The organism is Rhizobium sp. RAF36, from assembly GCF_052114105.1.
Classification (GTDB): Bacteria; Pseudomonadota; Alphaproteobacteria; order Rhizobiales; family Rhizobiaceae; genus Rhizobium.
Genome location: NZ_JBFREC010000012.1, coordinates 113,450 through 170,131 on the forward strand (window position 1 = coordinate 113,450; position 56,682 = coordinate 170,131).

Annotated in this window: 55 protein-coding genes and 1 pseudogene (2 of these 56 only partly in view); 21 read left to right on the top strand and 35 right to left on the bottom strand. The window is 60.6% G+C overall.

Going from position 1 to position 56,682, the window contains the following annotated elements; all coding sequences use genetic code 11:
* Positions 1-848, top strand: partial view of an efflux RND transporter permease subunit gene (locus AB4Z25_RS27750; protein ID WP_112538881.1) — the 3' portion only. 2,338 nt of this gene lie to the left of the window's left edge; only the last 848 of its 3,186 coding nucleotides appear in the window; the start codon falls outside the window, past its left edge; the stop codon is at positions 846-848.
* A gap of 4 nt (positions 849-852) precedes the next feature.
* On the opposite strand, the gene AB4Z25_RS27755 is transcribed toward AB4Z25_RS27750, so the two are convergent.
* From AB4Z25_RS27755 to AB4Z25_RS27770, 4 genes are all read right to left on the bottom strand, one after another.
* Complete coding sequence (locus AB4Z25_RS27755) at positions 853-1,860, bottom strand: acyltransferase family protein (RefSeq protein ID WP_112538880.1); 1,008 nt, start codon at positions 1,858-1,860, stop codon at positions 853-855.
* A gap of 46 nt (positions 1,861-1,906) precedes the next feature.
* Positions 1,907-3,172: an O-antigen ligase family protein gene (locus AB4Z25_RS27760; RefSeq protein ID WP_112538879.1), complete on the bottom strand. Its 1,266-nt coding sequence runs from the start codon at positions 3,170-3,172 to the stop codon at positions 1,907-1,909.
* A 13-nt stretch (positions 3,173-3,185) separates the two neighbouring features.
* Positions 3,186-4,451, bottom strand: coding sequence for a polysaccharide biosynthesis/export family protein (locus tag AB4Z25_RS27765; protein WP_112538878.1), 1,266 nt, complete (start codon positions 4,449-4,451; stop codon positions 3,186-3,188).
* A gap of 76 nt (positions 4,452-4,527) precedes the next feature.
* On the bottom strand, positions 4,528-5,208 hold the full coding sequence (locus AB4Z25_RS27770; protein ID WP_112390357.1) for a sugar transferase: 681 nt from the start codon (positions 5,206-5,208) through the stop codon (positions 4,528-4,530).
* Between the two features lie 784 nt (positions 5,209-5,992).
* Between AB4Z25_RS27770 and AB4Z25_RS27775 the strand changes: the two genes are divergently transcribed.
* Positions 5,993-6,280, top strand: coding sequence for an exopolysaccharide production repressor protein (locus AB4Z25_RS27775; RefSeq protein WP_112538877.1), 288 nt, complete (start codon positions 5,993-5,995; stop codon positions 6,278-6,280).
* Positions 6,281-6,393: 113 nt separating this feature from the next.
* On the top strand, positions 6,394-7,392 hold the full coding sequence (locus AB4Z25_RS27780) for a glycosyltransferase family 2 protein (protein WP_112538876.1): 999 nt from the start codon (positions 6,394-6,396) through the stop codon (positions 7,390-7,392).
* 3 nt (positions 7,393-7,395) lie between these two features.
* Here AB4Z25_RS27780 and AB4Z25_RS27785 read toward each other — a convergent pair whose 3' ends face one another.
* Positions 7,396-8,355, bottom strand: coding sequence for a glycosyltransferase family 2 protein (locus AB4Z25_RS27785; protein WP_112538875.1), 960 nt, complete (start codon positions 8,353-8,355; stop codon positions 7,396-7,398).
* Between the two features lie 533 nt (positions 8,356-8,888).
* Here AB4Z25_RS27785 and AB4Z25_RS27790 point away from each other — a divergent pair.
* The 7 genes and pseudogenes from AB4Z25_RS27790 to AB4Z25_RS27820 all read left to right on the top strand — a co-directional run bounded on the left by AB4Z25_RS27790 (position 8,889) and on the right by AB4Z25_RS27820 (position 17,376).
* Positions 8,889-10,007, top strand: a complete 1,119-nt coding sequence (locus AB4Z25_RS27790) for an acyltransferase family protein (RefSeq protein ID WP_112538874.1) — start codon at positions 8,889-8,891, stop codon at positions 10,005-10,007.
* Between the two features lie 3 nt (positions 10,008-10,010).
* The gene (locus AB4Z25_RS27795; RefSeq protein ID WP_112538873.1) at positions 10,011-10,805 is read left to right on the top strand and encodes a glycoside hydrolase family 16 protein; all 795 of its coding nucleotides are present in this window, start codon (positions 10,011-10,013) and stop codon (positions 10,803-10,805) included.
* 84 nt (positions 10,806-10,889) lie between these two features.
* Positions 10,890-12,044, top strand: a pseudogene (locus AB4Z25_RS27800) (glycosyltransferase); the annotation flags it as partial.
* 45 nt (positions 12,045-12,089) lie between these two features.
* Positions 12,090-13,085 (top strand): glycosyltransferase family 2 protein, encoded by a 996-nt coding sequence (locus tag AB4Z25_RS27805; RefSeq protein WP_442210335.1) that lies wholly within the window; start codon positions 12,090-12,092, stop codon positions 13,083-13,085.
* On the top strand, positions 13,085-14,011 hold the full coding sequence (locus tag AB4Z25_RS27810) for a glycosyltransferase (protein WP_112538871.1): 927 nt from the start codon (positions 13,085-13,087) through the stop codon (positions 14,009-14,011). The genes AB4Z25_RS27805 and AB4Z25_RS27810 overlap by 1 nt, the downstream gene beginning before the upstream one ends.
* Entirely contained in the window at positions 14,008-15,012 is a 1,005-nt protein-coding gene (locus AB4Z25_RS27815) for a glycosyltransferase family 2 protein (RefSeq protein WP_112538870.1), read from the top strand. The genes AB4Z25_RS27810 and AB4Z25_RS27815 overlap by 4 nt, the downstream gene beginning before the upstream one ends.
* 6 nt (positions 15,013-15,018) lie before the next feature.
* Complete coding sequence (locus AB4Z25_RS27820; protein WP_112538869.1) at positions 15,019-17,376, top strand: polysaccharide biosynthesis tyrosine autokinase; 2,358 nt, start codon at positions 15,019-15,021, stop codon at positions 17,374-17,376.
* On the opposite strand, the gene AB4Z25_RS27825 is transcribed toward AB4Z25_RS27820, so the two are convergent.
* Positions 17,377-18,114 carry a metallophosphoesterase family protein gene (locus AB4Z25_RS27825; RefSeq protein ID WP_442210280.1) on the bottom strand — a complete coding sequence of 246 codons (738 nt, stop codon included), beginning with the start codon at positions 18,112-18,114 and terminating at the stop codon, positions 17,377-17,379.
* 228 nt (positions 18,115-18,342) lie between these two features.
* On the opposite strand from AB4Z25_RS27825, the gene AB4Z25_RS27830 reads away from it, so the two are divergent.
* Positions 18,343-19,428 carry an acyl-CoA dehydrogenase family protein gene (locus AB4Z25_RS27830; RefSeq protein WP_112538867.1) on the top strand — a complete coding sequence of 362 codons (1,086 nt, stop codon included), beginning with the start codon at positions 18,343-18,345 and terminating at the stop codon, positions 19,426-19,428.
* Here the strand turns inward: AB4Z25_RS27830 and AB4Z25_RS27835 are convergent, their stop codons facing one another.
* Positions 19,429-19,899, bottom strand: coding sequence for an RrF2 family transcriptional regulator (locus AB4Z25_RS27835; protein WP_112518358.1), 471 nt, complete (start codon positions 19,897-19,899; stop codon positions 19,429-19,431).
* Positions 19,900-20,333: 434 nt separating this feature from the next.
* Between AB4Z25_RS27835 and AB4Z25_RS27840 the strand changes: the two genes are divergently transcribed.
* Entirely contained in the window at positions 20,334-21,482 is a 1,149-nt protein-coding gene (locus AB4Z25_RS27840) for a porin (RefSeq protein ID WP_112518359.1), read from the top strand.
* 106 nt (positions 21,483-21,588) lie between these two features.
* On the opposite strand, the gene AB4Z25_RS27845 is transcribed toward AB4Z25_RS27840, so the two are convergent.
* From AB4Z25_RS27845 to katG, 3 genes are all read right to left on the bottom strand, one after another.
* Positions 21,589-22,044, bottom strand: coding sequence for an RrF2 family transcriptional regulator (locus tag AB4Z25_RS27845; protein ID WP_162698756.1), 456 nt, complete (start codon positions 22,042-22,044; stop codon positions 21,589-21,591).
* Positions 22,045-22,123: 79 nt separating this feature from the next.
* A complete protein-coding gene (locus tag AB4Z25_RS27850; RefSeq protein ID WP_442210286.1) occupies positions 22,124-22,885 on the bottom strand; it encodes a hypothetical protein in 762 nt (253 codons plus the stop codon).
* 137 nt (positions 22,886-23,022) lie between these two features.
* Positions 23,023-25,215, bottom strand: coding sequence for a catalase/peroxidase HPI (gene katG / locus AB4Z25_RS27855; protein WP_112538864.1), 2,193 nt, complete (start codon positions 25,213-25,215; stop codon positions 23,023-23,025).
* 160 nt (positions 25,216-25,375) lie between these two features.
* Here katG and AB4Z25_RS27860 point away from each other — a divergent pair, with 160 nt between their 5' ends.
* Positions 25,376-26,296 carry a hydrogen peroxide-inducible genes activator gene (locus tag AB4Z25_RS27860; protein ID WP_112538863.1) on the top strand — a complete coding sequence of 307 codons (921 nt, stop codon included), beginning with the start codon at positions 25,376-25,378 and terminating at the stop codon, positions 26,294-26,296.
* A 182-nt stretch (positions 26,297-26,478) separates the two neighbouring features.
* Here the strand turns inward: AB4Z25_RS27860 and AB4Z25_RS27865 are convergent, their stop codons facing one another.
* From AB4Z25_RS27865 to AB4Z25_RS27895, 7 genes are all read right to left on the bottom strand, one after another.
* Entirely contained in the window at positions 26,479-27,138 is a 660-nt protein-coding gene (locus tag AB4Z25_RS27865) for a peroxiredoxin (protein ID WP_112538862.1), read from the bottom strand.
* 77 nt (positions 27,139-27,215) lie between these two features.
* Complete coding sequence (locus AB4Z25_RS27870) at positions 27,216-27,812, bottom strand: RBBP9/YdeN family alpha/beta hydrolase (protein WP_112538861.1); 597 nt, start codon at positions 27,810-27,812, stop codon at positions 27,216-27,218.
* Between the two features lie 12 nt (positions 27,813-27,824).
* On the bottom strand, positions 27,825-27,965 hold the full coding sequence (locus tag AB4Z25_RS27875) for a hypothetical protein (RefSeq protein ID WP_442210291.1): 141 nt from the start codon (positions 27,963-27,965) through the stop codon (positions 27,825-27,827).
* A gap of 10 nt (positions 27,966-27,975) precedes the next feature.
* The gene (locus AB4Z25_RS27880; RefSeq protein ID WP_162698754.1) at positions 27,976-28,131 is read right to left on the bottom strand and encodes a hypothetical protein; all 156 of its coding nucleotides are present in this window, start codon (positions 28,129-28,131) and stop codon (positions 27,976-27,978) included.
* Positions 28,132-28,155: 24 nt separating this feature from the next.
* Complete coding sequence (locus tag AB4Z25_RS27885; RefSeq protein ID WP_162698748.1) at positions 28,156-28,329, bottom strand: hypothetical protein; 174 nt, start codon at positions 28,327-28,329, stop codon at positions 28,156-28,158.
* A 4-nt stretch (positions 28,330-28,333) separates the two neighbouring features.
* Complete coding sequence (gene msuE / locus AB4Z25_RS27890) at positions 28,334-28,891, bottom strand: FMN reductase (RefSeq protein WP_112390338.1); 558 nt, start codon at positions 28,889-28,891, stop codon at positions 28,334-28,336.
* A 174-nt stretch (positions 28,892-29,065) separates the two neighbouring features.
* Positions 29,066-30,472: an FAD-dependent oxidoreductase gene (locus AB4Z25_RS27895; RefSeq protein WP_112538860.1), complete on the bottom strand. Its 1,407-nt coding sequence runs from the start codon at positions 30,470-30,472 to the stop codon at positions 29,066-29,068.
* Between the two features lie 240 nt (positions 30,473-30,712).
* On the opposite strand from AB4Z25_RS27895, the gene AB4Z25_RS27900 reads away from it, so the two are divergent.
* The 3 genes from AB4Z25_RS27900 to AB4Z25_RS27910 all read left to right on the top strand — a co-directional run bounded on the left by AB4Z25_RS27900 (position 30,713) and on the right by AB4Z25_RS27910 (position 33,354).
* On the top strand, positions 30,713-31,546 hold the full coding sequence (locus AB4Z25_RS27900) for a MetQ/NlpA family lipoprotein (RefSeq protein ID WP_112390336.1): 834 nt from the start codon (positions 30,713-30,715) through the stop codon (positions 31,544-31,546).
* Positions 31,547-31,637: 91 nt separating this feature from the next.
* Positions 31,638-32,720 carry a methionine ABC transporter ATP-binding protein gene (locus AB4Z25_RS27905; protein WP_442210297.1) on the top strand — a complete coding sequence of 361 codons (1,083 nt, stop codon included), beginning with the start codon at positions 31,638-31,640 and terminating at the stop codon, positions 32,718-32,720.
* Positions 32,701-33,354 carry a methionine ABC transporter permease gene (locus tag AB4Z25_RS27910; protein ID WP_112390334.1) on the top strand — a complete coding sequence of 218 codons (654 nt, stop codon included), beginning with the start codon at positions 32,701-32,703 and terminating at the stop codon, positions 33,352-33,354. Before AB4Z25_RS27905 ends, AB4Z25_RS27910 begins: the two co-directional genes overlap by 20 nt.
* Positions 33,355-33,405: 51 nt before the next feature.
* Here the strand turns inward: AB4Z25_RS27910 and AB4Z25_RS27915 are convergent, their stop codons facing one another.
* From AB4Z25_RS27915 to AB4Z25_RS27925, 3 genes are all read right to left on the bottom strand, one after another.
* Positions 33,406-33,528: a hypothetical protein gene (locus AB4Z25_RS27915; RefSeq protein ID WP_442210301.1), complete on the bottom strand. Its 123-nt coding sequence runs from the start codon at positions 33,526-33,528 to the stop codon at positions 33,406-33,408.
* 73 nt (positions 33,529-33,601) lie between these two features.
* Positions 33,602-34,870, bottom strand: coding sequence for a glycosyltransferase family 4 protein (locus AB4Z25_RS27920; RefSeq protein ID WP_112538858.1), 1,269 nt, complete (start codon positions 34,868-34,870; stop codon positions 33,602-33,604).
* Entirely contained in the window at positions 34,870-36,219 is a 1,350-nt protein-coding gene (locus AB4Z25_RS27925; RefSeq protein WP_442210304.1) for an O-antigen ligase family protein, read from the bottom strand. Before AB4Z25_RS27925 ends, AB4Z25_RS27920 begins: the two co-directional genes overlap by 1 nt.
* 440 nt (positions 36,220-36,659) lie before the next feature.
* Between AB4Z25_RS27925 and AB4Z25_RS27930 the strand changes: the two genes are divergently transcribed.
* The 3 genes from AB4Z25_RS27930 to AB4Z25_RS27940 all read left to right on the top strand — a co-directional run bounded on the left by AB4Z25_RS27930 (position 36,660) and on the right by AB4Z25_RS27940 (position 40,114).
* On the top strand, positions 36,660-37,226 hold the full coding sequence (locus AB4Z25_RS27930; protein ID WP_112538856.1) for a sugar transferase: 567 nt from the start codon (positions 36,660-36,662) through the stop codon (positions 37,224-37,226).
* Positions 37,227-37,335: 109 nt separating this feature from the next.
* Entirely contained in the window at positions 37,336-39,177 is a 1,842-nt protein-coding gene (locus tag AB4Z25_RS27935) for a polysaccharide biosynthesis protein (protein WP_442210338.1), read from the top strand.
* Positions 39,178-39,199: 22 nt separating this feature from the next.
* Positions 39,200-40,114, top strand: coding sequence for an NAD-dependent epimerase/dehydratase family protein (locus AB4Z25_RS27940; protein ID WP_112538854.1), 915 nt, complete (start codon positions 39,200-39,202; stop codon positions 40,112-40,114).
* Positions 40,115-40,760: 646 nt separating this feature from the next.
* Here AB4Z25_RS27940 and AB4Z25_RS27945 read toward each other — a convergent pair.
* The 15 genes from AB4Z25_RS27945 to AB4Z25_RS28015 all read right to left on the bottom strand — a co-directional run bounded on the left by AB4Z25_RS27945 (position 40,761) and on the right by AB4Z25_RS28015 (position 54,894).
* A complete protein-coding gene (locus tag AB4Z25_RS27945) occupies positions 40,761-41,273 on the bottom strand; it encodes a VOC family protein (RefSeq protein ID WP_112538853.1) in 513 nt (170 codons plus the stop codon).
* Positions 41,274-41,364: 91 nt separating this feature from the next.
* Positions 41,365-43,854, bottom strand: coding sequence for an ATP-binding cassette domain-containing protein (locus AB4Z25_RS27950; protein ID WP_442210308.1), 2,490 nt, complete (start codon positions 43,852-43,854; stop codon positions 41,365-41,367).
* 90 nt (positions 43,855-43,944) lie between these two features.
* On the bottom strand, positions 43,945-45,012 hold the full coding sequence (locus tag AB4Z25_RS27955) for a substrate-binding domain-containing protein (protein ID WP_112538852.1): 1,068 nt from the start codon (positions 45,010-45,012) through the stop codon (positions 43,945-43,947).
* Positions 45,009-45,983, bottom strand: a complete 975-nt coding sequence (locus AB4Z25_RS27960) for an ABC transporter permease (protein WP_112538984.1) — start codon at positions 45,981-45,983, stop codon at positions 45,009-45,011. The genes AB4Z25_RS27955 and AB4Z25_RS27960 overlap by 4 nt, the downstream gene beginning before the upstream one ends.
* Before the next feature lie 148 nt (positions 45,984-46,131).
* Positions 46,132-46,329: a hypothetical protein gene (locus AB4Z25_RS27965; protein ID WP_162698753.1), complete on the bottom strand. Its 198-nt coding sequence runs from the start codon at positions 46,327-46,329 to the stop codon at positions 46,132-46,134.
* Positions 46,330-46,381: 52 nt separating this feature from the next.
* Positions 46,382-46,666, bottom strand: a complete 285-nt coding sequence (locus AB4Z25_RS27970; protein WP_112538851.1) for a YciI family protein — start codon at positions 46,664-46,666, stop codon at positions 46,382-46,384.
* A 151-nt stretch (positions 46,667-46,817) separates the two neighbouring features.
* The gene (locus AB4Z25_RS27975) at positions 46,818-47,912 is read right to left on the bottom strand and encodes a maleylacetate reductase (protein ID WP_442210312.1); all 1,095 of its coding nucleotides are present in this window, start codon (positions 47,910-47,912) and stop codon (positions 46,818-46,820) included.
* A gap of 10 nt (positions 47,913-47,922) precedes the next feature.
* Complete coding sequence (locus tag AB4Z25_RS27980) at positions 47,923-48,804, bottom strand: intradiol ring-cleavage dioxygenase (protein ID WP_112538849.1); 882 nt, start codon at positions 48,802-48,804, stop codon at positions 47,923-47,925.
* A gap of 18 nt (positions 48,805-48,822) precedes the next feature.
* Positions 48,823-49,881, bottom strand: a complete 1,059-nt coding sequence (locus tag AB4Z25_RS27985; RefSeq protein WP_442210315.1) for an SDR family oxidoreductase — start codon at positions 49,879-49,881, stop codon at positions 48,823-48,825.
* 3 nt (positions 49,882-49,884) lie between these two features.
* On the bottom strand, positions 49,885-50,868 hold the full coding sequence (locus AB4Z25_RS27990) for a zinc-binding dehydrogenase (protein WP_112538847.1): 984 nt from the start codon (positions 50,866-50,868) through the stop codon (positions 49,885-49,887).
* Positions 50,869-50,878: 10 nt separating this feature from the next.
* Entirely contained in the window at positions 50,879-51,892 is a 1,014-nt protein-coding gene (locus AB4Z25_RS27995; protein WP_112538846.1) for a Gfo/Idh/MocA family protein, read from the bottom strand.
* A complete protein-coding gene (locus tag AB4Z25_RS28000) occupies positions 51,889-52,173 on the bottom strand; it encodes a YciI family protein (protein ID WP_112538845.1) in 285 nt (94 codons plus the stop codon). The genes AB4Z25_RS27995 and AB4Z25_RS28000 overlap by 4 nt, the downstream gene beginning before the upstream one ends.
* 18 nt (positions 52,174-52,191) lie before the next feature.
* Positions 52,192-52,959 carry an SDR family NAD(P)-dependent oxidoreductase gene (locus tag AB4Z25_RS28005; RefSeq protein WP_112538844.1) on the bottom strand — a complete coding sequence of 256 codons (768 nt, stop codon included), beginning with the start codon at positions 52,957-52,959 and terminating at the stop codon, positions 52,192-52,194.
* Between the two features lie 2 nt (positions 52,960-52,961).
* Entirely contained in the window at positions 52,962-54,035 is a 1,074-nt protein-coding gene (locus AB4Z25_RS28010) for a zinc-binding dehydrogenase (protein ID WP_112538983.1), read from the bottom strand.
* 58 nt (positions 54,036-54,093) lie between these two features.
* On the bottom strand, positions 54,094-54,894 hold the full coding sequence (locus tag AB4Z25_RS28015) for a glucose 1-dehydrogenase (RefSeq protein WP_112538843.1): 801 nt from the start codon (positions 54,892-54,894) through the stop codon (positions 54,094-54,096).
* Positions 54,895-55,246: 352 nt separating this feature from the next.
* Between AB4Z25_RS28015 and AB4Z25_RS28020 the strand changes: the two genes are divergently transcribed.
* Both AB4Z25_RS28020 and AB4Z25_RS28025 read left to right on the top strand, forming a co-directional pair.
* Positions 55,247-56,173, top strand: a complete 927-nt coding sequence (locus tag AB4Z25_RS28020; protein ID WP_162698752.1) for an NAD(P)-dependent oxidoreductase — start codon at positions 55,247-55,249, stop codon at positions 56,171-56,173.
* 68 nt (positions 56,174-56,241) lie between these two features.
* On the top strand, positions 56,242-56,682 hold the start of the coding sequence (locus tag AB4Z25_RS28025; protein ID WP_112538841.1) for an extracellular solute-binding protein. 1,266 nt of this gene lie beyond the right edge of the window; only the first 441 of its 1,707 coding nucleotides appear in the window; its start codon is at positions 56,242-56,244; its stop codon lies beyond the right edge, outside the window.

Here is a 56,682-nt window from a genome sequence, read left to right on the forward strand (position 1 = left end):
TACGCGCGCAGGCCGACCAGCAGTACCGCGTCGAGCGTGACGATATCCTGGCGCTCAAGGTCCGCTCGGCCACCGGCGCGCTGGTACCATTGGGCACGCTGGTCGAGATCAAGGACACGGCGGGTCCCTCGCTCGTCCAGCATTATAATATGTATGTCTCCGTTCCCCTGCAGGGCAACGCCGCACCCGGCGTCTCGACCGGCAGCGCGCTGAACACGATGGAGGGCGTTGCCGCAAGCATCCTGCCGGCCGGCACGACCTTCGAATGGACGGAAATCGCCTATCAGGAAAAGAACACCGGCAACACGGCGATCTATATCTTCGCGCTCTCGGTAATCTTCGTCTTCCTGGCGCTGTCGGCCCAGTACGAAAGCTGGGTCCTGCCGCTGGCGATCATCCTGATCGTGCCCTTGGCGATCCTTGCGGCCCTGATCGGCGTGCATCTGCGCGGGATGGACAACAATATCCTGACGCAGATCGGCCTGATTGTGCTGATCGGCCTTGCGGCCAAGAACGCGATCCTGATCGTCGAGTTCGCGAGACAGGCGGAAGAAGAAGGAAAGACGGCGATCGAGGCTGCCATCGAGGCCAGCCACCTGCGCCTGCGCCCGATCCTGATGACCGCCTTCGCCTTCATCTTCGGCGTCGTGCCGCTGATGATCGCGACCGGCCCCGGCGCAGAAATGCGCCAGTCGCTCGGCACCGCCGTGTTCTCCGGCATGCTGGGCGTGACGATCTTCGGCCTGTTCCTGACGCCGGTCTTCTATGTGGTGCTGCGCGCCCGCTACCGGCGTAAGCCGGCAGTCACCGCGCCGCCACCGGCGCAGGCCGAAGAAGCCGCGCAGTAAGGGATCAGGAGGGGCGCCGCTGCAATCCGCGGCGCTTCAGCCCCTCGCCGGAAAACAGCCTGCGCAGCGGCTTTTCGACCAGCTCGTAAGCTCCGACACCGACGATCGTGCCGCCGGCGATGGCGCCGAGCAGCGTCAGCCCGCCGCCGATGCCGAGGATCTCAGCCGCCTTGACGGCGACCGAAATCGCCAGCGTGTGCCACAGATAGATCGAGTAGGACGCATCGCCGAGATAGGTCAGGACAGGTACGCGGCCGATGCTGCCGCCGGTTTCCAGCGACACCATGCCGAAGACCAGCGCCATGGCCAGCGGCCCGCAGATGGATTCATCGAACTCCGCACCCATCAGATAGATCGCCGCAAAGCCGCAAAGTGCTGCGCCGATGCAGGCAAGCCCGAGGCTCGTTCCCGCCACCTTCCGCCGGATCCACAATTCGGCGATGAAGACGCCGCCGAGAAATTCGAGGATGATCGGGCGCGTATAGGTCGCAAGTGCTGCCGAGGGCGGATGGGTCAGCAGCCCGGCGGCAAAGAACAGCCCGAAGACGGCGGTGAGGAAGACCAGTCGCCATTGCCGCGGCAGGAACAGCGCACCGGCAAACAGCACATAGAAGAACATTTCGAAATTCAGCGTCCAGCCCTGCACCAGCACTGGCCAGATTTCGCCATTGCTCGGCGAACGCACCGGAATGAAGAACAGCGAGCCGAGGAGATGTCCGGCGCTGAGCTGCAGGTTCGGGAACAGCCCGGCGAGCGCGCCCGCCACCATGATCCCGGTCACCAGCCAATAGGACGGTGCGATGCGCTTGATGCGATCGAGCAGGAAGCGCTGCGGCGTCACCGGCCGCCGGTCGCTGATCACCCACATGATGAAGCCTGAAATGACGAAGAACACGTCGACCCCAGCCGCACCAATGGCGAAATGGCCGCCGGTCCGTTCGGCCGCGTGGAACACCACGACGGCAAGCGCTGCAAAGGCACGCAAATACTGGATCCCGTAGAGGGTCTTCATGCAGTTTCCTCAAGATGCCGCGAGAGGCGGCGGGCAATGAAATGGATCAGGAATGGGCGGCAGGCATCGTTTCGTAGCGCCGCAGTTCGGCCATCGCCGAGCGCTGCCGCGCGCCGACCAGTTTTCCGGCACAGAAATAAAGAAGGAAGGTGCCGACATTATAAGGTGTGAGCACATCGATCTCGACGAAGGAGCGCACCGTCAGCAGCACCGCAAGCCCGAGCAGCAGATAGGACTCGTCGTTGCGCACGTCCTCGATCAGCCGCCGCAGGTGCCCCCAGAGCATCGCGAGCATCGTCGCCGCCAGGATGAGCACGCCGGTCAGCCCGAGTTCGACGGCCGTCTCGATATAGGTGTTGTGGAAATGGAAGCCGCTGCGCGAGCCGATGAAGAACTCTTCCCAGAGACGTTCCGGTTCCGAGAAGCCCTGCACCCAATAGGCCTGATAGCCGATGCCGAAGGCCGGGTGCTGCGTCCAGGCTTCGATCCCCTGCTGCCAGAGATAGGTGCGCCCCGTCAGCGTCGAATCCTTGCCGAACAGGCCGAGGACCAGATCGACGACGCCGAGATAGATACTGGCGACGGCGAGAATGATCGCCGCCACGCCACCGCCGATCACCAGCAGCTTGCGCTGCTGCGGCGACAGCATCAACACGATGCGGATGCCGACGAGCAACGCGACGATGACGGCCGTCGTCAGCACCGAGGTGGCCGATTGCGAGGCGAGCAGGCAGTAAGCGGCCATGAGGCCGGCAGCGGCAGAGACCATCGCCCAGATCCGCCGCTCGCCATAGATAAAGACGGCGGCAAAGGCGAAGATGATGCCGAGCGAAGCATAGAAGCCGAGCTGGTTCTTCGACGCGAAGGCGCCGACGAAGCTGTATGTGCCGTCGAGCGGATCATATTCGTAATAGCCGAACAGGATCGAATAGAGCAGCACGACCGCCGCCCCGGCAACGCCGCCGAGCGTCAGCGTCCTGACATCGATTGTGCGCACCGCAATCAGCGCACAGAGCACCTGCGTCAGATACTGGATGCTGGCGCGCATCGACACGCTCGGCACCTGCGACCAGAACACCGAGAGAAAGGCGAAGACGGCGAAGGCATAGAGCCAGACGAACTTGCTGTGACTGCCGAGCACCTTCTTGTAGTCGACGGCGATCAGCGGCAGCCAGAGCGCATAGTAAAGCAGGATCGCCGCCTGCCCGAAACGGATCGAATAGGCAAAGCAGAACATCGAGAGCGCGACCGCCGGGATGGCATAGGCCGCGTTCACGCCTGGAATGATCAGTGCCGATTTGGCGATCCGCATGCGGTCTCCGCTTCTATCGCATCGCAACCCCGGCCGTGACCTTGATCAGGTCTCCCGGCTCGAGGGCCATGTTCTCCTGCACCGGAATTTCCTTCGACTGCCCGCCGACATCGCGGACGATCGAATAGTTGATGTTCGCGGCATTTTCGGGGTCGAAGCGCGCGGCGTCGCTCGACTGCGACAGCGCCTCCGACATCAGCGCATCGCTGGTGGAAAGCTTGAGGTTCAGCGTATCCAGCTCGGATTCGGTATCCTGCAGCTCCTGGGCCAGCTTGGCGTCCCAGTCGTTGCGCAGCGTGATCTCGTCCTGATTGGCCTTGCTGATATCCTGCTTGGCCTTCAGCGAATTGGTGTCGATATCGAGAAGCGTCGCTTCGATATCGGCGGCGCGCTGTTCGGCGGTCAGCTTGCGGGCGCTGAGAGCCAGCCCCTTCTCGGCCAGGTTTTCGATCTTGTCGCGATCTTCCTTGGCAAGCTCGAGCTGACGCGTCTGCGTCTCGGTCTTCTTCGCCAGAGATTCGATTTCGGCCTGTAGCAGCGCCTTCAGGTCGTCGAGCGCCTGCAGCTGCAGTGTCAGCCGCTTCTTGCGCGTATCCTTCAACGCCACTTCGCTGGCCATCAATGCCTTGCCATCCGGCAGATCCTTGAGTTCCGGCGGCATGTCGATGGCATCGCTGTTCTGCGTCTCGGCCTGAAGCCGGGCGCGCCGCGCGATGAGGCGGTTCTTTTCCGAAGTGTAGACGACAGCATCGCCCTTGGCGTTGATGAAATCACGCGCAAAGCGCTGGCCGGCGTCGGCACGGCGAAGTCCGCCCGCAAGGCTCACGGCTTTGACCACCGTGAGATTGGGCGCGAACGGATATTCGCCGGGCTTTTCGACATCGCCGGTGAGAAAGACAGGGCGGAACTCGGCCAGTTCGACGGATGCCGAGGGCCGATCCTTGAGCCCGAACTGCTTCTGCAGCGCCAGCCCGATTTCCTGCGCGATCGCGTCCGTCGTCTTTCCAGAGGCTGGGAGGTCGCCAATGAACGGCAGCGACAGGCTGCCCGATGGACCGATCGAGTAATCACCGCTGACCACGGACCAATCGCGGATCGCGCCTTCCGCCGTCTGCCATTCGGCAACGCGGATGCGCAGCTTGTCCATCGTGCCGAGTTGATAATCGGCGGCGCTGGCAAGCCCCGATGAGCCGATCAAAACACCAAGGCCCGCAACGATTGCGATACCTGAAGCAATGGACCGGCGCGCCGTGAGGCGGTGAAAAAGGAATTCTTTCATTCAGTCTTCCTCGTGAATTTGCACGGCAAGCCATAGGGGCAGCACCGTGCGAACGTGTCGAGTTGTGGGAGCGGCGTTAGTAGCTGCCGCGCTGCATGCAGACGGCAGGAATCGTCCGGGCGATGATCATGACGTCACGCGTCAGAGACCAGTTTTCGACATAGTGGGTGTCGAAGGCGACACGCGTGGCATAGGAGACGTCGTTGCGTCCGCTGATCTGCCACAAGCCGGTGAGACCAGGACGTGCCTGAAGATAGAAGACGGCCGAAGACTCATAGAGCTCCAGTTCGTCACGCACGACGGGACGCGGCCCGACGACGCTCATTTCGCCGCGAATGATATTGATGAGCTGCGGCAGCTCATCGAGGCTGAGCTTGCGAAGCACGCTGCCGACCGCGGTAACACGCGGATCGTCCTGCAGCTTGCGGGTCGCACGCCACTCTTCCATTGCCTTCGGATTGTTACGCAGGTGTTCCTGCAACAACCGGTCGCCATCGACCGCCATGGTGCGGAACTTCAGGCAACGGAATTCCTGTCCATTATGACCGATGCGGCGATGACCATAGAAGGCCGGGCCCTTGTCGGTTAGTTTGACGAGCAGCATCACCATCAAGAAGATCGGGCTCAGAAACACGAGCCCCAGTGATGCAGCGGTGACATCGAATGCGCGCTTCATGATCCCGCCGGTCGGCGGAAACACGTTTGCATGAACCACGCCAAAGAATGGCGTACTGTCCGATCTCGTCGCAGACTTCATAGAGTTAACTCCACTTATGTTTGCCGTTTGGTCGGTAGTCTCAGCCGCTGAGGTAGCGCTGACAGGTTCGGAGTGTATGGGTGGATTTTGTTTTTTTAAGCCACAATTTGAAGACGGGTCTGTAACAGGGCCCTTTTGGAAACCGTGTTCACTTTTTCCGTCCGTTAGGATTAGCTCAAATGGATATGCAGAGCATGCAATGTTTCCGACTAACTCGGATGCACTGCACTAAAGAGGGAAGAGTTTGCTTTGCATTGCAACAAGATTGAAGAACAAGTCCTTTTCGGGAATGCAGGCAGCATTAGCGAAAAGGGTGCGGCCACTATCGCGAGTACCGTATTGTTATTTGCGCGCAGCCCAATTTATTGCAGCGCACCATTAGTTTCGCACCGCACACTCAAATCGTTTTAGATGAAATCTTTGTAATAAAAGTTGAACGCATAAGCGCCTCAGGCGTTGTTCCGGAGATGCAAATGTGGCGCGAGTTGGGGCGTGCAATGTCTCATTCAAGGCAACCTTGAGTAAATTTCACCCCACCCGTGCCACCCGGACTGCAAATCACATGGTTACCGCCCAATCGGCGTTTTTAGGCAAAGCGAGGAGGAAACCTTAAGCCGCATACTGTAGAAAACCTGCAACGCCGGACAAAAGATTAGCGGTACTAATGCTTTCGTTCTGTTGAAACTCAGAGCCTGCTAAAATATATCGAGTAAAGGGACCTTAGGAGGCGCCCGAGTTCAATGACTGTTCATTGGACCACCCCTCCTAAAGGGAGGCAAACGTCATGTATGCACCTCGCGTTTTCGTTAGCATGATCGGCGCGCTCGCCGTCTTTGCCGTGGCAACCTATGTGTTGAACGGTTCTCTGACGACGACGCTCATACAAACGGCGATCTGTGCGGTTCTCCTGCAGCTCGGCTACTTCGGTGGCGTGATCTTCATGGTCTGGAAGGAAGCCAAGGCGCGCAACGCCTCTTCCACAGGCATTGCACCGTCCATGGCGCCGGCGCGCGACGACAAGGACAAGCTGCCCGTCAGCCCCTTCAACAATTCCGAGCCGTTCAACCGCTGAACGGACAGGCCGGCCTATGCTGCCGGACCGCGCGTAACATCTTTTGAAGACCTCCCGCATTGCCCCCGCCGCCGTGGCGTCCTAACTGTTGCGCCAACAACGGAGGGCACGACGTGGTTGCAAGCGTATGCGTGATCATCGCCGCGAAGAACGCGGCCGATACGATCGGAATGGCCGTCAGCTCGGCGTTACGCGAAAAGGAAGTGGCCGAAGTCGTCGTCATCGACGACGGCTCCAGCGATGGTACGGCCGATACGGCGCGCGCCGCCGATGATGCGAGCGGACGGCTGAATGTCGTCTCCTTCGAAAAGAATCGCGGACCCTCTGCCGCCCGCAATCATGCGATCGAAATTTCCTCGGCACCCTTGATCGCCATCCTCGATGCCGACGACTTCTTCTTCGAGGGCCGCTTCAGCCGCATGCTGGCGGAAGACGACTGGGACTTCGTGGCCGACAACATCGCCTTCGTCGATTCGGAAACGGTGATGCTGGCGCCGGAGCGGCTGGACAGCTTCCCTGATCGCCCGCTCTTTCTCGATCTCGTCGCCTTCATCGACGGCAACATCTCCAAGCGCGGCGTCCGCCGCGGCGAGATCGGCTTCCTGAAGCCGGTGATGCGCCGGTCTTTCCTCGATGCCCACAAGCTGCGCTACCGCGAGGAGATGCGGCTCGGCGAGGATTACGAGCTCTATGTCCGGGCGCTCGCCAATGGCGCCCGCTACAAGGTGATCCATTCGTGTGGTTACGGTGCAGTCGTGCGCGGCAATTCGCTGAGCGGCAGCCACCGCACCGACGACATCCGCAAGCTCTACGAAGCCGATCGCGCGATCCTCGCCAGCTGCAAGCTGACTTCAGAGGGTGAAGCGGCAGTGCGCCGCCACGAAAGCCATGTGCGCGGCAAATATGAGCTCCGCCACTTCCTCGACGTCAAGAAGCAGTCGGGCCCCGGTGCCGCACTCGGCTATGCGCTGGCGAACCCTGCAGCCGTGCCGGCGATCGCCTGCGGCATCTTCATGGACAAGACCGAGCGCTTCCGCAGCCCCGGCGGTGCCGAGATCGCCACGAAGGGTGCCGGCGGCCTGCGCTACCTGCTTCCCTCGCCCGCCGACTGACGGCTATTTCGAGAATTTTCCGCCCGCGAGCTGGAAGGCGCTGGCAAGCAGCGCCGGGTCGCGGCGCGCCCAGTGCAGCAGCAGGCGAAAGTCCGGCATGCGCGCCTTGCGCACCCGCTTCGCCTGGCTCCACAGCGCCTGCTTGCGCGCCCGCGTCTTGTAATCCTTGATCGTCTGGATTTCCTTCGGCCGCGCCGCAAAGCGCGCTTCCAACCGGTCGAGCGCCATCCAGGTAATGAACTGCTGCTTCAGAAACTGCGGCGAGTCGTTGTCGACGCCGTGGAAGATGTTGATCCCCTCGCCGCGCAGCGCACCGGCTTCGCCGCAGAGCAGCACCTGGCGGGCAGCCAGCATGCAGTCGCAGAAGAACAGCACGTCCTCGGCGGCAAGCCTGAGTGCTGCATCGAAGCGCACGGTCTCGATCAGCGGCCGGCCGATCACCATGCAGGACATGTGCAGGAAGGCCCAGTTCTTCAGCATCACGCCGGCAATATCCGGCAACTCGATGATCAGTGGCGCATCCGAAAGCCGGTGCGCGCCCTCTCTGACCTCCAGATCGGCGATGCCAAAGTGATAATCGAATTCCTCGCCGCCATGGATCGAGGCCCAATAGCAGTCGCCGTCGAAACGCTGCATCGCCGCATAGGCGTTCTGCAGATGATCCGGCGTCCAGATATCATCCGAATCGAGAAAGGCGGCATAGCGGCTGGCCGAAGGCACATTGTCGAGCCCGGTGTTGCGCGCCCCGCCCGGCCCGGCATTTTCCTGGCGGATGACGGTGATTTTCGCCCGCTCTTCCGCGCCCAGCGGCTTCAGCTCGTCCTCGGCCGAATAGGGCGAATGGTCATTGACGACAAGGACATCGAAATCCCGGTAGCTCTGCGCGAAGACAGAGGCCAGCGCCCGGCGTAGGATGCCGTCCTCGCGCTGGTAAAACGGGATGATGATCGTGAAGGTCGCCATTCTTTCTCCTGACAGGCCGAAGCGGTGAGTGCGAATCTAGCGCCCGTCACCCGCACGGCAAGTTGTTGCGCCGCAGCATGATGAAGCGCATTCCGGCCGAAATTTGTCAAAGGCGGAATATCGGAGCACCAGTGCCGGCTGTGCCGAATAGACCCATTTGGGGGTGACGAAGACACATTTCGGCCTCAATCGGAGGCCGCGTTCTGTAACAAACCACAGAATGTCCTTCACCAAATGAGAAAAACTTTTCCATGCGGATCACGCTTCGCAACAGGCGCAAACGTTTTATGATAATTTTCGGAAATACATTGGCGCAAAGGGCGCTCAAGCGTTTCTGCAACTGATTTCCCGGTCCGCGACACGCCATGGTAGCCGCAATTTCGCACCGTTACAAAACGGGACCGGCGATCACTTTTGCTGCAGTGCCATATTTTCTTCCGCCAAAACGCTCTAGCTTTTCGTCTGCGGGCCAGAGTCTGCTCTTTGAAACGGCTGCAAGGGGAGGTGCAGCTCCAACAGGGGTGACAGATAAAGTGAACGTAGACGCCAACGTATCCTCGCGGATCAATCTGATGCGCATCGTGCTCATTTCGGGCATTGTGTTCGTCCACATACCATTCGACCCTGCGAATACGCCGTTCAACGGAAACCACGGTTTCTTCGACTGGCTGCGGGTGTTCCTGAGCGAAGCGCTCTTCCGTGTCGGGGTCCCGTGCCTCAGCGCCATTTCCGGCTACCTGCTGTTTCGCGGCGGGATGGAAGGCTTCAACTACACCAAGACGGTGCGCACCAAGGCGCAGACCGTGTTCCTGCCGTTCCTGATCTGGAACACGCTGTTTTTCATGGCTGTCCTGGCGATCCTGGCGATCGGCATCGGCGACGGCTATGTCATCAGCCCCTATGAATCGACCTTCCGCGAACTGCTGAGCCAGCTGTTTGCCGCCGAGACCTTTCCGGCGAATATCCCGCTCTACTTCCTGCGCGATCTCTTCGTCTGCATCCTGATCTCGCCGATCCTTGCCTGGCTGGTGCGCCGTATCCCGCTGATCACGCTGTCGTCGCTGCTGCTTCTGGCGCTGATTCCGGAGCTGCCGCTGTACATCGTCATCAAGCGCTCGATCCTGTTCAGCTTCACCTTCGGCATCTATGCCAGCCTCTACAAGCTCGACATCAAGGCACTCGACCGCTTCGCGCCGCTGGGCGTGGCGCTGCTGCTCGGCGCATCCGCGCTGCTGGCGACGGCGATCTACGCGACCGGCCCGTCGATGCCCGACTGGGTGGAACTGTCGCGCAATGCGCTGGCGATCGGCGGCGCCGCCGGCTTCTGGATGCTTTCGGCCCTGCTCATCAAGACTCCGCTCGGCCGGCTGTTGTCGAAGACCGGCAGCCTCAGCTTCTGGATCTTCTGCGCCCATTACCCGCTGCTGGTCTTCCTCTTCATGGTCTGGGGCAAGACAGGCGTCGATTTCTATCCACTGTTCTTCGGCGGCTGCCTGCTGGTGCTTTTCCCACTGCTCGTTCTCACGAACGGCTTCGTGCGCAGCAACGCCCCGAAATCCTACGCCGTCCTGACCGGCGGCCGGACCAAGAAAGGTCCGCAAAACCCATCCCGCCGGGATATCCCGGCTGATTTCGTTCCACAGCGAAGGTGACACATGACGACGAAAATCGCCCATGCTCGACGGCTTTGCCTGAGTTTTACAATCATCGGTGTCGGCCTCGCCGGCGCCCTTCCCGCGTCTGCCCAGCAGGCTGCAGGCACATCCTTTGTCGATGAGTTCGACAAGATCGACCGCAGCGTCTGGTACATTTCCGACGGCTGGAACAACGGCCCGCATCAGAACTGCACCTGGTCGAAGGATCAGGTGAAGATCGATGACGGCAAGCTCGAACTCGGTTTTGCCCAAGGCAAGTCGAAGGACCGCAACTACCAGTGCGGCGAGATCCAGACCAAGAAGCGCTTCAGCTACGGCACATACGAGGCCCGCATCAAGACCGCGACCGGCTCTGGCCTGAACTCGGCCTTCTTCACCTATATCGGCCCGGCCGACAAGCAGCAGCATGACGAGATCGATTTTGAAGTGCTCGGCAAGGACAGCTCGACCGTTCAGGTGAACCAGTACATCAAGGCCAAGGGCGGCAACGAGAAGCTGGTGCCGGTCGGCAAGTCCGCCGATCAGGACTTCAACGATTACGCCTTCGTCTGGGAGCCGAACCGGCTGCGCTACTACCTCAATGGCAAGCTGGTGCAGGACGTCACCGACCCCAGCAAGATCCCGCAAAGCCCGCAGAAGATCTTCTTCAGCCTCTGGGGCACCGACACGCTTGCCGGCTGGATGGGCAAGTTCGCCTACACCCAGCCGACCACGATGCAGATCGACCGGATCGCCTACACGGCGCCCGGCGACAAATGCCAGTTCCCGGAATCGATCGCCTGTACGCTTAACTGAGCAGGCAGGCTGCCTGCCTGAGACTTGCCTGCCTCACCCCCGAAACGGACTCCGGCCAATGCCGGTCTACGCACAGGAGCCTTGATGCTGAAAGTCCTTTACCTGGTGCATGATCTGGCCGATCCGGCCGTGCGCCGCCGCGTGCTGATGCTGACCGAGGGCGGCGCTGCCGTGACCCTCGCCGGCTTTCGCCGCGGCGACAATGCACTGGCCGAGGTCAGCGGCGTGACACCGATAGAGCTGGGCAAAACAGCCGATGGCAGGTTCGGTCAGCGCATCGGCGCGGTCTTCAATGCCGCAATCCGTCTGCGTGGACTGTTGAAGGGCGTCGAGCGTCCGGATGTCATAATCGGCCGCAATCTGGAAGCGCTTGCCGTTGCCGATCGCGCCAGCGCGCTCTTCGGTGGTGTTCCGGTTGTCTATGAATGCCTTGATATCCACCGGCTTCTGTCGAACGACGGCACGCCGGGCAAGATGCTGCGCCGGGCCGAGGCGCATTTTGGCCGCAAGGCCAGGCTGCTGATCACCAGCTCGCCCGCCTTCATCGCCAATTACTTCGCCACCAAATCGGCCATCAAGGCGCCGGTCCTTCTGCTCGAAAACAAGGTTTTGGCGCTGGACGGCATGCCGCAGGCAGCCTCGCTGCGCCTGCCGCCTGCCGATGGCGAGCCCTGGAAGATCGGCTGGTTCGGTGCGCTCCGCTGCCGCAAATCTCTGGAACTTCTTGCCGATTTCACCCGCCGCATGGAAGGCCGGGTCGAAGTCATCCTGCGCGGCCGTCCCGCCTATTCCGAATTCGAAGATTTCGATGGCTTCATTGCCAACGAGCCCTACCTGAGCTTCCGCGGCCCCTACAAAAACCCGGAGGATCTCGCCAGCATTTATGGCGAGGTGCATTTCTCCTGGGCGATCGACTTCTTCGAGGAAGGCCTGAATTCCAGCTGGCTGCTGCCGAACCGGCTCTATGAAGGCTGCCTTTACGGCAGCGTGCCGCTCAGCATCGCCGGCACCGAAACCAGCCGCTTCCTCGCCGGCAAGCAGCTCGGCCTGTCGCTCGGCGAGCCAACGGCCAACGCGCTGCAGGCGATGTTCGAAGGCCTGACGGCTGAGCGCTATGGCGCGCTGTCATCGGCAGTCGCCGATACCGGCAGGCACACCTGGATGGCCGATCGCGGCGATTGCCGCGCGCTTATCGAAACACTTGCCAATCTCGTTCCGGCTGCCGCTGAGGGGCGCGCCGGTTCCGTTCCCAAAGCTCCCGCAGCTCAAGAAGGGTTGACTGCCATGAAGACTGATGTCCGTACCAGCGTCTCCAGCCTCATCATCATTCCCTGCCTGAATGAAGCCAAGCATATCGAGCCGCTGATCGAAAAACTCGATCCGGCGCTCGACGACCTCAATGCCCGGATCGTCGTCGCCGATGGCGGCAGCACCGACGGCACCCGCGAGATCGTCGCCCGCATCAGCGAGACGGATCACCGCGTCATCCTGCTCGACAATCCACGCCGGCTGCAAAGCGCAGCGATCAACCTCGCCGTCAGCACCTTCGGCCGCGACTACGAGTATTTCATCCGCATCGACGCCCATGGCGATTATCCGGACGACTACTGCCAGCGCCTTGTCGAGGAAGCCGAGGAGACGGAAGCCGATTCCGTCGTCGTCGCCATGGAAACCGTCGGTTTCGGCATGTTCCAGAAGGCGACGGCCTTTGCCCAGAACTCCAAGCTCGGCAATGGCGGCTCCAAGCATCGTGAGGGTGCCGAGGGTCATTGGACCGATCACGGTCATCACGCGCTGATGCGCGTCAACGCCTTCGAGACCGTCGGCGGCTACGACGAGACATTCAGCCATAATGAGGACGCGGAATTGGACTACCGTCTGAAAAAGGCGGGGTTCGGCATCTGGATGACCGACAAGACGCGGATGATTTATTATCCGCGCTCGAGCGTGAAAACGCTCTTCCGGCAATATCTCGGCTATGGCCGGGGACGCGCCAAGAACATCCTGAAGCATGGCAATATGCCGAAGCTTCGCCAGATGCTGCCGCTTGCAGTCGTGCCGGTCTTCATCGGTGCATTTCTTGCCGTGCTGAATTGGATCGCCGTGATCCCCTTCAGCCTCTGGGCAATCGCCTGCGTCGGCTACGGCTTCTGGATGGCCGTCGGCCAGCGCAATCCTTATGGGCCGCTCGCGGCCCTCTCGGCCATGGTGATGCATTTCGCCTGGTCGGCCGGTTTCTGGATGGAGCTTCTGAGCTTCCGCAACCGGAAGGTCTCCTGATGAAGGATCAGACCATGCAGATCGACATTGGTGTTTGCACATACCGGCGCGCGTCGCTGGACGAGGCCCTGCTTTCGCTGGCCATGCTCGCTGTGCCCGAGAATGTGAAACTGCGCATCATCGTTGCCGACAACGACCAGACGCGCAGCGCCGAAGGCCGGGTCGAAGCGCTGCGCCCGACCATTCCGCACCCGATCGCCTATGTGCATTGCCCGGCTTCGAACATCTCGATCGCCCGCAACGCCTGCCTGGAAAACGCCACCGGCGATTATCTTGCCTTCATCGACGACGACGAGGACGCCTCGGAAAACTGGCTCGTCGAGCTGCTGCATACCGCTGAAAAGACCAGGGCGGATGCAGTGCTCGGCCCGGTCCGCAGCGTCTATGCGCAGACCGCACCCGCCTGGATGCGCGAGGGCGATTTCCACTCCACCCTGCCAGTTTGGGTCGATGGCGAGATCCGCACCGGCTATACCTGCAACGTGCTGCTGCGCCTTTCCTCCGGCCATGTCGAAGGTCGCCGTTTCAATCTCGCGCTCGGCAAGACCGGCGGCGAGGATACGGAATTCTTCAGCTACCTGCACCGGGAAGGCGGCAAGATCGCCTTTGCCCCCGAAGCGCATGTCTACGAGACAGTGCCGGAAAACCGCGCCGACCTCTCCTGGCTGGCAAAGCGCCGCTTCCGCTTCGGCCAGACGCATGGGCGCCTGCTGCAGGAAAACAGCAAGGTCCTGAGCCGCGTGAAGGCCATCGGCATTGCCGCGGCCAAAGCCGCCTATTGCCTGGGCGTCGCCGCCCTCTGCATCCTCGTGCCGGTCCCACGCTACCGCTATGCGCTGCGCGGCACGATGCATATCGGCGTCGTCAGCGGCCTGCTCGGCGTGCGCGAAATCCGCCAATATGGCACTGTCGAGGGCGCTGCATGAGCGAAAAGCTGCCCGATATCAGCTTTATCATTGCAGCCTATAATGCTGCCGAAACGCTGGACAAGGCGATCGGCAGCGCATTGGCGCAGGTGGGCGTCAGCGTCGACGTCATCGTCGCTGACGACTGCTCGACGGATGCGACCCGCGCCGTCGCCGCTGCTTACGGCGGCAACGTCCGCCTGATCGCGCTCGAGAGGAACGGTGGGCCCTCGGCCGCCCGCAACGCGGCGATCGACGTAGCCCGCGGGCGCTGGCTTGCGACACTCGATGCCGACGACACGATCGAGCCGGACCGCCTGCTGCGCATGATCACCCGCGCCGAAGCTGCGGGTGCTCGGATCGCTGTCGACAACATGCGGGTGATCCGCTGCGATGGAACCCTTCCGGAAACGATGTTTGCGCCGGCCGCTCTGGCGGCGACGCCGATGCTGACGCTGCCGGCATTCATCCGCTCCAACGCGCTGTTTCGCAGCGAGCACAATTTCGGCTACCTGAAGCCCGTCTTCGAGCGCGCCTTCATCGAGCGGCATCGCCTGCGCTTCGACGAAAGTCTCCGGATCGGCGAAGACTATCTCTTCCTCGCGTCCGCCATGGCGCTTGGCGCCACCTGCGTCATCGAACCCGAGCCGGGCTACAACTACCACATCCGCGAAGGATCGATTTCGCGGGTGCTCGATATCAGGCATATCGAGGCGATGATGGAAGGCGACCGCCGGTTTCTATCGCGCCACAGCCTCGATGCCGCAGCCACGGCCGCCCAGACATTCCGCGCCCGCAGCCTCCGGCAGGCGCATGCTTTTCTTGAACTCGTCGATGGCATCAAGCAGCGCTCCCTCTCCCGGGCGCTGCGTGCCGCCTGGCGCGATCCGCTGGCCATCGCCCATCTCAGAATGCCAATCGCAATCCGTTTGAACCGCATGACGGCAGCCCTTCGCGGCGCTGCTGTCCGGAATTCGGAAGTTACAGTCACAGGCGGCGCTTCGCGCTCGCGCAAAGGATAAGAGCCCATGAATCAACGAAACCTGACCCTGCACAGCACAGTCCCGAAGGCCCCTGACGATAGCGACAGCTTTATCGACATCGATCGCCTGATCGCCATTGTGATCCGCCGGGCTGGTTCGATTGCGCTCTGCGTTGCGGCGCTGGTGGCACTTGCCAGCGTCTATCTGCTGTTCGCCACGCCGCAATATACCTCGATGACGCAGATCCTGCTGGATGACAGCATGACCAAATATGCCGAGGATCAGGCGCCGGCCGCCAGCTCCCAGCAGGTGGACATGCAGATCGCCAGCGCCGTCGAAATCCTGAAATCCACAGAGCTGGCGCTGCGCGTCGTCGATGCGCAGAACCTGTCGGAGAATCAGACGATTCTCGACACCGGCCAGGGGCCTGTCGATCTGGTGAAATCCGGTCTCAAGGTCGTCGTCAGCGCATTGACGCCCGGTGGCCCACCGGTTTCCGACGATGATGCCAAGGAAGGCCGCCGCCAGAAGGCCGCCGCCATGCTGCAGCAGGCGCTGAACGTGTCCCGCGTCACCCGCAGCTCGGTGATCGCCGTCTCGTTCCGCTCGACGGACAGGATGCTCGCCGCCCGGATTACCAAGGCCTATGCCGACGCCTATCTCAACGATACGCTGAACGCCAATTTCGACGCCACCGAGCGCGCCTCCGTCTGGCTGCAGGAGCGCCTTGCCGACCTGCGCAACCGTTCGCAGGTGGCCGCCCTCGAAGTCGCCAAATTCAAGACCGAGAACGGGCTCACTTCGGCCAATGGCGAACTGATGTCGGAACAGCAGCTCGCCGACCTCAACAAGCAGCTGATCGTCTCGCAGGCCGATACCGCCAGTGCTTCGGCCCGCTACAACCAGTTCAAGTCGATCGTCGACCAGGGTCCGGATGGCGCCGTCAACAATGCGGCGATCTCCTCCGGCCAGACCGACAATTCGGTCATCCAGGATCTGCGCACGCGCTACATCTCGGTCAGCCGCCGCGAAGCCGAGATCGCCACGAATTTCGGCGCCGACCATCCGCAGGCTGTCCAGCTGCGCACCGAAAAGGCCGATCTCACGCGCCAGATCTTCCAGGAACTGCAGCAGCTGACCTCGAGCTACCGCAACGAATTCGAAGTCGCCCGCTCGCGCGAAGCGTCGCTGCGGCAGAACATCGAGCACCTGACCGGCAAGAATTCGGAGTCCAACAAGTCGATCGTTCAGCTGAACGATCTGGAACAGCGGGCGACGGCGCTGAAGACCCTCTACGAATCCTACCTCGCCCGCTACGAGCAGGCCTCCCAGCAGCAGTCCTTCCCGATCGCCAAGGCCCGTGTGATCTCGGAAGCCGGTGTCCCGGCCTCGCCTTCCAGCCCGAAGAAGACCATGACGCTCGGTCTCGCCATCGTGCTCGGCCTGATGGCCGGCGGCGCGCTGACCGCTTTCCAGGAATTCCGCGAACGCTTCTTCCGTGTCGAAGGCGATGTACGCACCATCCTGGGCCTGAAATTCCTTGGCTACCTACCGCTGGTCGGCAAGCCGCCGAAGGAACGCAAGGTCTTCAAGCCGCGCAAGGAGCCGCTACCGCAGCCGGTCGAGACGGTGGCCGACGATGGAGCCAGCTTCGAGCGCATCATGCGCATCGTTCTGGAAGCGCCGCGTTCGGTCTTTGCCGAAACGCTGCGCAATGCCAAGCTTGCCAGCGACGTCATGTTCCAAGGCAAGTCCGACCGTGTCATCGGCGTCGTCTCCGCGTTGCCCGGCGAAGGCAAGTCGACGACCGCTGCCAACTTCGCGGCACTGCTGGCATCCAGCGGCAAGCGCACGCTGCTGATCGACGCCGACTTGCGCAATCCCGGCCTGACCCGCATGCTGAAACAGCCGCCGCAAAAGGGTCTGGTCGAGGCCGTGCTCGGCGAAATCCCCTGGGCCAGCGCCGTGAAGGTCGATAACCGCACCAAGCTCGCCATCCTGCCGGTCGTGTCCAACGACAACCTGATGCATACGAGCGAGCTGCTGGCGTCGCAGGGCATGTTCAACCTGATGGAAAACGCCCGCAAGATGTTCGACTACGTCGTCGTCGATCTGGCGCCGCTTGGTCCTGTCATCGACGCCAAGGCCTTTGCGCCGCAGGTGGATGGCTTCCTCTTCGTCACCGAATGGGGCCAGACACCGACGACGGTGGTGCGCGACATCCTGAATGCCGAGCCACAGATCAAGCAGAAGATCCTCGGCGTTATCCTCAACAAGACGGATATGTCGGAGCTCAGCAAATTCAGCAATTTCGGCGGCACCGAACGCTACCGCCAGAAGTATGTGAGCTATTACACCGACGAGATCCCGAAGAAGCCGGAACCGGCCGAAACGACCGCCTGATCAGGTGGAAAAAAGGTGGACCTGACCGCGCCAGAACCGGGCGACTGTCAGTCTGCCTGTCTTGAAAGCCCGCGTATCGAGATTGAGGCGCATTGCCTCGATCTCCGGCTCCTCAACCGGCGTATGGCCGTGAACGACAAGCTTCGGCAGCGGCTTCATGGCCTGGAAAAAGCGCTCGCGGATGAAGACGAGATCTTCGTCGCTTTGCCGCTCCAGCGGCAGTGTCGGATCGATGCCGGCGTGGACGAAGAGAATATCCGGCGTATCCGCATAGATCGGCATCTCGCGCAGGAAATCGATATGCGGCTTCGGCAGAGACTGGCGGATGAAGGTGTCGAGCTTCGAGGCCGTCGGAAAGATCAGCGGCAGATGCTCGGGATCGAGCCCATAGGACCGCAGCAGCGCATCGGCACCCATCCGCATCCATTCGGCATAGGAAATCTTGCCGTCGATATAGTCGAGCATCATGATCTCGTGATTGCCGGTGAGACAGATCCGGTCGAAATTCTCCGGTGGCGGCATCATCAGATGCGAGATCACCTGGGCCGAGGACGGGCCGCGGTCGATATAATCCCCGAGCGTGATTAGCAGCTTGCGGCCCGGAAGACGCGCCGCATCCCTGACGATCGTGTGCTCTGCCATCTCCAGCAGGTCGTGGCGGCCGTGGATATCCCCGATCGCATAGATCGGCATATCGCCGGGGTCGATCTGGAGGCGCTGCCGGGATGGCGATGACATGGTCCTAACCTCACGGTCGTCGTCTGCGAATGAATGAGCCATAGTCGATCCCGCGCTGTGCTGGAAGCCGTGAAGTGCGAATTGTGAGCTTTACGAAATAGTTAGGCAAAAGGCTGCGGCTGGCAAGCTGGTAGAAAAATTCAAACCGTACCGATTTTGTAGAAAATGCGGCCTTATCAACAAGGATGGGATCGATCACTCATACGGACATCAGGAAGAGAATGACCGATGGGAACTGTATCGCAATTGCACGACCGGCTGAGACCGGCCGCACACCGGATCGGAAGCGAGGAAGAAGCGGTCGCCGCAGCGCGCCGCCTTGCCGCCGATTTCAGGCGCCAGTCGAGCGAACGCGACATCAATCGCATCCTCCCCTATTCCGAACTCGACTCGCTGTCGCTTTCGGGACTGACGGCGATCACCGTGCCCCCTGAATACGAAGGTCTCGACGTCAGCAACGCGCTGCTGGCGGAAATCGTCGCGATCATCGCCGAGGGCGATGCCTCGATCGGCGAATGCCTGGCAGTCCATTTCTCGACTTTGGAGGGCTTGCGGCAGCACGCTGGCGACGATCTCAAGCGCCCGCTGTTCACTCGCGCTTTGGCGGGAGACCGCTTTGCCGAAGCAAGCTTCGACACCGATGCTGTTACCGCCCTTCCCCTCGGCCACCGCATCAATGGCCGCAGCCGGCAGGCAACAGCCGTGCTCTTCGCCGACTGGTTGGCGATCTCGACGCCCGGTAGCAACCTTCTGCTTTATTTTGCCCGTAGCAGCGAAGGCCTGCAGGTGGTCGACAGCTGGGACGGCTTTGGCCAGCGCACCAACGGCACCGCGGCTTTGATCGCTGAGAATGTTCAGACCAATGCAGATGCCGCTGTCAGCCAGGAGGCACCGGCCGTTGCGATCGCCTCGCTGCTGCATGCCGGCGTTGATCTCGGCATTGCCCGCGCCGTTCTGTCGGAATTGCAGGAAGCCGAAATCATGCCGCCCGCTGCAGGCGGGCTGATTGTCGGCATCGAAGCCGCGGCAGCCCTCCTGGAGCGGGCAGGACACCGGCTCGATATTGCCCAGATCAATTCAGGGACTGCGATCACCGAGGCGGAGTTTTCAGCCACCGCCGCGCAGGCGCATTCAAGCGAACTGGCACTACGCACCGCCGCCGCCATTTTCGAGATCGCAAAAGGTGACGTGGGCGGCATCGGCCGCAACCTTGACCGGCATTGGCGCAACGCCCGCATCCGGGCGCTCGGCGGCAAGCTCGCAGGCTTGCATGCGAAAGCAGTCGCCTATTATGGCCCTAACTGGGAAATCTGATCAGCCGGCCGCCGAAACCGGCAGAACCTCGGCGACGTCGGCATCGCCCAGCTTGCCATCCTTGGCGACGAACTGTTCCAGCGTCATGTTGTCGAGGATATCGGCAATTGCGTCGCGAACCTCGGTCATCGACCGGCGGACGTGACAGGTCTCGGGATCCGAACAGTCGTCACAGGCTTCATAAGCCGTGCGGCTGGCGCAACGGATCGGTGCCAGCGGACCGTCGAGCGTACGGATGACGTGGCCGATTCGAATTTCCGATGCCGGACGCGAAAGCGAATAGCCGCCGCCCGGCCCCTTCTTCGAGCGCAGAATGCCGACATTGCGAAGCTCGAGCAGGATCGTATCGAGGAACTTCTTCGGGATGTTGTTGCGTGCCGCGACGTCGTTGATGAACGCCGTCTCTCCGGGCGCCAGTCTGGCCAGATCGACCAGTGCCTTCAGCCCGTATTTTCCCTTTTTCGTCAGCATCTTCGATAGCCCTGCAGTATTCGCGCCATTATGCCTTCTTCTATTGTCAAATAACGCCGAAACCATGGGCGCGCAATGAAATAGCCAGCTTTTATATAGGTTGCATCGGATTCCTGCGAAGAGTGCCGCTTTTTTCGCACAGGCGACGGCAGGATCCAGCCGTTTCTGTTTTATTTTCAATATCAAAGGCCTTGCTTCGCAGCTGCAGCATGCCCATATCTGCGTTTTCAGATCATCAATTTGTGTCGTTTTGGCAACAGGGGCCCGCAACAGCGTGACCTAACCGTATCTCAGCTTGATACGGTTAGGCTGATGTGCGATCCAATACTCGCGGGTTGCCGCTTTCCCCTGAGGGGATTCGACAAAACTGGGATGGGTTTTTGACGCTGGTTTCTCGGCGCGATCTCCTGCGCCCGATTGAAAAAGGAACTGCTATGAACATTCGTTCTATTCTCATTGGTTCGGCGGCTGCGCTGAGCTCGGTGTCCGGCGCATACGCGGCCGACGCCATTGTTGCAGCTGAGCCGGAAGCTGTTGAATACGTTCGCGTTTGCGACGCTTACGGCACTGGCTACTTCTACATTCCGGGCACCGAAACCTGCCTCAAGATCGGTGGCTACCTCCGCTTCGACGTCGGCTTCGGCTTCGGCGATGCTTACAAGAACAACTCGAACGAAGACTGGTCTTCCCGTACCCGCGCTCACGTCGCCTTCGACGCCAAGAGCGACACGGAATACGGCACACTGACGAGCCGCATCGTTCTCGAAGCCAACAACCGCCCGGTTGCTACAGGTGCAAGCGGCATCACCGCAGAAAGCTCGACGACCCTCGGTGGCGTTTCCACCGGCACGATCATCGACCAGGCCTACATCGATATCGCTGGCCTGCGCGTTGGTAAGTTCACCAGCTGGTGGGACGACGACTTCTCGGGCGAAACCGATGCAATGGCGAACGTGACGAACACGAACGCTGTTCGCTATCAGTATGACGCTGGTGATTTCTACGCAGGCGTAGCGCTCGAAGAACTCGGCGGCAACGACGGCACCTTCACCCGCAGCTCGTCCTTCGTTGGCGGCACGGACGAGCGTGGAAACACCCTCGGCGTTGACGCTTCGGTCGGCGGCAAGTTCTCGAACTTCACCTGGGCTGTCTACGGCGGCTATGACGCTGGCAACCAGGAAGGCGCCGTCACGGCTCGTATCGGTGCAGACGTTGGCCCAGGTAAGGCAGAAGTTGCAGTCATCTGGTCGAGCGGTCTCGGCGATGCCGGCAACGGCGGCAACGCTTACTACGCAAACGGCGAATGGACGGTCGTTGCTCAGTACGCTCTGAAGGCAACCGACAAGTTCACCATCACCCCGGCAGCTCAGTACACCAACAACATCGTAACCGATGCTGACGGCAGCTGGGATGACGGCAGCATGTGGCGCGCCGGCGTGACCCTCGACTACCAGGTCGTTGAAAACCTGAATGCCAAGCTGACCGCGACCTACGTCAAGGAAGACTACGGCAATCAGACGGTTGACGGTAAGGGCGATGCTGACTGGGTTGAAGGCTTCTTCCGCCTGCAGCGCGACTTCTAATGAATTGACGTGCGGTTAGAGACGCACGTCAAGTGATCTGGTTGACCTCCGATCACAGTGAAGAAGCCCGGATTTCCCTCCGGGCTTCTTTTTTTATTTGGAGTTTTTAGGAGTGGGTTGCGGCGCTGAGATCGCTGCGGTCGAGTGCACTGATCTGCTCGATGCAATCCTGCACGGTGACACCTTTCAGCACGCCTGCGACCGCGCTGTCGGCCTGCGCACTCAGCTGATCCGATACAGCGCCGATATTGCGGGTGACCGAGCAGATCGAGGGAATGCCTCCCCTTGCCGACCAGGCCTTCTGCTCCGGCAGCACGCTGCCATGAATGTCGAGAAGCTTGATGTCAGGTGCCGGCCTTGCAAGGCGTATCCCGCCGTTGACCCCATCGCTGGAGACGAGGATGCCGGATTTCGACAGAGTCGAGACGATTTTTCTGACAAAACTGGGGTTTGTATCGAGACTGACGGCCAATAGCGGGCTCGTCGTGCGAACGCCCGCGGCCTCGTTGACCGCGACCGTCACTACGATTTGCAGCGCTGTCGGAAACCGTGTGTCACTCATCAATTGTGACATACCGCCGAAACAGCAAAAAATCTAGAACCACTATCGCCGATTGCTGTGAATCGGCGAGTTGCAGTTGCTAGTGGCCGCGGTCGGCCACTTCAAAACTTGTGCCTTGCCCGGTCCCAAGCAGATCGGCGAGCGTCGAAGAGAGGTCAATGCCATCGAGGTCGGCAATGGCTGCCGTCCGGGCCTTGTCGATCAGAGCATCATAGAGATAATCGAAGCTTGTCTTCGGCAACTTGCGGGCCGGCGTGACGGCAGCATAAATTTCAGCAAGCGAGACCATGCGCGGCGACCGGGCAAGCCGGTAACCTTCATCATCGCCGCTGACAATATCTGCGAACTTCAAAAGGCCGAGGATCGCATCGGCGTCATGCTCGGCTATGCCGCCAATCCGGCAAATCTTGCGGTGCGGCGTCATGCGCGACTGCGCCTGATTATAGGCAATAGCCAGAACGATGCGCAGCGCCGTCCTGAAAGTTTGGCTCGGCATCACGTCGCTTTCCTCCGTCTCCCGCGTATCGGGATAGGAGGCGATGCCGAAGAGGGTTTTAAACAACTCGGGGCAAGGTGTGGTCATGGTGTGTATCGGCTGTAATTTCTTGGGAGGAATTATCAAAGCGGGATCGCCGCGTATGCGCCTGGGAGGAATTGGCGCCGCGGAGGATGAAATGGAGAGGGTTATCCGTATTGTTGTCAGGATCGACGGCCGTGCGTTCTCCGTACGGTCGTCTCGTCGCTCGCGCGGCGCAATCGGCCAGCCGCGATATATCACGACGCTATCTGTAACGGCTGTTCCGGAGATTTTCCATCCCCGTAACTGGAACACACTGTCCAAAAAATGTGATTAATCCAGGCGTAAATTAGTCAGCACAAATGGGTGCAAGGCATAATCCCGCGAGGTTTCGGCGCCTTGGGGAATAAGAGCGCCAGATGTCTGGACGCGGTCTACCGCGTCCAGACGGATCCTATCGATCAGACGAGATCGAAACGGTCGGCGTTCATCACCTTGTTCCAGGCGGCAACGAAGTCCTTGACGAACTTCGCCTTGGCGTCTGCCTGGCCATAGACTTCGGCGATCGCGCGCAGCTGCGAATGCGAGCCGAAGATCAGGTCGACGCGCGTGCCGGTCCACTTGACTGCGCCGGTCTTGCGGTCGCGGCCTTCATAAACGCCGTCCTTGCCGGGAGCCGGAGCCCACTGCGTGCCCATATCGAGCAGGTTGACGAAGAAGTCGTTGGAGAGCGTTTCCGGACGCGACGTGAAAACGCCATGCTCGGGAGCGCCAACCTTCAGCACGCGCAGACCACCGATGAGAACGGTCATTTCAGGCGCCGTCAGTGTCAGCAGCTGGGCACGGTCGACGAGCGCTTCTTCGGCCTTGAGGAACTGCTTGCGCTTGCCGTTGACATAGTTCCGGAACGCGTCGGCCCGCGGCTCCAGCGCTGCGAAGGAAGCAGCGTCGGTCTGTGCATCGGACGCATCGGTGCGGCCCGGCGTGAACGGCACGTTGACGGACTGGCCGCCGGCCTTTGCCGCCTTTTCCACACCGGCAGCACCGGCCAGCACGATAAGGTCAGCCAGCGAGAGCTTCTTGCCGCTGTTCTGGGCGGCGTTGAACTCCTTCTGGATGCCTTCGAGAACGCCGAGAACTTTGGCAAGCTGGACCGGCTGGTTGGCGTCCCAATCCTTCTGCGGCGCAAGACGGACGCGCGCCCCATTGGCACCACCACGCTTGTCGGAACCGCGGAAGCTCGAGGCGGACGCCCAAGCGGTGGAAACCAGCTCCTGCACGGAAAGACCAGTCGAGAGAACCTTCTCCTTCAGAGCGGCGATGTCCGCATCGTCGATCAACTTGTGATCGACGGCCGGAACGACATCCTGCCAGATCAGATCTTCAGCCGGAACATCAGGTCCGAGATAGCGGGCTTTCGGGCCCATGTCGCGGTGCGTCAGCTTGAACCAGGCGCGAGCGAACGCGTCGGCAAACTCGGCCGGATTTTCCAGGAAGCGGCGCGAGATCTTTTCGTAGATCGGGTCGAAACGCAGCGCCAGGTCACTGGTCAGCATCGTGGGGCGATGCTTCTTCGACGCGTCGAAAGCATCAGGAACCGAAGCTTCGGCGGTCTTCGCCACCCACTGCTTGGCGCCTGCCGGGCTGGTGGTCAGCTCCCATTCGAAGCCGAAGAGGTTTTCGAAGAAAAAGTTGCTCCACTGCGTCGGCGTCTGCGTCCAGGTGACTTCGAGACCGCTGCCGATCGTGTCGCCTGCCCGGCCGGTGCCGAACTTGCTGTTCCAGCCGAGACCCTGATCTTCGATCGCGCCGCCTTCCGGCTCGACGCCGACGAGCGACGGATCACCCGCGCCGTGAGTCTTGCCGAAGGTGTGGCCGCCGGCGATCAGCGCCACGGTTTCTTCGTCATTCATCGCCATGCGGGCGAAAGTGTCGCGAATGTCGCGCGCCGAAGCGAGCGGATCCGGATTGCCGTTCGGGCCTTCCGGGTTGACGTAGATGAGGCCCATCTGTACGGCGCCGAGCGGCTCTGCCAGCTCGCGTTCGCCGCTGTAGCGCTCGTCGCCGAGCCATGTGCCTTCAGGACCCCAATAGAGTTCTTCCGGCTCCCAGACGTCGGCACGGCCACCGGCAAAGCCGAAGGTCTTGAAACCCATCGACTCAAGTGCAACGTTGCCGGTCAGGATCAGAAGGTCGGCCCAGGAAATGCTGTCGCCGTATTTCTGCTTGATCGGCCACAGGAGACGGCGGGCCTTGTCGAGGTTGACGTTGTCAGGCCAGCTGTTGAGCGGCGCAAAGCGCTGCTGCCCCTGACCGGCGCCGCCACGGCCGTCGGTGATGCGGTAGGTACCGGCGCTATGCCAGGCCATGCGGATGAACAGGCCGCCATAGTGACCGAAGTCGGCCGGCCACCATTCTTGCGAATCGGTCATCAGCGCATGAAGGTCCTGCTTCAGCGCTTCGAGATCGAGCTTCTTGAACTCTTCGGCATAGTTGAAGCCCTCACCCATCGGGTCGGAGCGGACGGAATGGCCGTGCAGCATCTGCACGTTGAGCTGGTTCGGCCACCATTCGCGATTGCCTCTGGCGCGCGGCGTATTACCGCCGTGCGGGACGGGACATTTGCCTGCGCTGTCGGGTTTCTGGTCGTCCATGACGTTCTCCTTGAATTATTCGATGATCTGCCGTCGACAGGGAGGGGCCGTGCCTTCTGGCCGGCTGAGCGCCTCGGCGCCTCCTCCCTTACCCTCTTCTTATCGGAAGCATGTGATAAATTTAAGTTGGATTTACTGATTGCCGCGATAAGATAAAGTTATGAAGAACCTGACATTGAAACAGCTGCGCTATTTCGAGGCGCTCGCCCGCCACGGCCGTTTCCGCCTTGCCGCGGATGCCTGCGCCATCTCGCAGCCGGCGCTCTCGATGCAGATCAAGGAGCTCGAAGAGGAACTGGGAAACGATCTCTTCGAACGCAGCGCCCGCGAGGTGAAGCTCACCGCCTTCGGCCAGATGTTCGCCTCCCGCGCTCATGACATTTTACGTGCCGTCGATGAGCTCGGCGATCTCGCCCGCGCATCGCGCGATCCGTTTCTGGCGCGTTTGAGGATTGGCATTATCCCGACTGTTGCGCCCTATCTGCTTCCGGCAATCATAAACGATCTGAACGCCACATTCGACGGGATTCAGATCGAGGTGCGCGAAACACAGACCGCCAAGCTCGTGCAGGAACTGTCCCGAGGCGATCTCGATCTGGCGATCGTCGCCCTCCCGGTCTCTGAACCGTCGCTGGCCGAACTGAAACTGTTCGACGAGGAATTCCTGCTCGTCCGCCGTCTGGAAGATGAAGGCCGCCCGGTGCCCGACCGCGACATGCTGCGCGAAATGCGGCTGCTGCTGCTCGAGGAAGGCCATTGCTTCCGCGAGCAGGCACTGTCCTTCTGCCGCATCGGCCAGGCCCGGCCGCGGGAAATCATGGAAGGCAGCTCGCTCTCCACGCTGGTCCAGATGGTCGGCGCCGGCATCGGCGTCACGCTGATCCCGGAAATGGCCGTCCCAATCGAAACCCGCTCGGCGCAGGTCTCGATCGCCCGCTTCCAGTCGCCCCAGCCATCACGCACCATCGGCATGATCTGGCGCAATTCGACACCGCTGGTCAGGCAACTGATGGAGATCGGCGAGGTGATCAGGAAATCTGCGGGGAGCGTGCAGAGGCAGCATCTTCACGCCGAGGTGTGAAGGTGGCGCCTCCTTGGGACACGTTATACCCGGAGCCCCCTCACCCTGCCCTCTCCCCAAGGGGAGAGGGGGATGTCAGCGCGAGCGGCATCCTTTGTTTTCCCTCCTCCCCTGAGGAGAAGGTGCCCGAAGGGCGGATGAGGGGGCCGCTAGCACTGCGCGCGCCTCATCTGCGACACCCATCAAGCCGCCGGCTGCTTCGTCTTGCGCAGATACGGCAGCACCGTATCGAATGAACCAAACCGCGTGATCGCGTCCTCGTTGGAGACGGCGGCCGTGATGATCACGTCGTCGCCCTGCTGCCAGTTGGCGGGCGTCGCGACCTGATGCTTGGCCGTCAGCTGGATGGAATCGATGGCGCGCAGGATCTCCGCGAAGTTGCGGCCTGTCGTCATCGGATAGGTGAGAACAAGCTTGATCTTCTTGTCCGGGCCGATCACGAAGACCGAGCGGACGGTCGCGTTATCCGCCGGCGTGCGGCCTTCCGAGCTCTCGCCGGCGCCGGCCGGCAGCATGTCGTAGAGCTTGGCGACCTTCAGATCCTTGTCGCCGATCAGCGGATACTCGACCTCGAAGCCGGTCGCCGTCTTGATGTCGCCCTTCCACTTGGCGTGGCTTTCGACCGGATCGACCGAAATGCCGATGATCTTGACGCCGCGCTGGCGGAATTCGCCCTCGAGCCCGGCCATGGCGCCGAGTTCCGTGGTGCAGACAGGCGTGAAGTTCTTCGGATGCGAGAACAGCACCGCCCAGCCATTTCCGATCCAGTCATGAAACTGGATAGGACCCTGGCTGGTGTCAGCACTGAAATCCGGGGCGACGTCATTGATGCGCAGGCTCATGGAATAGGACCTTTATGAAGATGGTGACAGCCAGGGGCTGGGAATGCCTCATACCTGACCGGGTGAAATATCCGCCGCTACGCTAGAGGAACTTCCCGCTCCAGTGAATGCCTTTTCGGCGGGATTTTGCTCAGATGCCGCGTCTTTGTTTTCAGCGTTTCGAACAGCCGGTAGCCGCCCGGCCAGCGACCGTATCCGCTGGCGACATTGATGTGCCCGGCGAGCCCGGCATTGCGCAGATCGCTGCCCCAGAGCCTGGAGAACAGCGTCAGCCGCTCAAGCGACATGTAATGATCGTTGAGGCTGCCGACCAGCATGCTTGGAAACGGCAGCCATTCCGTCGGCATGGTGCCGAAGCCGATCTGGCCGGGATGCAGCTTGTCGGTAACCTTGAGATCGCAAGGGGCGACCAGCAGCGCGCCCTTGACGCGCCGGGCCGCCTGCCGTCCGGCCAGACGGGCTGCCAGCAGGCAACCGAGGCTGTGGGCGACGATGAAGGCCTCGCCCGCCCGCTCCAGCTCCGTTTCCAGAGCTTCCAGCCATGGGGTGACGCGCGGATGATCCCAGTCTTCCTGCTGAACCAGACGGCTCTCGGGGTGATCCTTGAGCCAGGCTCGCTGCCAATGCGCCTCTTCCGATCCGAAAAGTCCGGGAACGATAAGTACCGGCGTCATGTCGTCTCCGATCTAGAGAATGCCGAACGTGATGGCAAAAAGCAGAGCAAAGGAGAGTGCCGCGGCAGCCGGTGCGGCTAGATCGGCGCTGCTACGCAGGATCCGGCCGGGCGGTGAAAGCGGCGCCGGGCGGCGGTCGTCGAAAACGGCCATGCCAGCCTCCTCAATACCAGGGCCCGGAAGCCGGGGTCCAATAGTAGAATTCATAGTCGCGGGCGCTGGGCTCCCGATCGCCTTCGGAAAGCAGCGACGCATCGAGCGGCTGCGGATGGCTGAGCGCCTGCCGCAGGATCGACAGGATTTCGAATACAAGCCTCATAACCGGGTTCTCCTCATGAGATCATCAGATCGACTGGTTGCGTCTTGCATTGGCAAGCAGGTCTTCGGCACGGGCCACCGGGCCGAAAAGCATCAGCAGGCGGTTCTGTTCACGGACCGGAAGCCGGTAGCGGCGGGAAAAATCGAAGACGTTCCAGAGCTCGTCCGCCATCCGCAAACCCAAGCCAGCTCCGCCCATGACGTTACTCCGCGGCTTGAAGGTTGCGGCGCGAGGCCGGGAAGAAGGCCGCCAGTTCATCGACAACGGCGCCGATCCGGCCGGACAACGGTTCCGACGAGACCTTATAGTCGGTGAAATCACGATCCGAAGCGTAGACGGCCGTCGGCAGCGTGTGCGCCATAAAGAAACCGAACAGCGGGCGCAGCTGATGCTCGACCATCAGCGCATGCCGGTCACCGCCACCGGTCGCAGTGATGATCACAGGCTTGGAGCGCAGCTCGTGCGGCTCGATCAGATCGATCAGATGCTTGAAATGGCCGGGATAGGAGCCCTTGTAGGTCGGCGAGCCGACCACCAGCACGTCGGCATTGACGATATCGTCAATGACGGCGGCAGCCTGCGCATCAAGCTCCTTACGCCACAGCGACGAACCAAGCGACGGACCGACGTCGTGCAGGTCGTAGACCTTCGTCGAGAAACCATAGCTTTCAGCCGCCAAACCGGCGATGTGGTCGACGAGCGCGTAGGTCTTGGACGGGCGGCTGAAGCTGCCGGCGATTCCCACGAGGCGAAGGGGCATGTCTCTCTCCTTTAATCTTGCGCTAAATATTCTCTATAAATTTAGTGCACTAAAGGAATGGAATTCCATTCTGGAGAGCGGCAGGGAAATTCGATCCCTCAGGTTGAGCTTTGTCCGGGATGGCAATGAGCCGCAGGCGAACAAGCTCCAAGACGGTGTGAAAAGGCGCCTCTGTCAGTCAGCCTGCAGCAGCTTGCGCTGCAACTCGGCTGCGACGAAGACGGAATGCTCGGTCACCTGCGGCAGGCCCATCAGTTCGCCGAAGGTACCACGCGCCAGCGGCCCGCCGATCAGCAGCGACGGTTCGGCGTCGCCTGCCCGGCCGATCGCCTCGCAACGATCGTTGCAGGCGATGCCCAGCCCCGTCGGATCGAGCTCCAGCCAGCCTGCCTCGGCCAGCTCGCTAAGCCAGAGCTGGCTCTGCAGGATGCCGCCATGCGCCGGCCCCGTGGTCACCACCACGGCGTCGAAGGTCTTCGCCAGCGTGCTGCCGTTGCGAAGCCTAAGAGTGACACCGATCTCCTCGCCATCACGTTCTGCATCGCGCACCGACGCGGCCAGCACCGAAAGCCGCCCCTCGCGGATTGCCTGATCGAGAGCCTCCTCCACCTGCGGAGCGATCCGGAAGCGATGCACATCCCAGAACGGACGCAGATGCCGGACGATGCGCTGCCGCTCGGCAAGCGCAAGCCCCTGCCAGATCTGCCGTCCATGGCCGCGCACCTCGTCGATGACGGCATGCCAGCTGATGCCCGCCCTGCCCGCCTCGTCAATCGCCCGGCGAATGCTCTTCAGCAGCTGCGAGGCGGTCTTCGCGGGTTGCGCCGTGGAATCACCGAACGGCTCCTGCGCCACCGCGGCATGGCCGCGCGACCGCAGACCGCGCCGGGAAGCGGAAACGATCTCGCCGTGGTGACCGGCAAGAGACAGCGACGCGACGATATCGGCCGCTGTCAAACCATTGCCGACGATCAGCACACGGTCATCGGGGCGGATCGCATCGAGCGCGCCTGCAGCCGTCGGATCGGCAACATATCGCGGATGACCGGCGAGTGCGGCCTGCAGCCCGCGGGGTGCGGACGGTGCGGGATGCGTCGTGGCGATCACCAGATAGTCGGCGCGGGTCTCCGCACCGGCACTGTCGGAAATAACCCACTTATCCGATGTCTTCTCAACACCGGTCACCGATGCGCGCCTGTGGATGATCCTGCCCTCGTCAACGAGCGGCTGCACACGGGCGGCAACATAGGCGCCGAAAAGGCTGCGCTTCGGAAAGAGGCTGCCATCGGAGCGAACAGCCCGCGGATCGTCGGCAACGCCATCGGTGGCGGCGATCCAGTCGAGAAAATCTTCCGGCCTGTCGGGAAACAGGCTCATGCGGGCGGCCGGCACATTGATGCGGTGCGCCGCATCCGTCGTGTCGTAGGCGAGCCCGCGGCCAAGCTCCTCGCGCGGTTCGAAGACGGTGATATCGGCCTGCCCGGGCGCGAGCGCTTGTGCAAGATGATAGGCGGCACCGGCGCCGGATACGCCCCCGCCAATAATTGCCACGACCTTGTAAAGACCGCCACCGCTGTTCATCACGTTATCGTACCTGGATCATTCACTGCTGCAATCCGCAATAAGGCGGATCATCATTCCGCACAACCAATATACTCTATAAAAAATGTGGAATTTTATTCGGCAAGCCCTGCCGCTTTCGCAAGAGTTTTTCCGGCCTGCATTCGAGAAGAGACACCCGTGCTTCGAAGGCGCGCCCGCGATCTGACATGCTTTTCGCTGTTTAGAGATCAATTCTCATCATCAAGACGGGACAATAATATGAACAAGACTTTCTCCACGCTCGCCCTGACGCGCCGCGCAAGCCTTGCAGCGCTCGCCGTTTCGGCCGTCGCGCTGGCAACCTTTGCCGCACCGCTTCCCTCGGTCGCAGCCGACAAATCCATCAAGGTCGGCATCATGAGCGGCGAGGACGAAGACGTCTGGCGCGTCGTGACCGCCGAAGCCGCCAAGAAGGGTCTCAAGATCGAGACCATCGCCTTCAACGACTACACCCAGCCGAACGAAGCGCTGGAACGCGGCGAAGTCGATGCCAACGCTTTCCAGCACCAGCCCTACCTCGACAACCAGATCAAGACGCACGGCTACCATATCGTTCGGGTCGGCTATACCGGCGTCTGGCCGATCGGCCTCTACACCAAGAAGTACAAGACGGTCGCCGAGATCCCCGAGGGCGCCATTATCGGCGTGCCGAACGACCCCTCGAACGAAGGCCGTGCGCTGCGCGTGCTGCAGAACGAGGGCCTGATCAAGCTCAAGGACGGCACCGGCATTCTCGCCACCCTCGCCGATGTCACCGAGAACCCTAAGAAGCTCGAGATCAAGGAACTCGACGCCGGCATCGTCGGCCGCTCGATCGACGATCTCGACGGCGCCGTCGTCAATACCGACTGGGCGCTGAAGAGCGGTCTGTCTCCGAAGGAGCGCATCGCCCAAGAGCCGATCGCCGACAACCCCTACCGCAACTTCATCGCCGTCAAGGAAGACAACAAGGACGCCGATTGGGTGAAGACGCTGGTTTCGGCCTATCAGAACGACACCGTCAAGGCCGAGTTCGACAAGGTCTACAAGGGAACGGGCCTGAGCGCCTACTAAGTCAAAATTCGCGCTGGGGGAAAGGCGCGAATCCAAGGCGGTCCGGACGTCAGTCGTCCGGGCCGCCTTGGGCATTTCTGAAGGAAAGACAATGAATTCATACGTGTCCGCCCCGGCAATCGGGGCGAAGCAGGATGCCGCGGCCGATGTCGTCCGGCTGGTTGACGTCAAGCGCCGCTTCGGCGAGACGCCCGCCCTCGACGGCATTTCGCTGACGGTCAGGAAAGGCGAAATCTTCGGCATCATCGGCCGCAGCGGCGCCGGCAAGTCGACGCTGATCCGCTGCCTGAATGGTTTGGAGCGGGCCGATAGCGGCGAAATCCATATCGAGGGCCGTGATATCACCGGCCTTCCGGAAAGCGCGCTTCAGCCGCTGCGCCGCCGGATCGGCATGATCTTACAGCATTTCAATCTGCTGTCGTCGAAGACGGTCGAAGAAAACATCGCCCTGCCGCTGAAAATCGAAGGCGTGGCGAAGGCCGAACGCCTGAAGCGGGCGCGCGAACTGCTCGATCTCGTCGGTCTCGCAGACAAGGCGAAGGCCTATCCCTCATCGCTGTCGGGCGGCCAGAAGCAGCGCGTCGGCATCGCCCGTGCGCTCGCAGCCGGCCCGGCTCTCCTTCTCTCCGACGAAGCGACATCCGCACTCGATCCGGAAACCACCCGCTCGATCCTGGCGCTGCTGAAGGACATCAACCGCAAGCTCGGCCTGACGGTGGTGCTGATCACCCACGAAATGGAAGTGATCCGCGGTATTGCCGATCGAGTCGCCGTCATCGACGCTGGCCGGATCGTCGAGGAAGGCCAGGTCTGGTCGGTCTTCGGCAATCCGCAGAGCACGATCACGAAGAGTCTGCTCGGCAGCATCCGCCCGCAGCTTCCGGAACATATCACCGCAAGGCTGTCGTCCGAAACCGGGACCGAGGCGATCCTCAGCGTCGATCTCGCCGGACCGGAGGCGCAGGGCGCGCTGTTTGCCGATCTTTCGGCAGCACTCCCGCATTCCTTCCGCCTCGTCCATGGCGGCATCGATCACATCCAGAACCAGCCGGTGGCGCGCTTCTTCATCGCCGTCCCGGCCCGCGATCCCGGCCTCAAGGACAAGGTCGAACAATTTCTGACGGCCCGCTCGGCGCGGGTGGAGGTACTCGGCTATGACACCGATCATGCTTGACCTGCTCTTGCGGTCGCTCTGGGAAACCATCCTGATGACCGCCGCATCCGGCATCATCTCGCTGGTCGCCGGCCTGCCGCTCGGCCTGGCGCTGGTGCTGACAGCCCGCGGCGGCATTGCCGAAAACCGGTGGATCAACAGCGTCCTCGGCGCCGTCATCAACGGTTTCCGCTCGGTGCCCTTCATCATCCTTCTGGTGGCGCTGATCCCGTTGACACGGCTGATCGTCGGCACCGCACTCGGCACCTGGGCAGCGATCGTGCCGCTGGCCATCGCCGCGACACCCTATTACGCCCGCATCGCCGAAGTTTCGCTGCGCGAAGTCGACCGCGGCCTGATCGACGCCGTCCGCGCCATGGGCGGCAATCGCTGGACGATCATCCGCGAGGTGTTGGTGCCCGAAGCCCTGCCCGGCATCGTCGCAGGCTTCACGGTAACGCTGGTGACCCTGATCGGCGCCTCGGCAATGGCCGGTGCGATCGGTGCCGGCGGCCTCGGCGATCTGGCGATCCGCTACGGCTACCAGCGCTTCGAGACATCGGTAATGATCGCCGTCGTCATCGTGCTCATCGTGCTGGTCTGCGGCATCCAGTGGCTCGGCGACCGGCTGGTGGAGCGGCTGGATCACCGCTGAGACTTAGCCAGATGTCAGAGGGCGCGCCGCGCAGCCGGCGCACCCTCTCGCTCACTCGATCCGCCCCAAGCAGGAGTTCAGCTCGCTAAGCTTTGAGAGCAGCAAACCCATCTCGTCGGTGCGATCTTGCGACAGGCGGCCGATGCCGCCGCTGCGCTCCCAGAGTTCCAGCATCTGCTGGCCGAGATCGCAAGCCTCGCAACCGCGAGGCAGAGCAGCTCTACTCTGGCGTCAAAACTTGAACAGCCTAACGCTTTATCGCGCGAAGAGCGGCCAAGACTTCCCCTGCGACAGTCTTCCAGGTGCGCAGCCGGGGCTTGGCCTCCGCTATCTGCTGCCGCAAGCTTTCGCGGTACGATGTATCCTGCATCAACTTATCGACCAGCGCTGCAAGCGCATCCGGATCATCCGGATCGAAATAGAGACCCAGGTCACCGCAAACTTCGCGCAGGACCGGGGCGGTCGAGCAGATCGCCGGCGTTCCGCACCACAGTGCTTCACCGGCAGGCAGCCCCCAGCCTTCTATCCGGCTAGGAACCACTACTGCGAGGGCATTGGTATACAGACGGACGAGATCAGTCTGATTGGGGTTCTTGGCAAAAATGATATGGTCACGAATTGGACGCAACGCGGCCTGCTCAGCATAGCGCTTAAGTCTCTTCCGGGGAGCGCCGGCAAGAACAAGATTGGGAACTCCACGGCCGGCTTCCTTCATCCGCAGCAGCGCGTTAAACACCACCTCGATATTCTTGCGGCCAAGATTAACCCCCACGGAAAGCAGGTAAGGTGCCGCAGGCAGGCTGATTTCCGGAGCCTCGACACCATCCGGACAATGATGAACCAGCGGGACGACCGCCACCGGCCCCGGCTTCGGCAATACCTTTGCCGCCGCGAAGTGCCCCAACTCGTCCCGTGTGAATTCGGAATTGGTGAGGATCAGTTCCGACCGTTCGATAACGAAGCGGTTGTCCCGCAGGAAGTTGCGGTCGAAACGACGGAACCGCTTGGTCGCGCCATTATGCAATGGCATAAAATCATGAAGCAGCGGCACAACGGCCGCCTTGGATCCCGCATTCTTCAGTGCCTTGATCATGTCGACGATCAACTTCGGCCGCGCCGCTGAAACGAATAGCCCATCCGGGATGTCGATCTTCGAAAGGCTATGCGCATTCTTCTCCCAAAGCCGTTTGTTGCGCCTCGATGCCATCGAGATATTGAGCAGATGCGCAATGCCCGACAGCAGAAACGCTCCACCGTAATATGTCCGAAACCAGCGCTGCCCGACATTCTCCGGCAAATCAAATACCACCGTGCCATCGTCGGCTCTGCGCCATTTCACTTCGTAGAAGGATCGCGTGCCGAAAGAAAAAACAACGAAGCGGATATTCTCATCAAGCGCAGCGGCCTCTTTGCCAACTTCGACAACCGTCCGGGCAATGCCATAATTTTGGATGCGCCGAGCCGAAGCAGACAGCAAAGCTTCTGTAACATCGAAGAAAACGGTATCTTGCGGCATCAGGTGCACTCGTTCTGCGGGCGTTTTGCTCGGACCATATCGCTTGTCAGAGCGAACAAGAAGCCGAGCAACAAACTGAAATAATGCAGGTAGAAATCGAGACTTAGAAAAGAATCGAAGACCATCGCTATGCCCCAAAGCCCGGTGACAGACAACGTCAAAACTGCTCGGCTAGCGGGTGGAAGGCCGTAAGAGACCAGATATGGCGTAAATAGAAACAGCAAGCCGACACATAAGAAGACAATCCCGCCAGTCACCAGCCACGACAGATACTGGTTATGATTGTGCTCGAAGCCAAACCTATCTTGAATAATCGGCCGAAGTGACAGCGCCCCATTACCAAAAAAAGGCGCCTTCCAAATGGCCTTAACGGATGCAGTCCACATATCCAGACGCAGCGTTATCGAAGGATCACCGGGTCGCTGGGCTGCATTGCGCTCAGCTTCAGCACGCAAGGCAACCGCGTCGCCCTCATTGGCTCCGACTTGAGCTACGATCCCAGGCTTGGCATCGTTCGCCGACGCTTGCGTATCAATCGCATAAGCGTTTCTAAAGATATCGAAAACGGCCGGAAGTCTGCCGAAATTATTACATCCCGTTGCAGCTTGGACTGGCAAGCAAAGCAACGCGCCGATAACAACCGATGCAAAAAGCTCAACTGCCGTTGGCAGTGCAGCTCGAAACTTGCTCGACAGCCGCAGCAAGATAAATGCTGCTAGTATTCCAAACTGTGCGACAGCGACCCCGCGCGAGCCCGTGTATCCAAGCACGACAACGACGCTGAGAGAGATCAGCGCAAGGCGTAGAAAACGTGCACGTCTCGACAAGCCCTCCCAGCCAAGGAGTAACAGGAAGGTCAGCGTCGTGAAGATAATGGCAGGGATGAACGGCCAAGCAGCTTCCGCACGCACGCGGCAATCATCGCGGATGCCGAGAAACATGTAGCCACTGAGCACGGCGAAAGCAGCGGCAAGCGCCCACGGTGCGATCGCCTGAAACCGAACATATAGACTCTTAATCTGCTGGCCGCGCAGAAAGCCGATCACCAGCATAGCAACGGCCACGACATAGAGTTCTAAATCGGGGTTTCGCGGCGGCTTCTCACCGGGCTCAAGGCCAGGGTAGAAAACCAGAAGCAAAAGGCACAGAGCAAAATAACCCGCTGTCGGCAACGCAAACCGCAGGATCGCACCTCGCGATTTTGCATAGTCCGATTTGTTCCAGAAGAGCATAATCGGCACGACACCGACAACGAGCAAATATGGGACTATCTTGCCGGCAAGGAAAAGCGCGAACACCAATCCGACGATGAACCCATCGTCCAGAGCCGCCCGTACCTTGGAAAACATCGCCGCCTCACATGCCAATATTCAAGAGCTGGAGACGCATCGCCCAGCATCAGTTGTCATGCAAATAAGCCGCATCGCCGCGGCGTGGCAAGCATTGTTTTACAAAACAGGACGGCAACTCGAAGTACATGTTGACGCGTGAAATGGCATCCTTTACCGGGAACACGCTAGCTCAATTTTGATACTGGAAGACAGGCCGGCCGATAGCCGGCTTGTGACTGCCATTCATCGGGCCAAAGGTCTCATGTCAGCCCTATCCAGAGGGCCATCACAGCATTGGAGGCGGTTGCAAGGAGTAATCGATGGCCGCTTCAGCGTCGAGCGATCCTAGTACACATGTCCAGCAATCGGCTCTTCGGCTATTTGGGATTCTAGCGCTGGCGAACGGAAGCGATTTATCATATTCACGAGCAAATTTATTCAGGGCGGTTCGATAAAAAATGCTTCTTAAGCGAGCGTGCGACATCATTGGCGCTGTATTGGCAGGTGCTGCCCTATTCTTTCCGATGGTGTGTGTCGCACTCGCCGTACGTGCGACCTCCAAGGGACCAGCGCTCTATTGGTCGCAGCGCGTTGGCCGGGGGAACCAGCTGTTCTGGATGCCAAAGTTCCGTACAATGCGGATCGACACCCCAGTCGTGGCCACGCATCTTCTTGGCAACGCGGCACGACATCTGACTCCCATTGGCAGTTTTTTACGCAAGACAAGCCTGGATGAGCTTCCGCAACTATGGTGTATTCTAAGTGGCGAGATGAGCTTTGTCGGGCCGCGCCCAGCCCTTTTTAATCAAGATGATCTCATCGCGGCACGCACAAGCAGTGGCGTACATCTACTTTTGCCGGGACTTACCGGCTGGGCCCAGATAAATGGCCGGGATGAATTGGCTATACCCGATAAGGTGGCGCTGGACGTTGAATACCTTGAGCGGCAGAGTTTTATTTTCGATTTGCGGATTCTCGCCCTGACGGCCATAAAAGTGATCCGCGCCACTGGCGTGCAGCATTAGTAAGGTGGATGGCAAAATCATGTTGGCCTCCGGTTGGATTGATCAGACACTGGTTAAGCTGCTTCGAGAGAAAATCATTGGGACACCCCGCCTTTGGAAGCGGGTCTTGATGATTAGCCTCGATATCGTGGCTCTCATGCTCGCCCTTTGGGCAAGCTATGCAATTCGGCTGTCGGTGTGGACGCCAGAAATCACCAGCGAGCGATTGGTTCTTGCAGCGCTTGCCCCCGTCGTCGCAATTCCGGTTTTTATTCGATTAGGCCTCTACCGCTCGGTGATCCGCTACCTCCCAGAGGCGGCGATCTGGACGATCCTCAAGGCGATGCTTATTGCCACGGTAAGCTGGGTCATTATCGTGTTCCTCATGGAGATGGCCGGACAGGATATCGTTCCCCGTTCCATTCCGTTCTTCTACTTTGTCCTCGGATCACTGCTGATCGGCGGCATGCGCTTTGCCGCAAAATGGATCCTCGTGTCGGGTACAGGCCTGCGACGCGACGAGGAGCCGATCTTCATTTACGGCGCCGGACCCGCGGCAGCACAGCTTGCGCGCGCTCTGAAGGGGCATGGCAATCGCTATGTCATGGGGCTAATTGACGATGAATCGATCAATCACGGACGCGATATCGCTGGTTATCGGGTCTTTTCCTCCCATGATCTGCCGTCGCTGATAGATCGCTATGGAATAACCGAAATCGTCCTGAACATGTCGTCCATCCCGCCGGCCAGGCGGCAGGCGGTACTCGGTCGGGTGACCGGGCTTGGCGTGAAAGTGCGCAGCCTCCCCGATATTTCGGACCTCGTCGATGGGCGCTACATAGTCAGCCAGATTCGCGAGATCGAGATCGATGAACTGCTTGGCCGATCCTTCATCCCTGCCGACAAAGAGCTGCTGGATCAAGCTCTTGCGGGAAAGATCGTTATGGTGACCGGCGCAGGCGGCTCTATCGGTTCCGAGCTCTGCCGCCTCATCGTACGCCAGAAACCGAAGAAGCTCGTTCTCTTTGAGTCGAGCGAATACGCGCTCTATCGAATCGAGCAAGAGTTACTTGCAGCGGGCGAGCATCCCATCGCTCCCGTGCTGGGTTCGGTCACGGATGCTAGAACGGTGGAACGAGCCATCCGAACTCACGGCGTGCAGGTTCTATACCACGCCGCAGCGTACAAGCATGTCCCGCTTGTAGAGGAAAACGTTCTGGAGGGTATCCGAAACAACGTTTTCGGAACGCTGACCGTCGCGACGGTCGCCGCCGAGAAAAAGATCGAAAGTTTCGTCCTGATCTCATCTGACAAGGCAGTGCGGCCGACAAATGTCATGGGGGCGACAAAGCGGTGGGCCGAACTCATTGTCCGGCAAAGGGCAATCGAGGCGCGCGCTCGCTCGGAAGGTCAGATCTTCTGTTCTGTTCGCTTCGGCAACGTGATCGGCTCCAATGGTTCGGTGGTGCCGCTGTTCAAACAGCAGATCGCCAAAGGCGGTCCGGTAACCCTTACCGATCCGGAGATGACGCGCTATTTCATGGCAATACCCGAGGCTGCGGAACTGATCGTACAAGCAGGAGCGCTTTCAGTAGGCGGTGATGTCTTTCTTCTGGATATGGGCGAGCCCGTGCGCATCGGAGACCTCGCGGAAAACATGATCCGGCTGGCCGGCTTTCATGTTCGAGACAGCAAAAGCCCGGACAATGGCATTGCTATCGAAGTTGTCGGCAAGCGACCAGGAGAAAAGCTCTTCGAAGAGCTATTCTACGATCACAACAATGCCCAGCCAACCCGGCATCCTAAAATCATGCGGGCAGATTCCACCACAGTCGCCGATTATGATATGGCGGCATGGCTAAAGGATCTCGAAAAAGCTATCCTGGCAGAAGACGAAGCTCATGCTAGGAAGCTTCTGTTTTCCCTGATCACAACCGACGACTTGCCCGAGCAGACAGCTGTGCACGGCTGACGGCAGAGAGGACAAACCGGCTATGGGAATGACACTGGTAACGGGCGCTTCCGGATTTGTTGGTTCGCATCTGATGACTGAGATGACGCGGCGCGGATTGCCTGTTCGGGGAGTCACCCGGACGGAAACACCAGGATTGGCGACGATACCATCCTACAATCACGATACCCTTTGGGGCGCACATCTAAAGGGAATCGATGCAGTAGTGCATCTCGCCGCGCGTGTGCATGTCATGTGTGAGACGGCGGCCGATCCGCTTATGCTATTTCGCGAGTCCAATGTTGCAGCAACCATCAACCTTGCGCGCCAAGCTGCGGAAGCAGGTGTCAGGCGCTTCGTTTTCGTCAGCTCAATTAAGGTAAATGGGGAACGAACCAAACCTGGGCAAATGTTCACAGCCGATGACCCGCCCAATCCACAAGATCCTTATGGAATATCGAAAGCGGAAGCGGAAGCGGCTCTCAAAACACTAGGGAGTCAGACAGGGCTGGAGATAACAATTATCCGCCCTCCTCTTGTATATGGACCGGGGGTACGCGGCAATTTTCGCAGCTTGATGAGATGGGCGGCAAGCGGCGCACCTTCTATCTTCTCCGCCGTTAAGAACAGACGCTCTTTCATTCACGTTGAAAATCTTTGCGATCTTTTAATTCTAGCCCTGACACATTCAGATGCAGCAAACCGGCTTTTTGTCGCGAGTGACGGATACGATCTCTCCACACATGAACTTCTTTTGCTGCTCACGCGTCAAGAGGGTCGGCGGCCGCTAAGTATTCCCGTTCCCCCCGCCCTTCTGCGCGGTATCGGCCTGCTTGCTGGGCGCGAGGAGATGGTCGCTCGCCTGACGGAAAACCTTCTGGTGGATTCGACAGAAACTCGCCGCGTGCTGGGATGGCGACCACCACTGATCGCAGGCGCAGCAATGCAGTCTATGTAGACCAGATTTATTTTCCAAAAGTGCGAGCACGCATAGCCGCGGCGAGGCTCCTGGTCTTTGTGTACGCCGACTGGAAAGATTTGGTTGCGGACGCCTGATTGCGCGGAGACTTGTCGACGCTTTCGTATCCACAAGTATCCCCAAGCCAGCCGCAGTGACGCGGTCACCAGCTCCGATAATCAGGACGATCGCGACCGACAGTCTATGGCGCACGGGCAATATGGCTGTCGAAAAGGCGATGAGCGCCGCCGTTGAAAGCCTCCTCCCGCCTGACGGAAGAGTGTGATGCTGCCGACGATCTTCAGGCCGACGTCAGCGGGTGTCAGACCCTTTCGCAGTGCTTTGTTCCACTTCTTTTCCGGATGATCATCGCTAAGCCTGAAGATGCGGTAGCAAAGCAGTGACGACGGCATCTTCAGTGACAAAGTGGCGACGAGGGCATAGGGTAGAAAAGCATCGTACCGGGCCGGGCGATGCCGGGCGACACGGAATGCCCCTTCCAGGTCGGAACCAGCATGCTGTGCGAGTAGATCCCGGCCTTTCTGGAGTTCTTCGGCTTTCCGCCCAAGACAGCCAAAGAATTGCGCGTGGTGGCGACGATCTGAAGGCCGAAGCGATTAGGACAGAGTGCGATAAAGCCCCCGCCTCACGCCGTCTTGGCGCGCCAGAGCCGTTCTTCGGAAGTATCCTCGTATCCCAGCTTGTCGAAACTCGCGACTTCGAGAAGCAGTCCCCAGGATGAGCGCAGATATATCCAGTCAAAGCCCTTCAGTGGGCCCTCGGTGATGAGGTTGGGGCCTTCCAGCAATTCGATGCCTTGCGCTCGCAGGCGCTTTACAGACGCGTGAACGTCCTCCACCTCGAAACACATGTGCACGCCGCCGACTTCGGACGGCCGTTTGTGAGGGGTTTCTTCTTCGCCGCTATATTCGAAAAGCTCAACGCTTGTACCGGCGCCGCAACGCAGAAAGACGAGGTCACGGATCGTCGATTGCGGCGCAGCGCCGATCTTCTTGGTCATGAAGTCCTGATCGACGTCGAATGGGCCGGTGCGGAAAACTTCGACGGCGCCAAAGACCGCTTTGAAGAAGGCGATGCCCTCTTCGATATTGGGCACCGTAATGCCGATATGGTGCATGCCGTAGACCTTGTTTGTCATGTTCTTCCTCCCTTTGGGAAGCGGACGGTGCCCGCATGATTTAGAGTTTTGAATGGGCGGGGAGAGCCAGAGTTCCCGAACGCTGATGTCGTCAACGGGCCGCCCGGCCGCCGCGAACCGCCGAATAGATCAGGGCCGCCACAACGATCAGGACGCCTTGGAAAAAGTACTGATAGGTCTGCGACAGGTTCAGGAAAGTGACGGCGCTGAGCACTTCGGTGAGCAGAACAGCACCAAGTACCGTCCCGATGAAGGTTCCGCGGCCACCGGCGAGACTGGAGCCACCGAAAACCACCGCGGTGATGCTTGAGAGCGTGTAGTTGACGCCTTGCCTGGGATCGCCGACGCCGATCTGCGCCATCAGCATTACGGCACCGAAGCCGGTCAGAACCGAACATGCGATATAGCCGGCGATATAGGTGATATCGATCGGAATACCGACCCTGCGCGCCGCGTCCTCGTTCGACCCGACGGCTCTCAGACGCCAGCCGGATCTGGAATTGCGCAGAACGTACTCGCCTGCCAGCGTTATCGCGACGAGGACGAGAAAGGCGACCGGAAACGGCCCCAGCTGCCAGTTGATCCAGTCCGTCACGGCGTAGCTGATATATCCGTCAGGATTTTCCCGCAGCAGAAAGCTCATACCCTGTATCGCGATATACATGGCGAGCGTCGCCGCAATCGGCGTGAAATTCGCGTAGCGTATGAGCACGCCGTTGATGGTACCGATGGCGACCGCGCCGGCGAGCATTATCAGGAACCCGACGGCGACCATTGTGCCCGACATGTCATCGGTGACGAAGAAGGATGCGACAACAACCAGAAAGCCGGCAAGCGGCCCCACCGAAAGATCGATCCCGCCCATCAGCAACGCGATGGTTTGTCCGAGCGCTATGAACCCCAGCGCCGTGGCGAGCAGAAAGATGTTGTTGATGTTGTAGACCGACAGGAAATTTTCGTTCTGGGCATTCACATAGAGCCCGAGAAGCACGGCGACGATCGCAAGCGGCACGACGGGCGCATTGTCTGACTGCATGAAATGCCGCAGGCGCTTCATATGTCCGCCGCTCTTCACCGCATCGGCATGGTCGTGCGTCTCTGAATTGACGGCAGCAGCAACAATCCTCTCTTCCGTCACCTCCTCGCCTTCCAGCGTGGCGACCACATGGCCGCGCGACATGACGATGACCTTGTCGCACAATCCTTGCAGCTCGACGGCATCTGAGGAATTGACGATGACGGGTGTACCGGCATCGCAGACATCCCGCAAAATGCGGTAGATCTCGAAGCGCGCTCCGACATCGACACCCTGCGTCGGTTCGTCGGCAACGACCAATCCGGGTTCCGAAAGCATCGCCCGTGACATGACGACCTTCTGCTGGTTGCCGCCGGAGAGCGACAGGATCGGCGCGTCCATGCTCGGCGTCTTGACCGCGAGTTCGCCGAAGATCTCGCTGACCTTCTCGTGCTCCTTCTTTCGGCTCATGATGCCGCCGGATGCAAACTTTTCGAGTGCCGAAAACGTCGCGTTTTCGCGTACAGTCAGACCGCTCGCCACGCCTTCCCGATGCCGATCGGACGGCATGAAGGCTGCTGCCTCCAATAGTGCTGCCTGCGACAGGGCCTGCCCCCTGAGCTCGATCGTACCCTGTGATGCCTGCAATCCGGCCATGGCGCGCATCAGCGTTGCCTGACCATTTCCGGCGACGCCGGCGACCCCGATGATCTGGCCGCGTGGAAGGTCGAAACAGACATTGGTTAGCCCACCACCGCTCAACCCCGCGACCGAAAGGCCGATCTCCTGTGAAAGGCCCGCCGCTTTCGGCGGAAAGGCTGCTTCGAGGGTACGCCCGACAATGAGCCCTACAAGCTCGGCGTCGCCAATCTCCCGCACCAGTGAGCCGCCACGAACCTTTCCGTCACGCAGAACCGTGACTCTCTGAGCAATCTGACGGATCTCGCCAAGGCGATGGGTTATATAAACGACCGCGGTTCCTTCCGCGGCTGCCTTGCGTACGAGACTGAAGAGCGTCTCCGTCGCGTCCTGATCAAGCGAGGCGGTCGGTTCGTCGAGAATGAGCAGCCGCGGCCTGACGGCAAGCGCCTTGCCGATTTCGAGCAGATGTTTCTCGGCAACAGTCATTTCTCCTGCACGCATTCGCAGAGGCAGGTCCAGCCCCACTGTCTCCAGCATCTGCCGCAGAGCCGCAGGCGACCGCTGCTCGGAAAGCGCGGATGCTGATAGTGCAACGAGCAGATTCTCCTCGATCGAGAGGTCGTCAAGAATGGCCGGATGCTGGAAACAGATGCCGATGCCGTTCGAAGCGGCGATTTCCGGCGTCATTTGCTTGATCGGCTGGCCTTCGAAGATGATGTCACCTTCACTCGGCTGCAGCGTGCCGGAGATGATATTCATCAATGTCGATTTACCGGCACCGTTCTCACCGAGGATCGCGTGCACCTCGCCCTGGCGAAACTCGACGCTGACGTCACGAAGCGCCGGGACGCCCGAAAAATACTTGGAGATACCCACCAGACGGATGGTCACGTCGCTCTCGGCCGACATGTGCGTTTCACTCATACTGATCTCTGCTGCTGCCATGACATGAAATCCGACTTCGGGGATGTCTGCCCGGGCACAAGACCCGGGCAGATGGACGACGAGGTTGCGTTACTTCGTGACGGCCTTCGCCTGATCTTCAGGCGGCAGTTCGGAAGAGAGGTAGATCGCGCCCGGCAGATCCTTGCGGCACTTTACGGCAGTGGCGCCGCCTGCAACCGAATCCTCGAATGGAGGCGCCTTGAACGTCGCGTCCGCCGGCGGGGTACCGTCGGTGGCGAGCGCGACAGCCCACTGGACCGCGAGCCGGACGTTGTCATTGCCGGTCGCTACGGTGAAGAGCTTGAAGTCCGGATTGCTGGCCTTGTTCTCTTCATAGAAGCAACCGAGCGAATTGCCGTCGGATGTCGCAAGCGCCGGGATCGATTTGCCCTGCTTGCCGAACAGCGGCAGTGCGCCCACCATCGACGGGCCGAAGTCGGAGACGATGACATCAATCTTCGGGTTCTTGGCAATTTCGGCGGTCAGGACCTTCTGCGTCAGCGCCGGATCCCAGTTTGTGACCGCAAAGGGAGCCTGGTTGACGAACACATATTCAGGCCCGAGGATCTTCTGCATGCCCTTCAATTCGTCCAGACCCTGGCTGTTGCCGGCCGGACCGCTGAGGAAGAGGAGGTTGCCTCCCTTCGGAAGCACACTCTTGATCCACTTGCCCCAGTTCTCGCCGTCATTTTCGAAGGAAGCGCCGACGAACTTCGAATAGTTCTGGCCATCCTTGCCGCCGACCGCGACGCGATAGGGCACGACGACCTTGCCGGATTTGAAGACGCTGGTCAGTGCAGGAAGAACCGCCGGGCCGGCGTCTCCGAAGACCACGAGCGCGTCGATCCCCTTCGCCGCCATGCTCTTGATGTCGGAGATCGACTTCTGCGTATCGCCCTGGCCATCTGCATACTCATACTTGGTGATGCTCGGGCACAATTCGACGGTCTGCTTGCCCGACGCGGTGGTGACCTGGCGCCAGCTATTGCCGCCGTAACCGTCGAGCAGTGCAAGCGACGCCTTCTTGGGACCGCACCAGGATGGCGTTTCGGCCTTGGCGAGATCGGCGCTGGCGAAAGCCGCAACGGCCACCGCCATCGAAAGTGCCAATTGCTTGGCGGTAGAAACATGTCTCATTTTTTATCCTCCACTTTTTTTGCCCCAGTCGATGGTCTTGAATTTACCGTCCATCGGAACGAGTAAACACCGATGCCAAAACCCAGGGCGAGCGCCTGGATGATGGTCTGAGCCGAAAACGGCACACCGACTGTCAGTGCGAATTGGCTCAGTTGGTTCAGGAAGAAGGCGGCGACGACCGTCGAGATCGGAAACCCGCGGCCACCCAGCAGTGACGTGCCGCCGAGCACAACGACGGCCACGGATGGCAACAGCAGGGTATCGCCCTGAAAGGCCGTCGGTTCGCGCGTGATGCCGGCGATCAGGATACCGGCCAGGCAATAGAGCAGCTGCGCCCAGACATAGGCCATCATCTGATGACGGCGCACGCTGAGGCCAGCAGCCCGTCCAGCAAGCGGGTTGGCGCCAATGGCCTCGAACCTGCGCCCGGCAACCGTCTTCTTCAGGGTGAAAAATACCACCAGCATCGCGGCGAGCGCAAAGAGGACGGAGTTGGGCACTCCGAACGTCTCTCCGCCTGCGATCGCCGCCAGAAGGTTGGTGGTGATGGAGGGCACGCCTCCGGAAATCGCGAAGACCATGCCGTAAAGCAGCGCATTCGTTCCGATTGTGGCAATGATGGCGTTCAGCCGGAAGAAGCTGACCAGCAGGCCGTTCAAGACGCCGGCCGCCAGTGCAATGCCGATGGAGACGATTACCGCCTGGTATAGCAACGCGTCGTCTTGCTGCGGATAGTGCGTGGCCATAACCACGGCAAGAGACACGGCCCCTGGGAGGGAAAGGTCGAAGCCGCCCTGCTGAACAACAAGCAGCTGCCCCAGTCCGACAATGGCGATGATCGCCGCGAAGGGCAGGCTTCCGGAGAGGGCGCCAGAGGAAAGGCTGGACGGCGCGAAGAGACCGCAAAGCAAAAGAAGCAGCAAGGTCGAGAGCACGACCGTCAGGAAGCTTCGCGCCACCGGTACCGGCATGAAGGGCTCCTTGATGCGCTGGCTCGGAGCGATGGAGGTGATGTTTGTCATCGAAAAGCGTCTTTCCAGCATTGTTCACGACAGAGTCGTCCGTTCCGCGGGCGCAAGCGCCGCAGGGGGGAACTCAACGATGTATTCCGGCTTGGCGCTAGAACTCGCGCCCGTTCATCATCCAAACAATCGGTGATGCGGCGCGGCTTGAATTTTTGGTAGTGAGGGTATGGGTGCGCGGATGCGCTTTTGGACGCGAAGCCTCATAGTCGGCGTAATAGCCGCTGCAGGCGCATCCTGCCTGCGCAAGCCAGTCTCGGACCTTGTCCCAGTTGATAAAACCTACCGCTCTCATTTTCCCTCCTCCTTAGAAAATTGGCCGGTATCGAAATTCAGTGGCTACCGCATCAGGCGCTGCCGCCTATCGTCGGCCGCCACTCATAAATACTGACGGTCGAATAGACCTCATGGCGCACGAACGGATCTTCCGAACTGAACCGGCGCATATCGTCGAGTGAGGCAACCTCGGCAACGACGACACCGCCACTGCCCTTCCCGGCATCATCCAAAATCGGTCCGGATTGGACCACCTGGATATTCCCCGAGCGAAGGTGACGCTTGTGATCTTCGAGATAAAGTTCGCGCGCATCCGCCTTGTCTGGGTTGGATAAAGCAACACGAACTACAAGCATCGTCTCCGGCTCCTCACCAAACTCTCTATTCGCTCCTCCCGAGCGGGCGACTTTTTAACTATCGCTGGTATGATGGTACGCGGACTGAGAACAAAGGAAACAAGGGATTTATCCATTTTGGATGTCCGTTATTCCAGCCCGGGCCGCCCTCTCAACGCGTGGCGCCGCAAGAGACCCTACCACCACTTCCTGGCGGCTGCTCTCCCCGGAATGCACGGCCAAGCAGATCGCTCAGCTCCCGCGTCTCGAGTTCGCGCGGGTTCCAGTAGGCGTTGGACATCGCCTGTTCGACAGCGCTTTCGACGCTGCCGTCAGGCATTCCGAGATCCTTCAACGACATCGTCGCCCCAAGCCGCTTCGCAAGATCGAAAAGACCTGCCGCTGGATCGTCAACGCCCATGGCCCGCGATAGGCGCTTCATCGCCGCGGGAGCTGCGGGCGCATTGTAAGCAACCGCATGCGGAAGAACCGCCGTGTGCAGTTGGGCATGAGGCAGATTGAACATCCCGCCCAGCGTATGGCAAAGCTTGTGATGCAGCGCCATGCCAACAGAACCCAGGCAGACGCCGCATAGCCATGCGCCGTAGAGCGCGTCCGAACGCGCATCCCGGTCGCCGGGATCGACGTGAATGAGCGGCAGCGAACGGGTGATCGCAGATATCCCCTGTTCCGCCATCAGCGAGATGATGGGGTTCGCTTCTCGGGCGTAGAGCGCTTCGACGGCATGTGCGACAGCATTGATGCCGCTGGTTACCGAGAGCGCCACCGGCAGGGTCAAGGTCAGATCGACATCATAGATGATGACTTCAGGAAGAATGCGCGGATCGGACTTTGTGACTTTGCGCCCGCCTTCCGTTTCTCCCAGGATCGGCGTTGCTTCGGATCCCGCGTAGGTCGTCGGCACGACAATCTGAGGCAGGTCGGTGCGAAAGGCGATCGCCTTTCCGAGCCCGGTCGTCGACCCGCCGCCGACCGAAAGCACGGCATCGGCCGAACATTCCTCGAGGAACCGCATGGCATCGATGGTCACCTCAACCGGGGTGTGCATCTGCGCCTTCGAGTAGGTCGCGACGACACGCGATCCCAGATGCGCCGCGATATCGGCCGCCTGCCCGGCCTGTTCCGGCGTTGAAAGCACGAGAATTCGCTTTGCTTTCAGCCGATCCGCCTCTTCGGGAAGGCGTGCAACCGTGCCACTGCCGAAGACGACGCGGCCGGGATTTCCAGTATAGACGAAATCTTCCAATGCCCCGCTCCTATCGCGTCTGACTGGGTCTTGCGAGAACGAAATCATAGTCGGACCGCCAGAGCGTTTCGCCGTCTTCGACCCGCGTGAACGGCGCAACGAGTGTCTTCTTGACGCCGAATACCGTGTCCGACTCCAGATAGGGATCACCACCCACGAAGGTATGCGTCACCAGCTTCTGAAAGCCGTCTGCCCGAACCATGTAGTGCATATGCGCCGGCCGGTATGGATGACGTCCGAGGCTGGCCAGCATCTTTCCAACCGGCCCGTCGTCGGGGATCGGATAGGAGACAGGCTTTATGCCGACGAAGCTGTAGCTCCCGTCCGCACCGGTCACGAAGACGCCCCGGTTGTTCCACTTCGGCTGGATATCGGGCTGCTGAACGTCGTAATAGCCTTCGGCGTTATCGGACCAGACATCGATCCTGGCGCCCGCCACCGGATTTCCGTCGAGATCGAGTACCCGGCCGATAAAGAGACAGCTTTCACCCTTGCCATCCAGGCAGATCTGCTCGCCCATCTCGCGAACCGTGCAGCCCTCGACGTGGAACGGCCCGAAGACCGTGTTTTCGGTAGCGCCCGCCGGGCGGCGGTTGTTGATCGCATCGACCAGCATCGAAAGGCCGAGCGTATCGGACAGCAAAATGAACTCCTGCCGCTCCTCAGAGCAGATCTGCCCCGTCCGCGTCAGGAAATCGATGCCGAAGTCCCATTCGTCCTGGGTCAGATTGATCTCGCGCGCGAAATCGTGGAGATGCTTGACGAGACAAGCCATCACCTCGGCAAGGCGCGGATCGACATTCCTGCCCATTCGGGCATTGACGGTCGCGACCGAGTTTTCCTCGGTGAAGAACCCTGACGGCGTGACACTTCCGCCCGTTTGATCCGGCATATGCTGCACTCCTGACATCTACGGAATGATCCGATCGGCGCGCAGCCGTTCGAATGCGTCTATGAACGAGCCCGTCGTGTCCTGGTAATCGAGGAAACCGAGCTTGCGGCTGCGGCCCATATCGTTGAACGTCTCGATCTGCCGGCCGAGATCGGCATCCGAATGCCAGAAGGACGCAACGCGGGAGAGCGCATTCGGCTGCAGATCGAACTTCTTGACCATCTCGTTCCAGACCGGCTCGGCGCCGCTCATCTGCTCTTCGAGCGGCGTAGGCACGCCGGAATAGGGAGCGGCCTCGATGCCGAAATAGCTGGCAATCCGCGGCCAGAGCCATTTCCATCGGAACACTTCGCCATTGACGACATTGAAGGCGAGATTGGCGGCCGTCTTCGTCGTCGCAGCCCATTTGAGATGTTTCGCGAGCAGCCGCGCATCGGTGACATCGGTCGCCGCCTGCCATTGCTCGGGCGAGCCGGGGAAAGCAAAGGGCCTGCCCGTCTCTCGGCAGATCGAGGCGTAGACCGCGAGAGTCGCCGCCATGTTCATGGCGTTTCCAACCGCATAGCCGATCAGCGTGTGCGGACGGTGGATCGACCAGGTAAAGCCGTCCCTCACCGCCGCTGCAAAGACCTCGTCTTCCTGGACATAGTAGAAATTCTCGCCAGGGAGCCGCTCCTGCTCTTCCCGGAAGGGGGTCTCGGGCTGCGTCTTCGCGTAGGATTCGAACGGCCCGAGATAATGTTTCGTGCCTGTGGTCAGGGCGACATGCTCAACGCCGCGCCCCTCGAGGGCATCCAGCACGTTGCGCACGATCGCGCCGTTGACCTCGCAATTCTTCGCTTCGGTCTCCTGCCGCGACCATGCTGTGATGAAGACGTGGCTTGGCCTTGCATCCGCAAGGGCCGCGCGAACCGACTTGCTATCGACGAGGTCGCAGCTCAGCGTCTTCAGGCCGGCAATCGGGCTTTGCGAGCGCGACAGGCCAGAGACTGCCCAGCCGCCTTCGGCCAGGAGATTTTCGGCGAGATTGCTTCCGGTGATGCCGGTTGCTCCAACGATCAATGCGTGTTTGCTCATGGTCTATCCGTTCAGCAGCGTGATCTTGATGCTCTTCGTCGGATCCAGGCCAAACGAGAAAGCATTGACCGCGTCGGTCAGGGCGAAGTCGTGCGTCTGGATCGGCGAGAGGTCGATGCCCGTCCGCTCGAGGAAGCGGATGGCCGCCGGCCAGACGCCGGGGGAGCCGATGCAGCCGCGCACCGTCAAGTTCTTCATCTGGATCTGGCCGATCACCACGGGCACCTTTCGGCCAATGTTGATCCCGACCATCGACATCCGGCCCTCTTCGCGGGCGTAGTCGAAGGCGGCAGCCAAAGATGCGTCGTGACCGGATGCCTCGATGACGAGATCGGCGCCATGGCCGCCCGTCAACTCGCGGATCCGGTCGGCAGCGCCGCCATCTGTCGGATCGATGGCCACGTCGGCACCAAGACGCTTTGCTACCTCGCGGCGCGACGCCAGCGGATCGACGACGATGACGCGCGCGCCCATACCGATTGCGGCCGCGGCCGAGACCAGGCCGATCGTACCGCCACCCGAGACCACGACGGTCTCGCTGGCATTGGTGCCGCCCGAGCGAAGCACGGCATAAAAGCCGCAGGTGAAAGGCTCGATCAGGGCAGCCTTCTTGTCATCGACGGCGTCGGGCAGCTTGTGGAGCCATTCCGGATTGACGGCAAAGAATTCGCGGTCGGCACCGCTCATGGAGAAGCCAAAGTGATGCAGCCGTTCCGGCGTGCGCACCACGCATTCGCCGACGACACGGTCGCCCTTCCTGAAGCCCTTGACGTTGCGGCCGACTTCGACGATCTCGCCGCTCCATTCGTGACCAGGTGTTATGGGATAGGAAATCGGGATGATGTAGCGGCCGGCCAGAAGCTCGTAGTCGGAGTGGCAGATGCCGACTGCCTTGGTGTGAACCAGGACTTCGTTCGGCGAGAGATCAGGCATGCTCACGTCAGCGATAACGGGCTTTTCCGGTGCTTCGAAAACCAGAGCTTTCACGTTTTCCTCCTCAAATCTCGACCAGCGCGCCGCTCTTCGACGAGCGCACGATAGCTTCCAGCAAGGCGATATTGTTGACCATGTCTTCGCCGGTGATCGGATACTCCGCCTCACCACGGACCGCACGGGCAAAGGCTCTCAGGTTATCGCGGACCGGTTCTGCGGGCGCTACCTCGCGCACCGTGATCGGCTTGTTCTTCCAGCCTTCGGTGACGATCCAGCCATCGGGTGCCTCGACATGCGCCTTGTCACGCACTTCGATCCATCCATCCGTGCCGAATATCGCGAAACGCGAGATGAAGGGCGTGGCGAGCGTCGCCGAGACGTATGCAGACCCGCCGCCGACAAAGCGAATATGCGCGCTCATCGTGTCGCCCTGCGGAATGTCGGAAGCGAGGTTCTCGCAGATAACGCGAACGTCCTTCGCGGGGCCCATCAGCTTGACCGAAAGGTCCGTAAGGTGGATGCCGGTCGCCGTCATGCCGCCCGCGGGAGCCTGATCGGCCTTCAGCCGCCAGTTCGACGGATCGAGACCGAGGAACTTGTCATGGCTGAAATTCGCTTCGATCTGCAGCAGCCGACCGAGTTTTCCGGATTTGGCAGCGTCCAGGATTTCGGCGATCGGCGGCTCGAAGCGGCGCTCGTGGCCCATTCCCAGAACCAGCCCGGCCTTCTTGCAGAGCGTGACCGAGGCTTCGGCACCGGCCCGGCTCAGATCGAGCGGCTTTTCGCAAAAGACATGCTTGCCCGCGGCGACCACGCGCGCAATCTGCTCACGATGCAGCGAATGTGGTGTCGCAAGCACGACGGCTTCGATCGCCGGGTCGTTCAGCGCCTCGTCCATATCCGTCGAATATTGCAGGCCCATTTCGGCGGCAAAGGCGGCTGCATCGGGATTGAGATCAATGCCGCGCACGAAATGCATCTGCGCGCCACCAGCATTGACGAGGCTCGCCATCTTGCGGCCCCACCAACCGAGACCGACCAATGCGGTTGAGACCGGATTTTTCTCGATCACGGTCATCGATTGTCCACCCGCTTGCTGAAGGGATGGATGTTGACGCTCTTCCAGACACCGGCCTTGGTGAAGGGATCGGCCTTGTTGAAGGCAACGATCTCTTCCTTCGTCTCGGCTTCGAAAACGAAGAGTGAGCCGATCATGGTTTCGTTATCATCGGCAAGCAACGGACCTGATATGACGGTCTTGGTCTTGCCGGTGGAAAGATAGGCCTTGTGGGCATCATAATTGGCAAGCCGCTTTTCGACGGCGCCCTCGTGGTCGAGGCAATGGACAGCGTAAAACATCGATTATTCCTTTTGCATTCAGGCGATTGAGTAGCCGCCATCAACCATCAGCAGCTGGCCGGTGATACCGCTCGCCGCATCGGAGAGCAGGAAGGCGACCGTTGCGGCAATCTCTTCAGGTTTGATCAGGCGGTTGACCGGCGTGTCGTCGAGCCACTTCTGCATAACGGCGGGCTGGGCCCGGCCAACCTCCGCCAGCATGACGGTATCGGTGTATCCAGGGCCGACGGAGTTGACGCGAACGCCGGACCTTGCCCATTCAGCCGCGAGAACCCGGCACATGTGAGCGACACCGGCCTTCGACACGTCGTAGCCGACATGCAGTTCCGGCCGCACGGCTTTGACGCCGGCGATCGATGCCGTCATCACCACCGAACCGCGCCCGGCGGCAACCATCGACCGTGCGAAAGCCTGAACGGTCCAGAAGACGCCGTCGAGATTGACGGACATCACAGTGCGCCAATCAGCCTCGGTATGCTCCAGCGCCGGACGCTCATAGGACATGCCGGCATTGGCGAAGATGCCGTCGAGAGCGCCGAAGCGCTCGCCGACCTTCGCCGCTGCGGCCTCCACCGAGCTCTTGTCGGTGACGTTGAAAGTCACGGCCTCAGCTTTTCCTCCGGCCGCGCGAACCGCATCGCGCGTCTTCTCGACGGATGCATCGCGGTCGGCGGCAACGATCGTGGCGCCGAGCGAGGCGAGATAGAGGGAGGTGGCGCTACCGATGCCGCCGGCGGCGCCGGTTATCAGAAAGGTCCGGCCACTGAGATCCATAGGATTCTTCATGGTCAGGCCTTCATGTTGACGAGGATTTTCATATGGGTCGCCTTCGGATCGAGCAGGGCTTCAAAACCCTTTTCAACCACATCCTCAGCCGCGATCTCGGCGGTCACGACCTTTTCGACGGGGAAGATGCCGGCACCGATCATCGAGGCGATGCGCGGCCAGATCGTAACGGGGTAGCACCACGTCGCCTCGACGGTGATGTCCTTGAGCGCCCAGAGCATCGCATCGATCGCGGCCGGCTTCACATGAAGGCCGACCTGCACGACGGTACCGCGGCGGCGCACAGCCTTGGCGCAAAGGTTCAACGATGCTTCGGCCCCGACGCATTCCAGCGCGACGTCGACGCCCACGCCTTCTTCCGTCTGATCGCGGAACAGCTTCTCGGTATCCGTCTCGCGCGGATCGAAGACGACCGCCTCAGGCACGAGCTGTTGGGCCAGCGCGCGGCGGTTCGGATTGAGCTCGGAGACGAAGATCTTGGTCGCGCCGGCCGCCTTTGCCGCAAGCAGGACCAGCGCACCGATCGGGCCGACGCCGGAAACGAGGACGCTGCTGCCGCTCGTCACGCCGCCGCGATCGACACCATAGACGGCAACAGCCGCCGGTTCGATCATCGCCGCCTGCACGTCCGAGACCGTATCCGGCACCGGAATGGCGTTGTAGCCGTTGACGACGGCGCGCTCGCCCATGCCGCCCCAATCCCAGGAGAGGCCGACGACTGCCATGTTCTCACTGAGATGGAAAAGGCCACGGCGGCCGTAATAATCATCGCGCGGCGAGATCAGCGGCTGGATGGAAACACGCGACCCCGGCGAAACATGCGTGACGTTCTTGCCGACTTCCAGAACACGCGCCGAAAACTCGTGGCCGAGGATCTGCGGAAGGGTGGCGCCGGAATAGGAATTGGGCGTTGCGGGCGTGACGATCGGGCCCGCAATATATTCGTGGATGTCGGTGCCGCAGATGCCGCAGACCAAGGGCTCTATCAGCACCATGTCGTCTCCAAGCGGACCGCTCGGGGCGGGGACGTCTTCGACGCGGATGTCTTTCTTCGAGTAGTATCGTACAGCCTTCATTGCCATGCCTTTCGTGATTGCCGTTTGCGGCCGCTGTCGCGGACCAGTCGTATTCGTTTCAGATCAGGACCATGCCGCCATCGACCATCACCGTTTGTCCGGTGACGTAGTCCGACGCATCGGAGGCGAGGAATGTCGTCACGCCCGTGATGTCTTTTGGGAGCGAGACGCGCCCGAGCAGGATGGATTGCGAGAATTCGTTGAGCGCCTGCTCCGGCTTCTCGGTCAGCCCATGTTCGATGAATTCGCGGTCGAGCTGTTCCCACAGCTCCGTCTTGACGACGCCGGGGCCGAAACAGTTGACAGTGATCTTGTGCTCGGCCAATGCGCGGGCCGCAGCCTGGGTGATGGCGACGACGGCAAATTTCGATGCACAGTAATGGGCGAAGAGCGGATAGCCCTGCTTGCCGGCGATCGAAGCCGTGTTGACGATCTTTCCGCCGCCGCCCTGGGCGATCATCTGCTTTGCAGCTTCCTGCGTTCCGATCAGGACGCCACGTCCGTTGATCGCCATGATGCGATCGAAGTCCTCGTCGGTGACTTCGAGGAACGGGCAGGTCTGGCTGATGCCCGCATTGTTGAACATCACATCGAGCCGGCCAAAATGCGAGACGGTCTTTTCGATCAGCGCCCGGACGTCCTTGCGGTTCGATACGTCCACACTCGCAGCAATGGCACTCCCGCCTTGCGAAGAGATTTTTGCCGCCGTCTTCTGCGCAGCTTCAGCGTTCAGATCGGCGATGACGACATGCGCGCCTTTTTCGGCCAGATCTGCAGCGATGCCCGCACCGATGCCCCGTGCTGCACCGGTTACGATAACCACTTTACCGGCAACAGCTGCAACTGCGCTTGATCCCATCTCAGATGCTCCTCCAACATGCTGACGAAAGCCGGCAACAAGGCATCGTCCGCGGCAGCCCGAGCTTCCGCGTGTCTATACTTTGCTGACGGCTTTTATTCCTCCCAAGGAACCGCCGTGCGATCCGAAATTAAAGCTACGGGTGAAGATGCACTTGGACAAATCCTTAATTGTCCGAAACGGATATTTTCGATGCAGCAAACGATCTCGCTCCGGCGCTAGTATTTCCATGGGAGGAGAGAGCATGCGCCGAGCCAGCCTGACGGCCGGATCGGGTAGTCCAAGCTTCCTCTTGAATCGCGGCGTCGAATACTTCTGGATGGCAGCCGCCTCCAGGGAAGGAAGGTTTTGCATGAGCGACACGTTGAGGGTGGGATGGGCAGGCATCGGAAAGATGGGAGCCCCGATGAGCAGGCGTGTTCTGGAACACGGATATCCCCTGTCCGTCTACGAACCGCTTCCGGAAAATCGTGCGTCGGTGGTCGCCCAAGGCGCAAACGTCGCGCACAGTCTTGAGGATCTCGTCGAAGCCGCCGACGTGATCATGCTCACCATTCCGAACGATGCCATTCTGCGCCAGCTCACGCTTGGGCCATCGGCGCTGGTCGACCTCCTCAAGCCCGGTCAGATTCTGGTGGAGATGAGTACCGTTTCGCCGGAACTCTCGGCCGAAGTTGCGGAAGCGCTCGGCCGCAAGGGTGTTGCCTATCTTCGTGCGCCCGTTTCGGGCAGCACCGTCACAGCATCATCAGGCATGTTGTCGGTGATGGTTTCAGGCCCCGAGGCGGACTATCGCAAGATCGAACCAGTGCTGGCGAGCTTTTCGTCGAAACAGTTCTATCTCGGTGAGGGTGAAGAGGCACGCTATCTGAAACTCGTTCTGAACGCTCTGGTCGGCGCGACCGCGGCCCTTCTCGGAGAGGCTTTGACCCTCGGACTGAAGGGAAATCTTTCGGTCGAGACGATGCTGAACGTCATCTGTGAAAGCGCGGTTGCCTCGCCGCTGATCGCCTACAAGCGCGATCTTCTGGTGAAGCGGAATTTCGATCCGGCATTTTCCGTTTCACAGATGATGAAGGATTTCGATCTCATTCTCGGCGCCGCAAAGTCCGACCACGTGCCGATGTATCTCGCCTCGATGATCCGGCAGCAATATGAGGCCGCCTTCGCCGATGGCCTTGCCGAAAAGGATTTCTTCGTCCTCTTCGAACAGGCCGAGCGCCTTGCCGGGTTGAAGCCCGATCAATCCGGAACGTCGCAGGTGCTCAAGGCCATATAGGCACGCTGGTGAAAGAAAGATTTGCCAGCTAGTCTGATCGTCGGCAATGCGACGGTTGGGAGGCCGCCTTGAACGAATATGAAATGTTGCGCGTCATCGATTTCATCGAGAAGACGCGCCGGCCCTTCAGGGAGGTGGTTGAAGCGGCCGACGATGATGCCATCTGGCTCATCGTCACCTTCCTGATCAAGTCGCATATCCTCAGCCAGACCGTTTCGATCTCGACGCTCGGGCAGGAATCCGGTCTCCCCTACGCAACGTCGATGCGGCTGATCAACAAGCTCATAGACAACGGCTCTATCACCAGGGTGTCGAAAGGTTCGACGGGGAAGAGCTTTGTACTGCAGCCAAGCGAACAGCTTCTCCGCTCCTTTGAAATCTATGCCCGCAAGACAAAGTCTCTTCTGGCGCAAACCCTGGGTCTGCGCGCCGGCGAAGAGGAGGACGAATATTATTTCGGGGGCACACCTCTGGGATCGCAGATCATTCCGCCGATGCGCCTTGTCCAG

Coding starts and splice junctions, on each gene's coding strand:
- AB4Z25_RS27755 (WP_112538880.1), bottom strand. CDS start 1,860: ATGAAGACCCTCTACGGGATCCAGTATTTGCGTGCCTTTGCAGCGCTT.
- AB4Z25_RS27760 (WP_112538879.1), bottom strand. CDS start 3,172: ATGCGGATCGCCAAATCGGCACTGATCATTCCAGGCGTGAACGCGGCC.
- AB4Z25_RS27765 (WP_112538878.1), bottom strand. CDS start 4,451: ATGAAAGAATTCCTTTTTCACCGCCTCACGGCGCGCCGGTCCATTGCT.
- AB4Z25_RS27770 (WP_112390357.1), bottom strand. CDS start 5,208: ATGAAGTCTGCGACGAGATCGGACAGTACGCCATTCTTTGGCGTGGTT.
- AB4Z25_RS27775 (WP_112538877.1), top strand. CDS start 5,993: ATGTATGCACCTCGCGTTTTCGTTAGCATGATCGGCGCGCTCGCCGTC.
- AB4Z25_RS27785 (WP_112538875.1), bottom strand. CDS start 8,355: ATGGCGACCTTCACGATCATCATCCCGTTTTACCAGCGCGAGGACGGC.
- AB4Z25_RS27795 (WP_112538873.1), top strand. CDS start 10,011: ATGACGACGAAAATCGCCCATGCTCGACGGCTTTGCCTGAGTTTTACA.
- AB4Z25_RS27805 (WP_442210335.1), top strand. CDS start 12,090: ATGAAGACTGATGTCCGTACCAGCGTCTCCAGCCTCATCATCATTCCC.
- AB4Z25_RS27810 (WP_112538871.1), top strand. CDS start 13,085: ATGAAGGATCAGACCATGCAGATCGACATTGGTGTTTGCACATACCGG.
- AB4Z25_RS27815 (WP_112538870.1), top strand. CDS start 14,008: ATGAGCGAAAAGCTGCCCGATATCAGCTTTATCATTGCAGCCTATAAT.
- AB4Z25_RS27820 (WP_112538869.1), top strand. CDS start 15,019: ATGAATCAACGAAACCTGACCCTGCACAGCACAGTCCCGAAGGCCCCT.
- AB4Z25_RS27825 (WP_442210280.1), bottom strand. CDS start 18,114: ATGTCATCGCCATCCCGGCAGCGCCTCCAGATCGACCCCGGCGATATG.
- AB4Z25_RS27830 (WP_112538867.1), top strand. CDS start 18,343: ATGGGAACTGTATCGCAATTGCACGACCGGCTGAGACCGGCCGCACAC.
- AB4Z25_RS27835 (WP_112518358.1), bottom strand. CDS start 19,899: ATGCTGACGAAAAAGGGAAAATACGGGCTGAAGGCACTGGTCGATCTG.
- AB4Z25_RS27840 (WP_112518359.1), top strand. CDS start 20,334: ATGAACATTCGTTCTATTCTCATTGGTTCGGCGGCTGCGCTGAGCTCG.
- AB4Z25_RS27845 (WP_162698756.1), bottom strand. CDS start 22,044: ATGAGTGACACACGGTTTCCGACAGCGCTGCAAATCGTAGTGACGGTC.
- katG (WP_112538864.1), bottom strand. CDS start 25,215: ATGGACGACCAGAAACCCGACAGCGCAGGCAAATGTCCCGTCCCGCAC.
- AB4Z25_RS27860 (WP_112538863.1), top strand. CDS start 25,376: ATGAAGAACCTGACATTGAAACAGCTGCGCTATTTCGAGGCGCTCGCC.
- AB4Z25_RS27865 (WP_112538862.1), bottom strand. CDS start 27,138: ATGAGCCTGCGCATCAATGACGTCGCCCCGGATTTCAGTGCTGACACC.
- AB4Z25_RS27870 (WP_112538861.1), bottom strand. CDS start 27,812: ATGACGCCGGTACTTATCGTTCCCGGACTTTTCGGATCGGAAGAGGCG.
- AB4Z25_RS27875 (WP_442210291.1), bottom strand. CDS start 27,965: ATGGCCGTTTTCGACGACCGCCGCCCGGCGCCGCTTTCACCGCCCGGC.
- AB4Z25_RS27880 (WP_162698754.1), bottom strand. CDS start 28,131: ATGAGGCTTGTATTCGAAATCCTGTCGATCCTGCGGCAGGCGCTCAGC.
- AB4Z25_RS27885 (WP_162698748.1), bottom strand. CDS start 28,329: ATGGGCGGAGCTGGCTTGGGTTTGCGGATGGCGGACGAGCTCTGGAAC.
- msuE (WP_112390338.1), bottom strand. CDS start 28,891: ATGCCCCTTCGCCTCGTGGGAATCGCCGGCAGCTTCAGCCGCCCGTCC.
- AB4Z25_RS27895 (WP_112538860.1), bottom strand. CDS start 30,472: ATGAACAGCGGTGGCGGTCTTTACAAGGTCGTGGCAATTATTGGCGGG.
- AB4Z25_RS27900 (WP_112390336.1), top strand. CDS start 30,713: ATGAACAAGACTTTCTCCACGCTCGCCCTGACGCGCCGCGCAAGCCTT.
- AB4Z25_RS27905 (WP_442210297.1), top strand. CDS start 31,638: ATGAATTCATACGTGTCCGCCCCGGCAATCGGGGCGAAGCAGGATGCC.
- AB4Z25_RS27910 (WP_112390334.1), top strand. CDS start 32,701: ATGACACCGATCATGCTTGACCTGCTCTTGCGGTCGCTCTGGGAAACC.
- AB4Z25_RS27915 (WP_442210301.1), bottom strand. CDS start 33,528: ATGCTGGAACTCTGGGAGCGCAGCGGCGGCATCGGCCGCCTGTCGCAA.
- AB4Z25_RS27920 (WP_112538858.1), bottom strand. CDS start 34,870: ATGCCGCAAGATACCGTTTTCTTCGATGTTACAGAAGCTTTGCTGTCT.
- AB4Z25_RS27925 (WP_442210304.1), bottom strand. CDS start 36,219: ATGTTTTCCAAGGTACGGGCGGCTCTGGACGATGGGTTCATCGTCGGA.
- AB4Z25_RS27930 (WP_112538856.1), top strand. CDS start 36,660: ATGCTTCTTAAGCGAGCGTGCGACATCATTGGCGCTGTATTGGCAGGT.
- AB4Z25_RS27935 (WP_442210338.1), top strand. CDS start 37,336: ATGATTAGCCTCGATATCGTGGCTCTCATGCTCGCCCTTTGGGCAAGC.
- AB4Z25_RS27940 (WP_112538854.1), top strand. CDS start 39,200: ATGGGAATGACACTGGTAACGGGCGCTTCCGGATTTGTTGGTTCGCAT.
- AB4Z25_RS27945 (WP_112538853.1), bottom strand. CDS start 41,273: ATGACAAACAAGGTCTACGGCATGCACCATATCGGCATTACGGTGCCC.
- AB4Z25_RS27950 (WP_442210308.1), bottom strand. CDS start 43,854: ATGAGTGAAACGCACATGTCGGCCGAGAGCGACGTGACCATCCGTCTG.
- AB4Z25_RS27955 (WP_112538852.1), bottom strand. CDS start 45,012: ATGAGACATGTTTCTACCGCCAAGCAATTGGCACTTTCGATGGCGGTG.
- AB4Z25_RS27960 (WP_112538984.1), bottom strand. CDS start 45,983: ATGCCGGTACCGGTGGCGCGAAGCTTCCTGACGGTCGTGCTCTCGACC.
- AB4Z25_RS27965 (WP_162698753.1), bottom strand. CDS start 46,329: ATGAGAGCGGTAGGTTTTATCAACTGGGACAAGGTCCGAGACTGGCTT.
- AB4Z25_RS27970 (WP_112538851.1), bottom strand. CDS start 46,666: ATGCTTGTAGTTCGTGTTGCTTTATCCAACCCAGACAAGGCGGATGCG.
- AB4Z25_RS27980 (WP_112538849.1), bottom strand. CDS start 48,804: ATGCCGGATCAAACGGGCGGAAGTGTCACGCCGTCAGGGTTCTTCACC.
- AB4Z25_RS27985 (WP_442210315.1), bottom strand. CDS start 49,881: ATGAGCAAACACGCATTGATCGTTGGAGCAACCGGCATCACCGGAAGC.
- AB4Z25_RS27995 (WP_112538846.1), bottom strand. CDS start 51,892: ATGACCGTGATCGAGAAAAATCCGGTCTCAACCGCATTGGTCGGTCTC.
- AB4Z25_RS28000 (WP_112538845.1), bottom strand. CDS start 52,173: ATGTTTTACGCTGTCCATTGCCTCGACCACGAGGGCGCCGTCGAAAAG.
- AB4Z25_RS28005 (WP_112538844.1), bottom strand. CDS start 52,959: ATGAAGAATCCTATGGATCTCAGTGGCCGGACCTTTCTGATAACCGGC.
- AB4Z25_RS28010 (WP_112538983.1), bottom strand. CDS start 54,035: ATGAAGGCTGTACGATACTACTCGAAGAAAGACATCCGCGTCGAAGAC.
- AB4Z25_RS28015 (WP_112538843.1), bottom strand. CDS start 54,894: ATGGGATCAAGCGCAGTTGCAGCTGTTGCCGGTAAAGTGGTTATCGTA.
- AB4Z25_RS28020 (WP_162698752.1), top strand. CDS start 55,247: ATGAGCGACACGTTGAGGGTGGGATGGGCAGGCATCGGAAAGATGGGA.